This is a genomic window from Streptomyces sp. NPDC054975, assembly GCF_053609105.1.
In genome coordinates this window covers 1-57115 of the sequence record NZ_JBSGWV010000013.1, presented here as the reverse complement: position 1 = coordinate 57115, position 57115 = coordinate 1, and the positions used below count along the sequence as shown (strand labels likewise).

Annotated in this window: 48 protein-coding genes, 1 pseudogene and 1 riboswitch (1 of these 50 cut by a window edge); of the genes and pseudogenes, 19 read left to right on the top strand and 30 right to left on the bottom strand. The window is 72.1% G+C overall.

The window, feature by feature from the left end; genetic code table 11:
• A protein-coding gene (locus ACWF79_RS15315) for an FAD-dependent oxidoreductase (protein ID WP_453728589.1) crosses the window boundary here: on the bottom strand, positions 1-317 show its start. It extends 1144 nt beyond the left edge of the window; only the first 317 of its 1461 coding nucleotides appear in the window; the start codon lies at positions 315-317; its stop codon lies beyond the left edge, outside the window.
• Positions 314-1765 carry an FGGY family carbohydrate kinase gene (locus ACWF79_RS15310; protein WP_453728588.1) on the bottom strand — a complete coding sequence of 484 codons (1452 nt, stop codon included), beginning with the start codon at positions 1763-1765 and terminating at the stop codon, positions 314-316. The genes ACWF79_RS15315 and ACWF79_RS15310 overlap by 4 nt, the downstream gene beginning before the upstream one ends.
• Before the next feature lie 309 nt (positions 1766-2074).
• On the opposite strand from ACWF79_RS15310, the gene ACWF79_RS15305 reads away from it, so the two are divergent.
• Both ACWF79_RS15305 and ACWF79_RS15300 read left to right on the top strand, forming a co-directional pair.
• On the top strand, positions 2075-3052 hold the full coding sequence (locus ACWF79_RS15305; RefSeq protein ID WP_453728587.1) for a hypothetical protein: 978 nt from the start codon (positions 2075-2077) through the stop codon (positions 3050-3052).
• Between the two features lie 56 nt (positions 3053-3108).
• Entirely contained in the window at positions 3109-4641 is a 1533-nt protein-coding gene (locus tag ACWF79_RS15300; RefSeq protein WP_453728586.1) for an amino acid permease, read from the top strand.
• 117 nt (positions 4642-4758) lie between these two features.
• Here ACWF79_RS15300 and ACWF79_RS15295 read toward each other — a convergent pair whose 3' ends face one another.
• A complete protein-coding gene (locus ACWF79_RS15295) occupies positions 4759-5511 on the bottom strand; it encodes a GntR family transcriptional regulator (protein WP_453728585.1) in 753 nt (250 codons plus the stop codon).
• A 198-nt stretch (positions 5512-5709) separates the two neighbouring features.
• Here ACWF79_RS15295 and ACWF79_RS15290 point away from each other — a divergent pair, with 198 nt between their 5' ends.
• Complete coding sequence (locus tag ACWF79_RS15290) at positions 5710-7050, top strand: DUF2252 domain-containing protein (protein WP_453728584.1); 1341 nt, start codon at positions 5710-5712, stop codon at positions 7048-7050.
• A 32-nt stretch (positions 7051-7082) separates the two neighbouring features.
• Here ACWF79_RS15290 and ACWF79_RS15285 read toward each other — a convergent pair whose 3' ends face one another.
• Both ACWF79_RS15285 and ACWF79_RS15280 read right to left on the bottom strand, forming a co-directional pair.
• The gene (locus tag ACWF79_RS15285; protein WP_453728583.1) at positions 7083-8471 is read right to left on the bottom strand and encodes an FAD-dependent oxidoreductase; all 1389 of its coding nucleotides are present in this window, start codon (positions 8469-8471) and stop codon (positions 7083-7085) included.
• 24 nt (positions 8472-8495) lie between these two features.
• Positions 8496-8873: an ArsR/SmtB family transcription factor gene (locus ACWF79_RS15280; RefSeq protein WP_361963159.1), complete on the bottom strand. Its 378-nt coding sequence runs from the start codon at positions 8871-8873 to the stop codon at positions 8496-8498.
• Between the two features lie 111 nt (positions 8874-8984).
• Between ACWF79_RS15280 and ACWF79_RS15275 the strand changes: the two genes are divergently transcribed.
• A complete protein-coding gene (locus ACWF79_RS15275; protein ID WP_453728582.1) occupies positions 8985-10883 on the top strand; it encodes a heavy metal translocating P-type ATPase in 1899 nt (632 codons plus the stop codon).
• A gap of 744 nt (positions 10884-11627) precedes the next feature.
• Here the strand turns inward: ACWF79_RS15275 and ACWF79_RS15270 are convergent.
• Both ACWF79_RS15270 and ACWF79_RS15265 read right to left on the bottom strand, forming a co-directional pair.
• Positions 11628-12161, bottom strand: coding sequence for a PadR family transcriptional regulator (locus ACWF79_RS15270; protein ID WP_453728581.1), 534 nt, complete (start codon positions 12159-12161; stop codon positions 11628-11630).
• A 32-nt stretch (positions 12162-12193) separates the two neighbouring features.
• Positions 12194-14215 (bottom strand): oxidoreductase, encoded by a 2022-nt coding sequence (locus ACWF79_RS15265; RefSeq protein ID WP_453728580.1) that lies wholly within the window; start codon positions 14213-14215, stop codon positions 12194-12196.
• A gap of 250 nt (positions 14216-14465) precedes the next feature.
• Here ACWF79_RS15265 and ACWF79_RS15260 point away from each other — a divergent pair, with 250 nt between their 5' ends.
• Positions 14466-14939, top strand: coding sequence for a nuclear transport factor 2 family protein (locus ACWF79_RS15260; RefSeq protein WP_453728579.1), 474 nt, complete (start codon positions 14466-14468; stop codon positions 14937-14939).
• An 18-nt stretch (positions 14940-14957) separates the two neighbouring features.
• Here ACWF79_RS15260 and ACWF79_RS15255 read toward each other — a convergent pair whose 3' ends face one another.
• The 8 genes from ACWF79_RS15255 to ACWF79_RS15220 form a co-directional block, all read right to left on the bottom strand.
• Positions 14958-15812: an ATP-binding cassette domain-containing protein gene (locus tag ACWF79_RS15255; RefSeq protein ID WP_453728578.1), complete on the bottom strand. Its 855-nt coding sequence runs from the start codon at positions 15810-15812 to the stop codon at positions 14958-14960.
• Positions 15809-16558 carry a cobalt ECF transporter T component CbiQ gene (gene cbiQ, locus ACWF79_RS15250; protein WP_453728577.1) on the bottom strand — a complete coding sequence of 250 codons (750 nt, stop codon included), beginning with the start codon at positions 16556-16558 and terminating at the stop codon, positions 15809-15811. The genes ACWF79_RS15255 and cbiQ overlap by 4 nt, the downstream gene beginning before the upstream one ends.
• Positions 16559-16564: 6 nt before the next feature.
• Positions 16565-16906, bottom strand: a complete 342-nt coding sequence (locus tag ACWF79_RS15245; RefSeq protein ID WP_453728576.1) for an energy-coupling factor ABC transporter substrate-binding protein — start codon at positions 16904-16906, stop codon at positions 16565-16567.
• Entirely contained in the window at positions 16903-17604 is a 702-nt protein-coding gene (locus ACWF79_RS15240) for an energy-coupling factor ABC transporter permease (protein WP_453728575.1), read from the bottom strand. The genes ACWF79_RS15245 and ACWF79_RS15240 overlap by 4 nt, the downstream gene beginning before the upstream one ends.
• 29 nt (positions 17605-17633) lie before the next feature.
• A riboswitch (cobalamin riboswitch) is annotated at positions 17634-17831 on the bottom strand.
• A gap of 100 nt (positions 17832-17931) precedes the next feature.
• Positions 17932-18336 carry a PTS-dependent dihydroxyacetone kinase phosphotransferase subunit DhaM gene (locus ACWF79_RS15235; RefSeq protein WP_453728574.1) on the bottom strand — a complete coding sequence of 135 codons (405 nt, stop codon included), beginning with the start codon at positions 18334-18336 and terminating at the stop codon, positions 17932-17934.
• Positions 18333-18947: a dihydroxyacetone kinase subunit DhaL gene (gene dhaL, locus ACWF79_RS15230; protein WP_453728573.1), complete on the bottom strand. Its 615-nt coding sequence runs from the start codon at positions 18945-18947 to the stop codon at positions 18333-18335. The genes ACWF79_RS15235 and dhaL overlap by 4 nt, the downstream gene beginning before the upstream one ends.
• A 7-nt stretch (positions 18948-18954) precedes the next feature.
• Positions 18955-19947 (bottom strand): dihydroxyacetone kinase subunit DhaK, encoded by a 993-nt coding sequence (gene dhaK / locus ACWF79_RS15225; RefSeq protein ID WP_453728572.1) that lies wholly within the window; start codon positions 19945-19947, stop codon positions 18955-18957.
• A 127-nt stretch (positions 19948-20074) separates the two neighbouring features.
• The gene (locus ACWF79_RS15220; protein WP_453728571.1) at positions 20075-20212 is read right to left on the bottom strand and encodes a hypothetical protein; all 138 of its coding nucleotides are present in this window, start codon (positions 20210-20212) and stop codon (positions 20075-20077) included.
• Positions 20213-20276: 64 nt separating this feature from the next.
• Here ACWF79_RS15220 and ACWF79_RS15215 point away from each other — a divergent pair, with 64 nt between their 5' ends.
• The gene (locus tag ACWF79_RS15215; RefSeq protein ID WP_453728570.1) at positions 20277-20903 is read left to right on the top strand and encodes a TetR/AcrR family transcriptional regulator; all 627 of its coding nucleotides are present in this window, start codon (positions 20277-20279) and stop codon (positions 20901-20903) included.
• Here ACWF79_RS15215 and ACWF79_RS15210 read toward each other — a convergent pair.
• Together ACWF79_RS15210 and ACWF79_RS15205 are read right to left on the bottom strand one after the other, a co-directional pair.
• A complete protein-coding gene (locus tag ACWF79_RS15210; RefSeq protein ID WP_453728569.1) occupies positions 20888-21394 on the bottom strand; it encodes an ATP-binding protein in 507 nt (168 codons plus the stop codon). The two genes, ACWF79_RS15215 and ACWF79_RS15210, sit on opposite strands and share 16 nt — an antisense overlap.
• Positions 21395-21552: 158 nt before the next feature.
• Positions 21553-24741, bottom strand: coding sequence for a TIM-barrel domain-containing protein (locus ACWF79_RS15205; protein WP_453728568.1), 3189 nt, complete (start codon positions 24739-24741; stop codon positions 21553-21555).
• A gap of 302 nt (positions 24742-25043) precedes the next feature.
• On the opposite strand from ACWF79_RS15205, the gene ACWF79_RS15200 reads away from it, so the two are divergent.
• From ACWF79_RS15200 to ACWF79_RS15190, 3 genes are read left to right on the top strand one after another with little or no spacing between them, the layout of a single operon-like run.
• Positions 25044-26303, top strand: coding sequence for an extracellular solute-binding protein (locus ACWF79_RS15200; RefSeq protein ID WP_453728567.1), 1260 nt, complete (start codon positions 25044-25046; stop codon positions 26301-26303).
• 41 nt (positions 26304-26344) lie between these two features.
• Positions 26345-27244 carry a carbohydrate ABC transporter permease gene (locus tag ACWF79_RS15195; RefSeq protein ID WP_453728566.1) on the top strand — a complete coding sequence of 300 codons (900 nt, stop codon included), beginning with the start codon at positions 26345-26347 and terminating at the stop codon, positions 27242-27244.
• The gene (locus tag ACWF79_RS15190; protein WP_453728565.1) at positions 27241-28089 is read left to right on the top strand and encodes a carbohydrate ABC transporter permease; all 849 of its coding nucleotides are present in this window, start codon (positions 27241-27243) and stop codon (positions 28087-28089) included. The genes ACWF79_RS15195 and ACWF79_RS15190 overlap by 4 nt, the downstream gene beginning before the upstream one ends.
• Positions 28090-28157: 68 nt before the next feature.
• Here the strand turns inward: ACWF79_RS15190 and ACWF79_RS15185 are convergent, their stop codons facing one another.
• Positions 28158-28943 carry a DeoR/GlpR family DNA-binding transcription regulator gene (locus tag ACWF79_RS15185; RefSeq protein ID WP_453728564.1) on the bottom strand — a complete coding sequence of 262 codons (786 nt, stop codon included), beginning with the start codon at positions 28941-28943 and terminating at the stop codon, positions 28158-28160.
• 176 nt (positions 28944-29119) lie between these two features.
• Between ACWF79_RS15185 and ACWF79_RS15180 the strand changes: the two genes are divergently transcribed.
• The 4 genes from ACWF79_RS15180 to ACWF79_RS15165 all read left to right on the top strand — a co-directional run bounded on the left by ACWF79_RS15180 (position 29120) and on the right by ACWF79_RS15165 (position 33519).
• Positions 29120-30043, top strand: coding sequence for an ROK family protein (locus tag ACWF79_RS15180; protein ID WP_453728563.1), 924 nt, complete (start codon positions 29120-29122; stop codon positions 30041-30043).
• Positions 30040-30987, top strand: coding sequence for a 1-phosphofructokinase family hexose kinase (locus ACWF79_RS15175; RefSeq protein ID WP_453728562.1), 948 nt, complete (start codon positions 30040-30042; stop codon positions 30985-30987). Before ACWF79_RS15180 ends, ACWF79_RS15175 begins: the two co-directional genes overlap by 4 nt.
• Positions 30988-31298: 311 nt before the next feature.
• Complete coding sequence (locus ACWF79_RS15170) at positions 31299-33083, top strand: bifunctional metallophosphatase/5'-nucleotidase (RefSeq protein WP_453728561.1); 1785 nt, start codon at positions 31299-31301, stop codon at positions 33081-33083.
• Between the two features lie 136 nt (positions 33084-33219).
• On the top strand, positions 33220-33519 hold the full coding sequence (locus ACWF79_RS15165; protein WP_453728560.1) for a DUF1876 domain-containing protein: 300 nt from the start codon (positions 33220-33222) through the stop codon (positions 33517-33519).
• 286 nt (positions 33520-33805) lie between these two features.
• Here ACWF79_RS15165 and ACWF79_RS15160 read toward each other — a convergent pair.
• The 4 genes and pseudogenes from ACWF79_RS15160 to ACWF79_RS15145 form a co-directional block, all read right to left on the bottom strand.
• Positions 33806-34402 (bottom strand): annotated as a pseudogene (locus tag ACWF79_RS15160) (CBS domain-containing protein); the annotation flags it as partial.
• 103 nt (positions 34403-34505) lie between these two features.
• Complete coding sequence (locus ACWF79_RS15155; protein ID WP_453728559.1) at positions 34506-35735, bottom strand: glycoside hydrolase family 64 protein; 1230 nt, start codon at positions 35733-35735, stop codon at positions 34506-34508.
• A 249-nt stretch (positions 35736-35984) separates the two neighbouring features.
• Positions 35985-36650 (bottom strand): GntR family transcriptional regulator, encoded by a 666-nt coding sequence (locus ACWF79_RS15150; protein ID WP_453728558.1) that lies wholly within the window; start codon positions 36648-36650, stop codon positions 35985-35987.
• A 72-nt stretch (positions 36651-36722) separates the two neighbouring features.
• Positions 36723-37898, bottom strand: coding sequence for a CaiB/BaiF CoA transferase family protein (locus tag ACWF79_RS15145; RefSeq protein WP_453728557.1), 1176 nt, complete (start codon positions 37896-37898; stop codon positions 36723-36725).
• A gap of 135 nt (positions 37899-38033) precedes the next feature.
• Here ACWF79_RS15145 and ACWF79_RS15140 point away from each other — a divergent pair, with 135 nt between their 5' ends.
• Positions 38034-39215: an acyl-CoA dehydrogenase family protein gene (locus tag ACWF79_RS15140; RefSeq protein ID WP_453728556.1), complete on the top strand. Its 1182-nt coding sequence runs from the start codon at positions 38034-38036 to the stop codon at positions 39213-39215.
• 52 nt (positions 39216-39267) lie between these two features.
• Here ACWF79_RS15140 and ACWF79_RS15135 read toward each other — a convergent pair whose 3' ends face one another.
• From ACWF79_RS15135 to ACWF79_RS15125, 3 genes are all read right to left on the bottom strand, one after another.
• Complete coding sequence (locus ACWF79_RS15135; protein WP_453728555.1) at positions 39268-39807, bottom strand: FBP domain-containing protein; 540 nt, start codon at positions 39805-39807, stop codon at positions 39268-39270.
• Positions 39808-39835: 28 nt separating this feature from the next.
• Complete coding sequence (gene yczR / locus ACWF79_RS15130; protein ID WP_453728554.1) at positions 39836-41326, bottom strand: MocR-like transcription factor YczR; 1491 nt, start codon at positions 41324-41326, stop codon at positions 39836-39838.
• A 260-nt stretch (positions 41327-41586) separates the two neighbouring features.
• Positions 41587-42927 carry a DUF6777 domain-containing protein gene (locus tag ACWF79_RS15125; protein WP_453728553.1) on the bottom strand — a complete coding sequence of 447 codons (1341 nt, stop codon included), beginning with the start codon at positions 42925-42927 and terminating at the stop codon, positions 41587-41589.
• 107 nt (positions 42928-43034) lie between these two features.
• On the opposite strand from ACWF79_RS15125, the gene ACWF79_RS15120 reads away from it, so the two are divergent.
• On the top strand, positions 43035-44372 hold the full coding sequence (locus tag ACWF79_RS15120) for a streptophobe family protein (RefSeq protein ID WP_453728552.1): 1338 nt from the start codon (positions 43035-43037) through the stop codon (positions 44370-44372).
• 30 nt (positions 44373-44402) lie between these two features.
• Here the strand turns inward: ACWF79_RS15120 and ACWF79_RS15115 are convergent, their stop codons facing one another.
• From ACWF79_RS15115 to ACWF79_RS15105, 3 genes are all read right to left on the bottom strand, one after another.
• Complete coding sequence (locus ACWF79_RS15115) at positions 44403-45410, bottom strand: serine/threonine-protein kinase (protein ID WP_453728551.1); 1008 nt, start codon at positions 45408-45410, stop codon at positions 44403-44405.
• Complete coding sequence (locus ACWF79_RS15110) at positions 45410-46057, bottom strand: hypothetical protein (RefSeq protein WP_453728550.1); 648 nt, start codon at positions 46055-46057, stop codon at positions 45410-45412. Before ACWF79_RS15110 ends, ACWF79_RS15115 begins: the two co-directional genes overlap by 1 nt.
• A 127-nt stretch (positions 46058-46184) precedes the next feature.
• Entirely contained in the window at positions 46185-48851 is a 2667-nt protein-coding gene (locus tag ACWF79_RS15105) for an FHA domain-containing protein (protein WP_453728549.1), read from the bottom strand.
• A gap of 103 nt (positions 48852-48954) precedes the next feature.
• On the opposite strand from ACWF79_RS15105, the gene ACWF79_RS15100 reads away from it, so the two are divergent.
• From ACWF79_RS15100 to ACWF79_RS15090, 3 genes are all read left to right on the top strand, one after another.
• A complete protein-coding gene (locus ACWF79_RS15100) occupies positions 48955-49575 on the top strand; it encodes a TetR/AcrR family transcriptional regulator (RefSeq protein ID WP_453728548.1) in 621 nt (206 codons plus the stop codon).
• Positions 49576-49678: 103 nt separating this feature from the next.
• A complete protein-coding gene (locus tag ACWF79_RS15095; RefSeq protein WP_453728547.1) occupies positions 49679-50377 on the top strand; it encodes a ThuA domain-containing protein in 699 nt (232 codons plus the stop codon).
• A gap of 482 nt (positions 50378-50859) precedes the next feature.
• On the top strand, positions 50860-52251 hold the full coding sequence (locus ACWF79_RS15090) for an NADP-dependent succinic semialdehyde dehydrogenase (protein ID WP_453728546.1): 1392 nt from the start codon (positions 50860-50862) through the stop codon (positions 52249-52251).
• Between the two features lie 157 nt (positions 52252-52408).
• Here ACWF79_RS15090 and ACWF79_RS15085 read toward each other — a convergent pair whose 3' ends face one another.
• Both ACWF79_RS15085 and ACWF79_RS15080 read right to left on the bottom strand, forming a co-directional pair.
• Positions 52409-53422 (bottom strand): PHP domain-containing protein, encoded by a 1014-nt coding sequence (locus tag ACWF79_RS15085; protein ID WP_453728545.1) that lies wholly within the window; start codon positions 53420-53422, stop codon positions 52409-52411.
• A gap of 9 nt (positions 53423-53431) precedes the next feature.
• Positions 53432-55591, bottom strand: coding sequence for a SpoIIE family protein phosphatase (locus ACWF79_RS15080; protein WP_453728544.1), 2160 nt, complete (start codon positions 55589-55591; stop codon positions 53432-53434).
• A gap of 348 nt (positions 55592-55939) precedes the next feature.
• Here ACWF79_RS15080 and ACWF79_RS15075 point away from each other — a divergent pair.
• On the top strand, positions 55940-57115 hold a 1176-nt coding region (locus ACWF79_RS15075; protein ID WP_453728650.1), incomplete at its 3' end, for a BTAD domain-containing putative transcriptional regulator.

Below are 57115 nucleotides of genomic sequence, written 5' to 3'. Positions count from 1 at the left end.
CCCGTCTCCTGCGCGTAGTCGAGGAGCAGGCGCTGTCCGTCCCGTACCAGCCGCGCCTCCAGCGAACCGGGCACGGCGTCGAAACCCGTGTGCAGGATCGCGGTGTTGGCCTTGGACGTGCCCTCGCCGACATCGCCGGACGCCTCGACCAGCGCGACCCTCAGCGGCCGTCGGGCCAGCTCGCGCGCGACCGCGCAGCCCACCACCCCGGCGCCGACCACCACGACGTCGTACTCCGCGCCGGGCGCCGAGGTGTCCGGAAGCGTGCCCGCGCGGGTCACCCTCCCGAGCCGCCGCCCCGACTCTTCCGGCGTCATGGGCGTGGCGCCCTCGCGTCCCCGTCGAGGAGCGCCGCGACGGCGGTACGGAACCGGCCCAGGCGCTCGGCCGCCTCCGCACCGCTCACGGCGGGTTCGTAGACGGCCGACGGCTTCCACTCCGGTACGGCCTCGTGGACGGCGAGCCCCGGGTCGAGCCCGAGCCGTGCCACCGTGCCGACCCCGAGCGCCGTGGCGTCGGGCAACGCAGAGACCTCGACCGGGAGTTGCAGCAGATCCGCCTGGGTCTGCATCAGCAGCGCCGAACGGGTGAGCCCGCCGTCCACGCGCAAGGAGGTGAGGGGCCGGCCGAGATCGGCAGCCGCGGCGCCGGCCAGCTCCACCACCTGCGCGGCGACCCCCTCGCAGAGTGCCCGGACCAGATGCCCGGCGGTCGTGTCCAGCCCCAGACCGTGCAACGAGCCGCGCACGTCGCCCCGCCACCAGGGCGCGGCGAGGCCCGCCAGGGCCGGGACGAAGGTGACCCCGCCGCTGTCCGGCACCGTGCCGCCCACCGCATCCAGCTGGTCGGCCCCCGACAGCACCCCGAGGTCGGTCAGCCAGCGCACGGCGGACGCGGCCGTGTACACCTGTCCGTCCAGGCAGTAGCTCGTACGACCCCGGAGCCGCCAGGCCACACAGCTCACGAGCCCCGAGTCGCCCAGACGGGGCGTCGATCCTGTCTGTGCGAGCAGGAACGCCCCTGTTCCGTAGGTGCACTTGGCAGAGCCCGGGTCGGTGACGCTCTGCGCGAGCAGGGCCGCCTGCTGGTCCACGAGCAGCCCGGTCAGCGGGATCGCTGGACCGAACGCCGTCGTCGTGCCGACACGTGTGTCCGCGTCGATCACCCGGGGGAGCCGTTCCGCGCCCAGGCCGAAGACGTCGAGCGCGGGCGTGGACCAGGAGACCGAGTCCAGGTCCAGGAGCCCGGTGCGGCCCGCCGTCGCGGCGTCGGTGACGAACGCGCCCGTCAGGCGGTGCACCAGCCAGGCGTCGCTCGTGGTGACGACGCCCGCGCCGGTGAGATGCCGACGGATCCAGGCCATCTTGGGGGCGGCGAAATAGGGATCGAGCGGAAGCCCGGTCCACTCCCTCAACGCATCGGCATGGTCCGCGAGTTCGCGGCAGAGATCCTCGGATCTGCGGTCCTGCCAGACGAGCGCGTCGGTGAGCGGCTCGCCCGTCGCCGGGTCCCAGGCGAGGACGGTCTCACCCTGGTTGGCCAGTCCCACGGCCGCGACCGGCGTGCCCGCCTCGGCGAGCGCGGCGCGGCCGGCGGCGACGACGGAGTCGTACAGCTGCGCCGGATCGACCTCGACCAGGCCCCCTGGCAGGTGGCGGGGTCGTACGGGCGCGGAACCGGTCCCGATGACGCCACGCTCGGGGCAGACGACGAGCGCCTTCGTCCCTGAGGTTCCCTGGTCGACGGCGAGCACCGGACCCGTCATCACTCGTACTCCCGTCCTCGAAGGGGCAGCGGTCCTTGATCGCGGAACCGGCAAGACTGGTGCACGCGCCGCGTCCCGTCAAGCGCGTGGGAGTCCATCCGTCGGCTCCCCCTGAGGATGATGACGGTCGATCATATTCGTTCCTTGGCTGGATAGTTACGGTCAGATCCGAAAGCGGATCGGGATCAGCCGTCGGACTCTATAGTGATCGCCGATCAACGGCCGGACACCCACGGGGGTCGACCTCCCACGGTTGCCGCCCCCCACCCACCGAGGAGCCATGTCACCCACCGCACGTCGTCCCGCTCCGTGAGGGCAGGGCACGGCTTCCGACCCGTCTACCATCCGGCGGGCCACGACCACGCCCTGCGCCACGCGGTCCAGGACCTGCGGACCGGCCGCTGGGTGTCCATGGCCCGATTACTGGACGAGACGAAGTGCTGGGCCGACTGGACGCGGCGCACCCAGGTGCTCGGCACCGTGGCCGCGGGTGGCGACGTCGTCCAGGCCTGGCGGACCGAGCAGCCGGACAGCGTCCCCGCGGGCGTCATGCACGCCCGTGTCGCCGTCGAGCGGGCCGTACGCGCCCACCGGGGCGGCCACCCCCGCACCCGCGAACTGTGGCAGGAGGCATGGACCGCGTGCCACGGCTCCGCCGAACGCGCCCCCGCCGATCCCGTCCCCTGGATCTGCCTCCTCGCCCTCGCCGCCCTGGACGATCGGCAGCGCATGGCGGAGCACCGGCTCCCCGCGCCGGCGCCCCTCCTCCCGTCCGGCCCGTGGGAGCTGCTGGCCGAGTGCGAGCGGCGCGACCCGCAGAACCGCGAGGCGCACCACCGGATGCTCCAGTTTCTCTACGTCCGCCGCTCCGGCTCACTCTCCGAGGCCGTCAACTACGCGCAGTGGGCGTCCGTTTCGGCCCCCACCGGCTCGGCCCTGCACGCCCTGCCGCTGTACGTACGTGTGGAGCGCTACCGACGCGAGCGCGGCCACACGCGCGCCCTGGACCTCCACTGGGTCGCCGAGGACGCCGTCCGCGACGCCCACCACGCCCTGCACTCCTGGTTCCTGTTCTGCGCGACCGACGAGGCCTCCCTCCTCGACCTCAACCACCTCGCCCACGCCCTCTTCGGCGCCCAGCGCTTCGCCGACGCCGCCCGTGTCTTCGAGGCCCTCGGGCCGTACCACACCGTGCTGCCCTGGGCCTACCGCACCGACCGCCCCGACGATCGCGCCCTCGCCACGGAAACCTTTCTGCGCGCCCGCGCCCGCTGCCTCGACCCCTGACCCCCCCCGTCGTCCCGACGTCCCCCGGCCCGTTTCGTACCCCTGGAGGTACCGGCATGTCCCGCACCGCCCCCGTCGACGCGACACGCAGGCCCCACGCGGGCGGCCAGGACGACGAGGCCCGGCTGAGAGAGCTCGGCTACCAGCCCGTCCTGGCCCGTCGCATGGGCGGCTTCGGCAACTTCGCCATCAGCTTCTCCGTCATCTCCGTCCTCTCCGGGTGCATGACGCTCTACGGATTCGGCCTCGGCACCGGCGGACCCGCCGTCATGCTGTGGGGCTGGGCGGGCGTCGGACTGTTCGTGCTCTGCGTCGGCCTCGCGCTCGCCGAGGTCACCAGCGCGTACCCGACCTCCGGCGCGCTGTACTACATGGCCGACCGGCTGGGCGGCCGCCGCTGGGGCTGGTACACCGGCTGGCTCAACCTGCTCGGCCTGCTCGGCGCGATCGCCGGCATCGACTACGGCGCCGCCCTGTTCACCGGCGCCTTCCTCAACCTCCAGTGGGGCATCGTTCCCACCGCCGGATCCACCTTCCTGATCTTCCTCGCCATCCTGCTGCTGCACGCCGTGCTCAACCTCTTCGGCGTCCGCCTGGTCAGCGTGCTGAACTCCATCAGCGTCTGGTGGCACCTCGCCGGAGTGGCCGTGATCGTCGGCGCCCTGGCGTTCATTCCCGACCGCCACCAGTCCGCCGAGTTCGTCTTCACCGAGTTCGTCAACGACACCGGCTGGGCCAACCCGTTCTACGTCGCCGCCGTCGGCCTGCTCCTCGCCCAGTACACCTTCTCCGGCTACGACGCCTCCGCCCACCTCTCCGAGGAGACCTCCAACGCCTCGGTCAGCGCCGCGAAGGGCATCGTGCGGGCCATCTGGGTCTCGTGGCTCGCCGGTTTCGCCCTCCTCGCCGGCCTGACCTTCGCGATCCAGGACTACGCGGGCACGCAGAACAGCGCCACGGGCGTCCCGCCGGCCCAGATCTTCCTCGACGCGCTCGGTTCGGGCGGCGCCACCGCGCTGCTGCTCGTGGTGATCGTGGCCCAGCTCTTCTGCGGCAACGCCGAGGTCGCCGCCGCCAGCCGGATGGTCTTCGCCTTCAGCCGCGACAACGCCCTGCCGGGCTCCGCCCTCTGGCGGAAGGTCAGCAGCCGTACGCAGACGCCGGTGCCCGCCGTCTGGCTCGCCGTCGGCGTCGCCGCCCTTCTCGCCGTACCGTCGCTCTACTCCGCCACCGCGTACGGGGCCGTCACCGCGATCAACGTCATCGGCATCACGCCCGCCTACGCGATCCCGATCTACCTGCGCCTGCGCGCGGGAAAGCGGTTCACGCCGGGTCCGTGGAGCCTGGGCCGCTGGAGCCGCCCGATCGGCTGGACCGCCGTGGGCTGGGTCGCCCTCGTCACCGTGCTCTTCTGCCTGCCGCAGAAGTCGCCGGTGACGATCGACTCGATGAACTACGCGGTCATCGCGCTGGCCGTGGTCCTCGTGCTGGCGAGCGTCTGGTGGTACGTGGCACGACGCTCGTACGGCACACCGTCGGCTTACGGAACGGCCCGGGAGGAGGCGGAGATCGAGGAGGGGATCGTCTGACGGAGCAGCCGGATCGGATCCAAAATACTGGATCCATGATCCATGATCCTGGATATTGGATCCAGGATCATGGATCCGTGATCCGCAATCCGGGAGATTGGATCCGATCTCCCTTCGTCAGCCGCTGAACTCGTAGGTCCAGGAAACCCCCTGCGCCGCGCAGTCGATGTCCGTGATCTCCAGCGCGTGCCCGTGCTGGTCGCACACGACCCGGTGGACGATCAGCCGGGGCGCCCCGCCCCCCACGCCGGTGGTGGCGCCCGGTGGTACCCCGATCGACTCCCGGCGGGTGAGCCGGAGTCCGGCCTGATGCATCCAGTGGTAGAGCAGCCTCAGGTCCGGGCGGAGGACGGAGCCCCGGGTCCGCCGGTACCTGGCGAGCTGAGGGATCTCCGAGAGCGCCGCACGCGAGAACCAGGACACCGACCGCTGCATCGGCGTCCCGCCGGGGGAGAGGACCACATGCCGGTGGACGAGGGTCGGTTCGCCGGGCACGAGCCCCAGACGCGCCACGAGGCCGGCAGGCGGTGACTCCCAGGTCAGCGAGGCGCGTACCAGGGCGTCGGCGGCTTCCGTGCCGCCGGGGAACAGTTGTCGGCGCACCGTCAGAGACGGTTCGCGCGGCTCCTGTTCGGTGCCCGCCGCGAAGGTTCCTCGTCGGTCGGTGACGACGAGCCGTTCCTCGCGCAGCAGTTGGAGCGCACTCCGGACGGTCTGCCGGTTGACGTGGTAGCGGTGCGCGAGCGAGCGCTCGGACGGGAGCCGGCTGCCGGGGGCTATGTGCCGTTCGGCGAGGTCGCCCCGCAGGGCAGCGGCGACCCGCAGATAGAGCGGGACCGCCGCAGGCTGCTCGGGTTCGGGTTCAGTCATGTTCCAACCCCTCTCTTTGCTCAGCGTGACAGTCTGGTCCGCAGGGGTGATCAATTCCTATCATTGGTCTAAACCATTAAGGAAGGGGTGGCGACGGGAGTGGCCGAAAGCCGGGTCGCCCCGGGGTGCGGACCGAGCCGCCTGACCTTGTAATGAATCCCAACCGGAAGAGGCTGCGAAAGAGGCGGGTGAGGCCGGATGACGACACCTGCGGCGCGGGCCGAGGCGGGCAGGGCGGCCCGCAAGAGGGTGCCGCGCTCCTCCCACGGCCGCTGGATACCCCCCTCGCAACGCCCGGACCCGCTGAGCGTGCTGGAGCGGCAGTCCGTCGACCGGGTGCCCGAACTGGTCCCGATCCGCTACGGCAGGATGGCGGCCTCGCCGTTCGCCTTCCTGCGCGGCGCGGCCGCCGTCATGGCCGCCGACCTCGCCCCGCAACGCCACACCGGACTCACCGTCCAGCTCTGCGGCGACGCCCATCTGCTCAACTTCGGCGTCTACGCTTCACCCGAACGGGCGCTTCTCTTCGACGTGAACGATTTCGACGAGACACTGCCGGGCCCCTTCGAATGGGACGTCAAGCGGCTCGCCGCCAGCGTGGCCGCCGCCGCCCTCCAGAACGGCAGCAGCAAGGCCAAGGCCCACCAGGCGGCCCTCGTCGTCGGCGAGTCCTACCGCACCGCCATGCGCCGCCTCGCCGGCCTCGGCGAACTCGCCGTCTGGTACGAGCGGATCGCCGCCGACGACCTGGCCCCGCTGGTTCGCCGGGGGCGCCGCGCCACCTTCGAGAACCGTCTCGCCCGCGCCCGCCGCCGCACGAGTCTTCAGGCGTTCGGCAAGCTCACCGCCCTCGACGAGAGCGGGAGGCGCCGCATCGTCGACGACGCCCCGCTCCTCGAGCGAGCCACCGACCTCGACCGCGTCACCCTCGGCAAGGTCTTCAGCGACTACCGCAGCTCGCTCTCCGAGGAGCGCCGGATCCTCCTGGACCGCTTCCATTACGTGGACGCCGCCCGCAAGGTCGTCGGCGTCGGCAGCGTCGGCACCCGCTGTTTCATCCTCCTCCTGGAAGGCCGGGACGACAGCGACCCGCTGATCCTCCAGATCAAGGAGGCCGGCCGCTCGGTCCTGGAGGAGTACCTGTCGCCGAGCGCGTACGGGCACCAAGGCCAGCGGGTCGTCCGGGGCCAGCGCCTGACGCAGGCCGCGAGCGACATCTTCCTCGGCTGGATGACCGGACCGGAGAAACGCCACTTCTACTGGCGGCAGTTGCGCGACATGAAGGGATCCGCCGAGGTGGAGACCATGTCCCCGGCGATGCTCCGCGCGTACGCCGGCCTCTGCGGCCGCGCCCTGGCCCGCGCCCACGCCCGCTCCGGCGACCGCATCGCCATCGCCGCGTACCTCGGCTCCTCGGACGTCTTCGACCGCGCCGTCGCCGACTTCGCGATCCGCTACACGGACCAGAACGCCGACGACTACGCGGTCCTGGGCGCGGCGATCGCCGCAGGCGTCGTCACGGCGGCGCCGGGCGTCTGACACCCGCCCGCCGCCCCGTCACGCAGGCCGAACTACGCCTCGCGCCGCAGTGGCGGCGTCGCCGGGGTCTGCGGCACCGGCCCGAAGAGCACCTGCCGGGCCACCGCCGGGGCGAACAGCGCGGTCATCGGTGCCGACAGGGTCAGTACGGAGCGGAACGCGGCGCCCACCACGGGATCCCCGCCGTACCGCTGCTGCAGCCGTCCCATGTACCACCCCACCGGCTTGTCCATCGCGCGCGTCGCGATCGCGTTCCCCGTCGCGCCCGGCATCTTCCGGTCGGCCCCGGCCGAGATGTCCCAGGCCTGCTTCGAGGCGTCCAGCAGCGCCTTCTGGACGGTCCGCGTCGTCGGCGTCCGCTTGGGATCGGCCAGGGCCCGGCGCAGCGCGACGGCGCTCAGCGCGGCGACGGCCATGCCCTGGCCGTAGATCGGATTGAAGGCGCACAGCGCGTCGCCGGTGGCGAGGAAACCGGCGGGCCTGCGGCCCGGACGGTCGTACCGGCGGCGGATGTTGGCGGTCTGGCGGAAGCCATGGACCGGGGACTCCGGCGTGGCCTTCGCGATCCACTCGCTCAGGACCGGGTGCGGAAGCTTCGCCGCGAAGGCCTCGAACCCCTTCTCGTCGGTGGGCGGCAGATCGCCCCGAATCCCGGACAGGGTGACCAGATGGAGCCCGCCCCCGACGGGCAGCGCCACGCCCCCGTACACCTGCTCGGGGTTGGGGACGAGGTTGAAGCCCAGCGCGTCCACGGCCGGGTCCTCGACGGCGCGGTACATCCGGGTCGCGTAGGCAAGGCCGGTGTCGATCGTCTCCTCGTGCGGCGCCTCCGCGCCGATCGCGGCGAGCCAGTCGGACGCGTGCGTGCCGCGGCCCGACGCGTCGACCACCAGATCGGCCTCCAGGGGGCGGCTCTCCCGCTCCTTGCCCGCGCCCCGCTCGCGCACCAGGACGCCGCGCACACGCAACGCGTCACCGAGCAGACCGACCGTCTCGGTGCCCTCCACGGCCTCGATCCGGGGATCGGCGAGGACCCGACGGCGCACCAGCCACTCCAACTGGGGCCGCGCGCCCGTGTAGAGGTGCGTGCTGGCCGGGTGGCGGCTGAACCAGCGGCCGTTCTGCCACTGCACCATGTCCTCGGGCATCCCCACCCGGGGCGCGCCGAGTTCGAGCAGTTCGGCCGTACAGCCGGGCAGCAGCTCGTCGAGCGCCTTCTGCCCCGAGTCGAGCAGCACGTGCACGTGCCGCGACTGGGGTACCCCGGGCCGGGCGTCCGGCCCCTCCGGGAAGCGGTCGCGCTCGACGACCGTGACCCGATCCGCGTGTTCGCTCAGTACCCGCGCTGCCAGCAGGCCCGCGAGACTTCCCCCGATGACCACCGCGTGACGTGTGCCGCGGCGCCCCAACTCGTCGGTCATACCCGCCCCTTCGACGAAGTCGATCTACGACTTCCCAGTATCCACCGTCTCCCGGGGCACGTCGCGTGCGCCGAGCCGCAGATGCTCGATGTGGTACACGGCTTCGTCGAGGAGTTGGGCGACGTGGTTGTCGTAGAGGCTGTACTCGATCCGGCGGCCCTGCCGCACGCCGGTCACCAGGCCCAGTGCGCGCAGCAGGCGCAGCTGGTGGGAGACGGCGGACTGTTCCATGTCGACGGCGGAGGCCAGTTCGGTCACTCCGCACGGCCCTTGCCGCAGCCTGGTGAGGATCATCAGCCGCGAAGGCGTCGCGAGGGCCTGGAGGGTGGCGGCGATCGTGGCCGCGGACTCCGCGTCCAGGTGGGTTGCCGGGGTCGTCCCGCCGTTCGCTCCATGTCCCATGGGCTCATCGTAGTCGCGGCGGCGAAACTCATGAATGAAGACCTCTTCATGTATTCCGCTATGGTGGTCGCGTCAGCCACGCCACCCCTGCGATCGAAGAGGTGCCCGCCCATGGCTTCCCCGGCGCTCGACACGCGGACCGCCGCTTCCCCCGACAAGGCCCCACCGGGCTCCCGGCGCACGCGCGCGTGGTCCCTGCCCGAGGTCCGCTGGGCCGCGCTGTCCGCCCTCGCCTTCCTCCTCGCGCTGCCCCTCGACCTGACCGACGCGCCCGCCTGGACCTGGGGCCCGCTCTACGCGGTCTGTTACGCCGCCGGCGGCTGGGAGCCCGGGCGGGAGGGCCTCGCGGCGCTGCGCGAGAAGACCCTCGACGTCGACCTGCTCATGGTGGTCGCCGCCCTCGGCGCCGCGGCGATCGGCCAGTACCTCGACGGCGGCCTGCTGATCGTCATCTTCGCCGTCTCCGGCGCCCTGGAGGCGCTCGCCACCCGCCGCACCGCCGACTCCGTCCGCGGACTGCTCGCCCTCGCCCCCGCGCGGGCGGTACGCCTCACGGGCACCGGGGCCGAGGAGTCGGTGGACGTCGCCGAGCTGCGGATCGGGGACACGGTCCTCGTACGGCCGGGGGAGCGGCTGCCCGCCGACGGCACCGTCCTCGACGGTGCGAGCGACGTCGACCAGGCCGGCATCACCGGGGAGCCCCTGCCCGCGCCCAAGTCGCCCGGCGACGAGGTGTTCGCCTCCACGCTCAACGGCACGGGGGCTCTGCGCGTACGGGTCGACAAGGACGCGGCCGACTCCGTCGTCGCCCGGATCGTCGCCCTCGTCGAGGAGGCCAGTGCCACCAAGGCACCCACCCAGCTCTTCATCGAGAAGGTCGAACAGCGCTACTCCGTCGGCGTCGTCGTCGCCACGCTCGCGCTCTTCACCATCCCCCTCGCGTTCGGCGCCGACCTCACCTCCACCCTCCTGCGCGCGATGACCTTCATGATCGTTGCCTCGCCCTGCGCGGTCGTCCTCGCCACCATGCCGCCGCTGCTCTCCGCCATCGCCACCGCGGGCCGACACGGCGTCCTCGTCAAGTCCGCCGTGGTCATGGAACGCCTGGGCGCGGTCGACCGGGTCGCGCTCGACAAGACCGGCACCCTGACCGAGGGCGTGCCGCGCGTCACCGGCCTCCAGGGCGACCCGGCGGCGCTCGCCCTGGCCGCCGCGGCCGAACGGTCCAGCGAACACCCGCTGGCACGCGCCGTGGTGGCCGAGGCACGCGCGCGTGGGCTGCGTGTCCCCGAGGCGAGCGACTTCACGTCGGTGCCGGGCGACGGGGTACGGGCCATGGTCGAGGGCCGGGACGTGCGGGTGCGCCGGGCCCAGGGCGAACACGCCGACACCGCCGTCGAGGTCGTCGTCGACGGCGCCCGCGTCGCCGTCCTGACCTTCGCCGACCGGCTCCGTGACGGCGCCCCGGCCGCCGTCGCCGCGCTCACCCGTCTCACCGGCACCGCACCCACCCTGGTGACCGGCGACAACGCGGGCGCTGCCGCCCGGATCGCCGAGCGGGCCGGCATCACGGACGTACGGGCCGGGCTGCTGCCCGAGGACAAGGTCGCGGTCGTACGGGAGTGGGAGCGGGCCGGCGCCCGGGTCCTGGTGGTCGGCGACGGCGTCAACGACGCCCCCGCGCTGGCCGCCGCCCACACCGGTATCGCCATGGGCCGGGCCGGCTCCGACCTGGCTCTGGAGACCGCCGACGCCGTGGTCGTTCGGGACGAACTGGCCACGGTCCCCGCCGTCGTGGCCCTCTCCCGCCGCGCCCGCCGCCTGGTCGTGCAGAACCTGGTGATCGCCGGCACCTGCATCGCGGCCCTGGTGATCTGGGACCTGGCGGGCCACCTCCCGCTCCCGCTCGGCGTGGCCGGCCACGAGGGTTCGACGGTCCTGGTGGGCCTCAACGGCCTGCGGCTCCTTCGCGACGCGGCCTGGCGAAAGGCGACGGTCGCGGGCCAGTGAGCGACGCGGCGGGCCGGCTTCCGTCCGCCCCGGCGGCGCTTGGACCGCTGCCCGTTCGGTCTACGGTCCCGCGCCGCACGGCTCCTCTGCTCGTAGCGTCCTAGCGACAGCCTGGTTTCACACGTCAGGAGGCGCGATGAGCTGGCGCAGTGTCGTGGCGGGTATAACCATGGCCTGCGCTTGCGTTGTCCCATTGGCCGGGACGGCGCAGGCGCAGGACCTCAACTGCCCGGACTTCGACTATCAGGAAGACGCGCAGGCGGAGTTCGACAGGGACCCGAGTGACCCGCACCGCCTCGACGAGGATCGGGGTACGGACGACAACATCGCCTGTGAGTGGCTTCCCCGGAGAAGCGCGGCCACCGTGCTGCCCCTGGACCCAAGGGCGATGTTCCCGGAGCCCACGTTGGCGCCTGTGACGCCCACCTCTGTGCCTCCGACCCCGACCCCGGTGCCTCCGACCCCGACCCCGGTGCCTCCCACGCCGACCCCGGTGCCTCCGACCCCGACCCTGACCCCTGTGCCTCCGACGCCGACCCCCGTGCCCCCGACCCCGACCCCTGCGCCCCCGACCGGCACGGTGCTGCCTTCGCGCGGGGCGCAGGGCGGCGCCGGTGGAAGCTACGGCCCCACAAGCTTCGAAACCGGACTCGGGCTCGGTCTTGCCGCCGTATCGCTCCTGGCCGGCGCGTATGTCCTGCGCAGGCGCCGGGCCCGTCGCTAGCGGTCCAGCGGTCTACCGCCCTATCGGTCCAGTTCCGCGAGCGCGTGCGTCAGCCACTCCACCCAGAAGCGCTCCAGGTCGATGCCGCCGCGCAGGACGAGGTGGCGGAGGCGGTCCGGTTCGGTCTCGCGGCGTTCCGGAGGGAAGTCGCGTTCCTCGATCGCCCGGTATTCCTCCAACTGGCCTTGGTGCAGGGCGAGATGGCGGCACAGCTCCTCCCGCATGCCCGGCGCACCGACGACCGCCGCCGCCCGCATCCGTAGCAGCAGGGAGGAACGCAGCGGTTTGGGGTCCTCGGTGCGGGCGACCCAGTCGGCCAGCTCGGTGCGGCCCGCGGGCAGCACCTCGTACTCCTTCTTCTGGCCACGCGCCGGCACCGGAGCAGGCAGGGCGCGGATGTGCCCGGCCTGCTCCAGCTTGCCCAGCTCGCGATAGATCTGCTGGTGCGTGGCCGACCAGAAGTAGCCGATCGACCGGTCGAAGCGGCGCGTCAGCTCAAGACCGGAGGACGGCTTCTCGAGCAGCGCCGTGAGGATCGCGTGCGGGAGGGACATGCACGCATCCTAGGTTCGGGGCCCCGGCGCGATCACAGGGTCGCGGCCAGCCGCGTGCCCTGGTCGATCGCGCGCTTGGCGTCCAGTTCCGCGGCCACGTCCGCGCCGCCGATGAGGTGCGCCGTACGGCCCGCAGCGATCAGCTCCTCGTACAGGCCGCGGCGCGGCTCCTGACCGGTGCACAGGACGATCGTGTCGACCGGGACGGTCTGCGGCTCCCCGTCGATGGTGAGGTGCAGGCCCTCGTCGTCGATCCGCTCGTACGACGCGCCGGCGACCATGGTGACGCCCCGGTGCTTCATCTCCGCGCGGTGGATCCAGCCGGTGGTCTTGCCGAGACCGGCGCCGACCTTGGTGGTCTTGCGCTGGAGCAGATGGACCTGGCGCGGCGGCCGGGGCCGCTCGGGGGCGCGCAGTCCGCCCCGGCCCTCGTACGAGGTGTCGACGCCCCACTGCTTGAAGTACGTCTCCGGGTCCTGGCTCGCGCCCTCGCCGCCGTCGGTCAGGAACTCGGCCACGTCGAAACCGATGCCGCCGGCGCCGATGATCGCGACCCGCTCGCCGACCGGCGCGCCGTCGCGCAGGACGTCGAGGTAGCTGACGACGCTCGGGTGGTCGACGCCCTCGATCTCCGGGGTGCGGGGGGTGACGCCGGTGGCGACGACGACCTCGTCGTAGCCGTCCAGGTCGGTGGCTGCGACCGGGGTGTTCAGCCTGACCTCGACCCCCCGCGCGTCGAGCTGGACGCGGAAGTAGCGGAGCGTCTCGTCGAACTCCTCCTTGCCCGGTACGCGCTTGGCGATGTTCAGCTGACCGCCGATCTCGCTCGCCGCGTCGAACAGGGTGACGGAGTGGCCGCGTTCGGCGGCGGAGACGGAGAAGGCGAGACCGGCGGGGCCCGCGCCGACCACGGCGATCCGCTTGGCGAGCCGGGTGGGGGAGAGGACCAGTTCCGTCTCGTGGCAGGCGCGCGGGTTCACCAGACAGGAGGTGATCTTCAGGCTGAAGGTGTGGTCCAGGCAGGCCTGGTTGCAGCCGATGCAGGTGTTGATGGTGTCGGCGCGGTCCGCGGCGGCCTTGGCGACGAAGTCGGGGTCGGCGAGGAACGGGCGGGCCATGGAGACGATGTCGGCGCGGCCCTCGGCGAGGATCTGCTCGGCGACCTCGGGGGTGTTGATGCGGTTGCTGGTGACCAGCGGGATGGAGACCGAGCCCATCAGCTTCTTCGTGACCCAGGTGTAGGCGCCGCGCGGCACGGAGGTCGCGATCGTCGGGATCCGGGCCTCGTGCCAGCCGATGCCGGTGTTGATGATGGTCGCGCCGGCCGCCTCGATCTCCTTGGCGAGGGAGACGACCTCCTCCAGGGTCGAGCCGCCCGGGACCAGGTCCAGCATCGAGAGACGGTAGATGACGATGAAGTTCTCGCCGACCTGCTCGCGGATCCGGCGGACGATCTCCAGCGGGAAGCGCACCCGGTTCGCGTAGCTGCCGCCCCAGCGGTCCGTGCGGTGGTTGGTGGCGGCCGCGATGAACTCGTTGATGAGGTAGCCCTCGGAGCCCATGACCTCGATGCCGTCGTACCCGGCGGCCTTGGCGAGCTCGGCGCAGCGCGCGTAGTCCTCGACGGTCTGCTCGACCTCGGCGTCGGTCAGCTCGTTGGGTACGAAGGGGCTGATCGGCGCCTGGATCGCGCTGGGGGCGACGAGCCCGGGGTGGTAGGCGTACCGGCCGAAGTGCAGGATCTGCATCGCGATCCGCCCGCCCTCGGCGTGCACGGCGTCGGTGATGAGCCGGTGCTCGGCGACCTCCTCCTCCGTGGTCAGCTTGGCCCCGCCGTCCCAGGGCCGGCCGGCCTCGTTGGGGGCGATCCCGCCGGTCACGATGAGCCCGACGCCACCGCGGGCGCGCTCGGCGTAGAAGGCGGCCATGCGCTCGAACCCGTTCTCGGTCTCTTCGAGACCGACGTGCATGGAGCCCATGAGCACCCGGTTGGCCAGGGTGGTGAACCCGAGGTCGAGCGGGCTCAGCAGGTGCGGGTACGGGGTCGGGGTCATGGGGGGCGCCTCCTCGCGCAGGGTCGTCATGACTGTTGTAGACGACTCCCACACCGTTGTGCAACAAGTTGCATAACGGCACGAGCGTGATCTGCGCGACGTTGCGAAGCACCGCCGGGCCTGCCGTGCGGGCGGGGGGTGCCTGAGGGGGCGGGTGCGTCGTCGTTCGACGGACCGGTCACTGCGTGTGTGCGCGCGTCAGATCAGAAAGCTGTCGCGGTGCCTCTGGCCACGCTGATAGGACAGGTGGATGACTGCGGAAGCCCTTGATCCCACGGACCGTCTGGTTGCTGAGCGAGCTTGCGAGCGCCTCATCGTCGAGTTCGTCCACAAGCTGGACCTCGGCAATCCGGGTGAGGTGGCTGAACTGTTCACGGATGACGGGGTCTGGGAGTGGGCGGAAGGTGACCGCCGGATTCAGGGCCGTGACGCGCTGCGGTCGTATTTCGCCGGTCGGCCCGCGGACCGGCTCTCGCGCCGGATATGCACGAACATCCTGGTCACCGTCACCTCCGAGGCCACAGCGACGGCGACCACTTACTTCACGACCTACCGTGTCGATGGATACACGGACGGCTTCGTGCCCCCACGGGCCCCTACACAGGTGGGCCACTATGAGGACACGTTCGTCAAGGTCGACGGAGTGTGGCTGCTCAGTTCCCGTTCCTTGTTTCTGGCCTTCGCCGGACCGACCGAGCGGCTTGAACCAGCTGACAAGCAGTGAGCCCGCCCCCCGGGGCCATCAGGTCTGCCCCTGGCGGGAGTGGGCAGTCCACGCCGTCAGGTCCTCCGCGGTGCGTGGGCCGGGCGTCTCTGGGGCGAGGAGGCCGTGGGCGCGTAGGAGGCGGGTCACCGCCATGCCCCAGGGGCGGCGCAGGCGGGCCGCGTCGAGGAGGGCGTCGTCGGCGAGCAGGGTCTCGATCGGTCCCGTCCGCAGCCCGTCCGGGGTGAGAACCGCCGCCTCGTCCGCCCAGCGCAGGGCCAGGTCGACGTCGTGGGTCGCCATCACGACCGTCGTGCCCGCGTCCCGCAACCGGCCGAGCACCTCAAGAAGGCGCTCCTGGCCGTGCGGGTCGAGCCCCGCCGTCGGCTCGTCCATGATGAGGACCCGGGGGCGCATCGCCACCGCCCCGGCGATCGCCGCCCGCTTCCGCTGGCCGTACGACAGCAGATGCGTCGGCCGGTCCTCCAGCGCGACGATGTCCAGCGCCTCAAGGGCCTCGCGGACCCGGAGTCGTACCTCCTCCTCCGGCAGACCCAGGTTCATCGGCCCGAACGACACGTCCTGCCCGACCGACGCCGCGAACAGCTGGTCGTCCGGGTCCTGGACGACCAGCTGCACGGTCGTCCGCAGACGGGTCAGCCCCTTCCGGTCGTACGACACCTCCGTGCCGTCGAGCCGCAGGACCCCGCTGTCGCAGCGCAGGCCCCCGCTGAGCAGCCGCAGCAGCGTCGTCTTGCCGCCGCCGTTGCGGCCGAGCAGGGCCAGCGCCCGGCCCTCCGGGACGGCGAAGTCGATGCCGTCCAGGACCACCGGCCCGTCCTCGTAGGCGAACGTGGCCTTCAGCAGTTCCACGACAGGGGGTGCGGGGCTCACGGCAGGGACCTTTCCAGTACGAGAGTGAGGGCGACGAGCCCGGCGAGCAGGCCCGCCGTCGAGGCGAGGAAGCGGCCCGAGATCGCGGCCTCGGGCACCAGGACCCGCAGCGTCCCGTCGTACCCCCGCCCCGCCAGCCCGGTCTGCAGACGCTGCGCCCGGTCGAAGGCGCGGACGAACGCCGTGGCGCCGAGCCCGGCGAGCGAACGCCAGGTCGCCGCCCGCGTGGTCAGCCCCAGCCGGGCCGCCTGCGCCTGTCGGATTTTGGATATCGCATCCAGAAGAAGAAAGCTGATCCGGTACATCACCAACGCCACATCCACCACGGGCGCCGGGACCCCGGCCCGCACCAGGCGCGGCAGGACATCGGACACGGGCGTGGTGAAGGCGAACAGCAGCACGCCCAGGGACGCGGACGACGTCCGCAGCAGCAGCTCACCGGCGTGGACCGGCCCGTCCTGCGCGAGCACGACGAGTCCCCGGTCCCCTCCCACCTCGAACAGCAGCGGGATCGCCCCGGTCACACAGAAGCCCAGTGGGATACGGAACGCGCGCCACAGCTGACGCCCCGGCACCCCCGCCGGACCGAGAAGGACGACCAGGGTGGCCGCCGCGACCAGAACGGCACCGGGCCACGGCGGCAGACAGACCGCGCACAGCGTCAGGCCGAAGCCGAGCACGGCCTTCTCGCACGGATGACGGCGGCGCCAGCGACTGCTGTGCGCCGCCGCGTCGATCGGCAGCACCGGCGGTTACGTGTCGTCCGACGCCGACTGCAGCGCCTTCGCCTCGGCCCGGGCCTCGCCCTGCTTGCGGCCCCTGTGCACGCCGAAGTAGTACGCCAGCACGCCGGCGCCGAGTGCCGCCTGAAGGGCGAAGAGGGCCGACTCGATCTCACCGGAGGCGGGCTCGTAGAGCGGGCTGAACCACGGTTCGTAGTCGGGAGCGATCTCCGTGATCGCCGCCTCCGCCTCGCCGTCGGCTCCGGTGAACGGTTCCTCCTTGTGGTCGCCGAGGCCCAGGACCAGCGGCAGCACCGCCAGAGCCGCGACGACGAGCAGAATCAGGGAGTTGATCTTCGCGTTCCGGCTCATCGGGCGCTCGCCTCCGCGGTGTCGGCCTTCTTACGGGACGGGAGCAGAATCCCGAGCCGGGTCAGATCCCCCTTGCTGGACTGGGTGAGCAGCCGCATGACGAGCACGGTCAGCAGACCCTCGCTGACCGCGAGCGGCAGCTGCGTCACGGCGAAGATCCCGCCGAACTTGGCGAGCGCCCCGGCCACACCGCTGCCCGGGTCGGGGAAGGCCAGCGCGAGCTGGACGCTGGTCACGCAGTACGTCGACAGGTCGGCGACGAACGCGCCGAAGAACACACTCACCATGAGCGGCACGTCGAAGCGGCGCAGCAGCCAGTACGTACCGAATCCGGCCCACGGCCCGACGATCGCCATCGAGAACACATTGGCGCCGAGCGTGGTGAGCCCGCCGTGCGCGAGCAGCAGCGCCTGGAACAGCAGCGTGATCGTGCCGAGGACCGCCATCACCGGCGGACGGAACAGGATCGCGCCCAGGCCCGTACCGGTCGGGTGCGAGCAACTGCCCGTCACGGACGGGATCTTGAGAGCGGACAGGACGAACGTGAACGCGCCGGACGCGCCCAGCAGCAGGGTGGACTCGGGGTTGGCCTTGACCTCGCGGGTCAGCGCGCGGACGCCGTGGACGACGAAGGGAGCGGACGCGACGCCCCAGGCGGCCGCGTGCACAGGGGGCAGATACCCCTCGGCTATATGCATGGTTGGGAGACCCTCTCCAGCACCTCGTGGATGGACAACGCACCTTGGCCGGTCTCCTGGCTGACGGGTCATGCCGCCGCGGCTCCGCCTTCCCACACCGCCGCGGTCTCCCGCGGCGGTCCAGTGGCTTCCCCCCAGGGGGATGGAGCCGGACTTCCCGATCACAGTGGCGAGGGCCGCACCGGTACCGCACCGGTTTCCCGTACACCAAGGCGCTGTGACATTAGTGGGTTGACCAGCTACATCACAACACGGGTGCGCTCCCGGACGGTGTGTGACGGATCTCCCGCGCGCCCCCCGCCCGCCCCCGTCCCCTCTCGTGCGCGCTCACTCCTTCCGGTACGTGTACGCCTCCTGCGCCGCTGCCGTCACCGCGTCCAGGTCCCCGCCGGCGCTCGCCGTGACGAGCGCGGCGACCGCGCCCTCGACGAACGGGGCGTCCACGAGGCGCGCCCCCTCCGGCAGTTCGTCACCCTCGGCGAGGAGCGCCTTGACCGTCAGGACGGCGCTGCCGAGGTCGACGAGGAGGGCCACCCCGGCACCGCCGTCGACCGCCTTCGCTGCTTCCACGATCCGCTCGGAGCTGGTGCCCAGACCCCCGTCGGGAGCGCCTCCGGCGGCGGCGACCGGCGCGGTCGCCCCGCCGCCCGCGAGCCCCTGGGCCAGGGCGGCGACGGCGTCGGCCACGGCCGCGCTGTGCGAGACCAGCACGATGCCCACCTGGCCGGTCATGCGGCGGCCACCTCCGCGAGCGCGGCGATCAGCAGCGCCGACGACGTCGCGCCGGGGTCCTGGTGCCCGATGGAACGCTCACCCAGATAGCTCGCCCTGCCCTTGCGTGCCTGGAGGGGTACGGTCGCGAGGGCGCCGCGCTCGGCCGCGTCCCGGGCGGCGGCGAAGGAGTCGCCGAGCGCCTCCGCCGCGGGCACGAGCGCGTCCAGCATCGTCTTGTCGCCGACCTGGGCCCCGCCGAGCCGGCCGACGGCCTCGACCCCGGCGGCCAGCGCCGACGCCAGGTCCTGCCGCGTCACGGACTCCGCCTCGCCGAGTGCCTTGCCGGTGCGGCGCAGCAGCGTCCCGTACAGCGGGCCGGACGCGCCGCCCACGGTGGAGATCAACTGCCGTCCGGCGACGGTGAGTACGGCTCCCGGCGTCGCGGGCGGCTCCTTGTCCAGCACCTCCGTCACGGCGGCGAACCCCCGCTTCAGGTTGGCGCCGTGGTCCGCGTCGCCGATCGCCGAGTCGAGTTCCGTGAGGTGCTCGGCCTCACGGTCGACGGCGGCCGTTGCCGTGGCCAGCCAGCGGCGGAAGAACGCGGCGTCGAGCTCGTTCACTTCGGACATCCCTCTCTCACCGGCCCCAGCGCAGCGCGGCCGTCTGCACGGGCGCGTCCCAGAGCCGCAGCATCTCCTCGTCGGCCTCGCAGAGCGTCACCGAGCAGCCTGCCATGTCCAGCGAGGTGACGTAGTTCCCGACGAGCGTGCGGGCGACGGGCACCCCGCGCTCGGTCAGCACCCGCTGCACCTCGGCGTTGAATCCGTAGAGTTCGAGCAGGGGCGTGGCCCCCATCCCGTTCACCAGGGCGAGGACCGGCCCGGACGGCCGCAGGTCTTCCAGTACGGCGTCGACGGCGAAGTCCGCGATCTCGCGCGAGGTCATCATCGCGCGCCGCTCCCGCCCCGGCTCGCCATGGATTCCGACCCCCAACTCAAGCTCACCTTCCGGGAGGTCGAAGGTGGGGCTGCCCTTCGCGGGCGTGGTGCACGCGCTCAGTGCCACGCCGAGACTCCGCGACCGCTCGTTCACCCGCCGCGCGATCGCCTCCACCCGCTCCAGCGGCGCCCCCTCCTCGGCGGCGGCTCCCGCGATCTTCTCCACGAAGAGCGTCGCCCCCGTGCCCCGCCGCCCGGCCGTGTACAGGCTGTCCGTCACCGCCACGTCGTCGTCGACCAGCACCTTGGCGACCTGGATGCCCTCGTCCTCGGCGAGCTCGGCCGCCATCTCGAAGTTGAGCACGTCACCGGTGTAGTTCTTGACGACGAACAGCACCCCGGCCCCGCTGTCGACCGCGGCGGCGGCCCGCACCATCTGATCGGGCACCGGCGAGGTGAACACCTCCCCGGGACACGCGGCGGCCAGCATCCCGGGGCCCACGAACCCCCCGTGCAACGGCTCGTGCCCGGACCCGCCCCCGGACACCAGAGCCACCTTCCCGGCGATGGGCGCGTCCCTCCGCAGCACGACACGGTTCTCGACATCGACGGTGAGTTCGGGGTGCGCGGCGGCCATGCCCCGCAGCGCGTCGGCGACGACGGTCTCCGGAACGTTGATCAGCATTCTCATGGGCTTTCTCCTTGAGAGCCTGGCGGTGGGGCCTACGGCAGTATCGAGCTTGCGGCCCTCAAGGTCACGTGTCCTGGGCGCCCGGGGTGGTGCTGTGGCCGGGGCCTCGCCGCCGTGTGACACCGGCTCAGACCGGGGCGCGCAGAGGGATCGAGGCGAGTTTGGCCGGGTCGACGACGATCCGGATGCCGGCGATGCGGCCTCGGGTGACGGTGAAGGCCGGGAGAAGGTGACAAGCCCGGTCCGCCGGGACCTGCTCGGGCACCGGTCGCTTCCCTGAAAACGTGGCGCGTCAAGGTTTTAGGGTCGGTGAGGGCTAGAGTGCCTGAGTGAGCACACGAGGGTCCCGGGGGCCTTACGCCAAGACCGCCGCCAAGCGGCAGCAGATCCTCGACGCCGCCCTGGCGGCCTACGCCGAGGCGGGCAGCAGGGGGGTGTCGGTGCGCGACATCGCCCAGCGGGTGGGGTTGACCGACGCGGGGGTGCTGCACCACTTCGGCAGCCGGGAAGCCCTGCTCGCCGCGGTGATCGAAGCCCGTGACACCTCCGCCGCCGAGGCGTACGGCCCGGAGACGGTGCTGTGGCGCACGGAGTTGCTGGCGGAGAATGCCGCCACGCCCGGGCTTGTCAAACTGTTCCTGGACATCGCGGCGGCCTCCGCCGACCCGGACCACCCGGGGCACGAGTTCTTCACCGAGCGCTACCGCCGGCTGCGGGAGCAGATCGCGGCCCTGCTCGTCGCCGGTCCGCCCCCGGGGCTCGAGTCCGCCGAGCCGGACGCCGGCCGCGACGCCGACTGGGCCGCCCGGGTCCTGCTGGCCGCGACCGACGGCCTGCAGCTCCAGTGGCTGCTGGAGCCGTCCATCGACATGGCCGGGGACATCGGACGGCTGCGCGATGTGCTGATGGACGCCCTGGGGGACGAGCGGGCGTCCGGGCCTCAGGCGACGGGGTAGTCCGCCTCCGGCGGTTCCTGCGCGCCGTCGGCTCCGGGAGCCAGGGTCACCACCACCCGTGTGCCGCGAGCGGTCCGCACGATGGTGCAGTCCAGGGCGTAGGCGCGCACCAGGCCCAGGCCTCGGCCGCAGCACGCGTCGAGGCCGTCGCCGGGCAGGCGGGGGCGTCGGCGGCGCCACCGTCCGGTGTCCTGGACCTGGACGGCCACGGTCCTTCCCGTCGTCGTCAGAAGGACGGCGACATCGAGGCTGCCGCTGTGCCGCACGACGTTGGTCACGAGTTCGGTGACGATCACGGTGAGGGCCTCGTCGGCGTGGTCGCCCAGGTTCCAGCAGCGTGCCGTGTCCCGGGCGAAACGCCGGAGCGAAGGGACCGCCTCGACGGTCGCGGCCATGACGGACACGGCCTGCCGGGCCCCGTACAAGGGCTGGTGGGGAGTGACGCTCGGGGGGCCGCTCTGCGCGGCGACGGGGGAGGCGGCGATGTGCATGGGGAGGGCTCCTTGCGCCTGGGGGGCGGGGCGCGGTCGACGGCTCGAAACCGTCCGGTCTGCCACGGTAAGCGCAAAAACTTTGGCTGTCTAGGTTTTCGCAAGGCTGCGCCTCCGGACTGGGACAGCAGGGCCGGAGGCGCAGGTGGAGGGCGGGATCAGGCCACGAGGGTCCAGCGCTGGGCCGCTGAGCCCGAGCACGTGGCGAGGGTCAGCTTCGTCCCGTTGGCCGTACCCGATCCGACCGGGGCCAGGCAGCGACCGCCGCTGGTCACGGTCGACTGGGCACCCAGCTGCCACTTCTGGCCCGCGGAGCCGTTGCACGGCTGGACCGTGGCCGTGGCGCCGGAGCCGTCGAGGCAGACGCCGTCCTTGCCGGTGAGCGTGCCGCCGGCCGTGAACGTCCAGCGCTGGTTGGTCCCGCCGTGGCAGGCGTACAGCGTCGGCTCGCTCCCAGGCGTCGTCGTGCCGTAGGGCAGGTCGACGCAGGACGAGGAAGCGGCGTTGACCAGGGTCGCGTTCGCCGGGAGCGGCGTGGCGCGGCCGGTCGCGGAGATCTCGGCCGCGCTCGTCCACGGGCCCCGGTTCCCCGCCTCGGTCAGGGCCTTCAGACGGAGGTAACGCCCGGTCTTCGGCGCGAAGGTGACCTTCTTCTCGACCGCGGTGTCGGCGAAGGCGCCCGTGGCGACCGGGTTGCCCCAACTCGCCGTCGTGTCGGAGACGTACACCTCGTACGACCCGATGCGCCCGTTGCTCGCGCCGTCCTGCCGTGGCAGGTAGGACAGGCTGTCGACGTCGTACCGCGCTCCCAGGTCGATCTGGAGCTCGTGGGGGAGCGCGGCGGCCGAGCCGCCGGAGTAGGCGGTGTGCCACTTCGTGGCCGGGTTGCCGTCGATGGCGTTCACGGCGGCTCCGTTCTCGGCCGAGGTCTCCTGGCTGTCGGCGTACGCGACCTTCCAGGCGGCCTTCGAGATCGGCTGCCCCGTCGCGGGCACCGCCGTCGCCGGGAGGAGCGTCAGGCCGTTCGCCGTGACGGTGAACGCCCCCGACTTCGAGCCGGCCTTGACCCACAGGGTGCCGGAGCGGTCGGCGGGGTCGAAGTACCAGCCGGTTGCGGCGGCGTCGTACGCGGCCTTGGAGGTCAGCGCCGGGAGCGCCGTGCCGCCGACGGTGACGCCGGTGGGCGCGGCGGCCGAGTGGACGGTGAACTCGTAGCCACGGGCGGCCGGCTTGCCGTCGTACGTACCCGTGCTCGCGCCGACAGCGATGCTCACGTCGCCGGTGCCGGAGGCCGGCGCGGTGACGTCGACCTTCTGCTTGGCGTACGCGCCGCTCTGGTACTCGCGGGTGATGCCGTCATCCTCGTACAGCGTGAACGTGGACGATCCGCGCGGATGGATGTCGTAGGTGAGCTTGTCGACCGCCTTCTCGCCGGTGTAGTTCATCTGCGGCCACATCGGCACGATGCCACCGCCCTTGACGAAGACGGGGAGGGTGTCGAGCGGGGCGTTGTAGCCGTTGAGCCAGCCCGGGCCGGAGTACGTCTTCCCGGTCCAGTAGTCGGTCCACGTGCCGGCGGGGAGGTAGATGCCGTCGCGGGTCGTGGTGTCCGTCACGACGGGGGCCACGAGCAGCGAGTCACCGGACATGAACTGGCCGCTGGTCTGGTTGCCGCGCGCGACGGGGTCGTTCGGGTACTCGAGCACCATGGCGCGGACCGTGGGCGTGCCGGTCTCGGTGGCGACGCGGCTCGCCGAGTACAGGTACGGCATCAGCCGCATCTTCAGCTTGAGGTACTTGCGGTTGATCGACAGGTACGGGTCGGAGAACCGCCAAGGCTGCTTGTCCTGGTAACCGGCCTCCGGGTTGGTGGCGCCCCAGCCGGACATCGTCATGAAAGCGGGGGTGAGCGCCTTCCACTGCAGATCGCGGACGTACGTCTTGGGGCTGCCCTGGAAGATGCCGTCCACGTCACCCGAGGCGTAGTTGAACCCGGACAGGCCCGCGCCCGCGATCGCCGGGACGTGCCAGCGCATGGCGTCCCAGGTGCCCGGCGTGTCGCCGGTCCAGACGACCGCGTTGCGCTGGGTACCGGCCCAGCCGTCGACCGTCCAGACGTAGCGGCGGGCGTCGGAGTTCTTCTCGATGCCGTCGACCGCCTGCTGGACACCGTCGAAGGCGTACTTGTAGCCGGGGCCGATCCAGGCGACGTCGGTCTTGACCCCGCGGCTCCCGGCGGTGCCGACCTCGTCGGCGATGTTCGCGAGACCGGTGGACGTCCACAGACCCGTCTGGAAGCCCTTCGCCTTGAGCCCGTCGACGGTCGCCTTCAGGTCCGCATAGCCGCACCCGTAGCCGTCGTTCGGCAGGAACCAGCCGGAGGGCATGTCGGCGGCGCGGGCGTCGGCCGCGTACCCGAGGACGTCCTTCGTGGTCTGGTGACGCGCCCGGTCGTGGTCACCGGTGTAGTCCGGGTTGGAGGCGTTCCAGCAGTCGGCGTTGCCGAGCTCGAAGCCCCACGCCGGCGCCATGAACGGCTTGCCGCTGACGTCCGTGTACGCGTCGAGCACGCCCTTGAGGGAGTCGCCGACGAAGTACCAGGCGTCGAAGCGGCTCTCGTTGTGCGTGAACGTGCCGGGCGCGCCGAAGGTGTACGTACCGGGCGCCCAGGTGTTGCGCATGACGCCGTATCCGTTGGTCGACATGTAGAAGGGCGCCGGGCTGGCGTTGGTGTTCTCCTTCCACGTGTTGGCGACCGAGACCGGAACGGTCTTGCCGCGCAGCGCCCACTCACCCAGGCGCAGGCCGGTGCCGTAGAACTGCTCGTCGGGGCCCTGGGAGAGGTACTGGCTGGTCTGGGTGCCGGTCCAGGACAGCGGCTGCGACTCCTGCCAGACGAGCGTGGTGTTGTCCGCCCGGTAGACGGAGAAGCGGAGCGGGGACTTGTTCACCCGGATGTTCATGGCCGGGGTGGTGATGCGGTAGTACGCGCCGGCATCCGAGACGCTCGTCGTCACGGCGCCGAAGTCGGTGTCGATCGCGAGGGCGTTGCCGGCCGGGTCGTCGGTGAAGGTGCCGTTGGGTGACAGCCATATCCGGAAGATGTCCTGACGGGCGATCACCACCCGGGCCTTGGCCGCCGTCGACGTACTGATCGTGACGGTGTTGCCGGACTGGCTGGCACCGGTGGCGTCTCCGGCGCTCGCCGCGGCGGCGGGGGACACGGGCCCGGCGACGGAGAACACGGCCGCCACCATGGCGGCGACCAGGCCCAGGATCGCCGGGCGTCTGCCGCGGGCCCGGCCTCCTCCCCGCCGACGCGGGGGTCGTACGGAACTTCGTTGCATCACAGCCGCCTTTCCGGCCATGCGGGCGCCGACCGGCGGCGCCCGCCGACAACACGTGCTGAGGCGCCATGACAACAGCCGCCCTGAATGACGTCAAGTGTTCATAGAGCCCTTGTTTCAATCAAAAACGCGCATGATCCTTCGCTCGACAGTAGACAGCGCTTTCGTGGTCACGAGTGGGTAACTCCCCCGAGCCTGGAGGTGACAATGGCCAGAGTGCGTGCTCAAACTTGAGCAATTCTCGGCGACCTGCTCAGTTCTGAGCATGCTCGCTCTCTTCCTTGCACAAGGCGGTAGCTGCCATGACGCGACGTCTCTTCGCCCTGTCCGCCGCCGGGGTCACCGGTGCGCTCGTCCTCTCGCTCGCGGGGTGCGGGGGCGGCGGATCCGGGACCTCGGCCGACGGGATCACCACCATCAAGTTCCTCGCGGCGGACTACGGATCCAACGGCGACAACCCGAGCCAGGCGTACTGGCAGGACGTGATCAAGGCGTTCGAGAAGAAGAACCCCAAGATCAGGGTCGACCTCCAGGTGATCAACTGGAACGACATCGACGCCCAGGTCAAGACCATGGTCCAGAACGGCGACCAGCCCGACATCCTTCAGACCGGCGGCTATGCGGACTTCGCGAAGAGCGGGCTGCTCCACCCCGCCGCCGACGTGCTCTCGGTGCCCACCGAGGCGGACCTCATCCCGGCCATGGCCGATGCCGGCAGCCAGGACAACACCCGCTACGGCATCCCGTTCGTGTCCAGCGCGCGGATGTTCCTGATCAACAACGAGCTGTTCCGCAAGGCCGACCTCGACCCGAAGAAGCCGCCGAAGACCTGGGCCGAGGTCACCGCCGCGGCGACCGCGCTCAAGAAGGCGGGCGTGGAGGTGCCGCTCGGCATCCCGCTCGGAAAGGAGGAGGCCCAGGCCGAGGCGTTCATCTGGATGATGGGCAACAAGGGCGGCTACCAGAACGAGGGCGGCACGTACGCCATCAACTCCGCCGCCAACGTGGAGACGTTCACCCAGCTCAAGAGCTGGGTCGACGCGGGCCTGACCCAGAAGAGCCCCGCCGCCGTCAACCGCACCGATCTGACCAAGACCTTCGCGTCCGGCAAGGTCGGCATGCTCAACGGCTTCCCCGGCCAACTCGCCGAGGTCAAGGCCATGGACGTCACCTGGACGGCCATGCCCGGCAAGGACGCGCAGAGCCCCAGCACCCTCGGCGTCGCCGACTGGGTCATGGCCTTCAAGAAGGGCGGCCACAAGGAGGAGATCAAGGCGTTCCTGGACTTCGCGTACCAGAAGGAGCACACGGTCACATTCGCCAAGACGTACAACCTGATGCCGGTGACCCGGTCCGCGCTCGCGGCGCTCCAGGACGACCCCGCGCAGAAGGACCTCAAGCCGTTCCTCGGCATTCTGCCCACCGCCACCTTCTACCCGCTCAGCGACCCGACCTGGCCGGGCGTCTCCGCCCAGATCAAGACCCAGATCGGCAGCGCCGTCAACGAGCCGCAGAAGACCCTCGACGCGCTCCAGCAGGCCGCACAGCAGGCAGGACAGTAACGAGAGCGGCCGTGTCCGTACGCCCGAAACGAGAGCTCACCTTGCCCACCAGCACCCCCCGCCCCCGGACCCGGCCGCGGCGCCTCGGCGCCCTGCCGTGGATATCCCCGGCCGTCGTCCTCATCCTGGCCGTGGTCGTCTGGCCGGTCGTGGAGATGGTCCGCACCTCGCTGCGGAGGATCGACACCTCCGGTGTCGACCAAGGGCCCGCCGGGTTCGACAAGTACCGCAAGCTGTTCGCCGACCCGCGCCTCCCTGACGTCCTGACCTGGACCGTCGTGTGGACGGTCCTCGTGGTGGCCCTCACCATGATCGTCTCGCTCGGTCTCGCGCAGCTGTTCAACCAGCGCTTTCCCGGCCGGAGGATCACCCGCTGGGCGCTGATCGCCCCCTGGGCGGCCTCCGTCCTGATGACCGCGATCGGCTTCCGCTGGATGCTCGACCAGGTCGCCGGCGTCCTCAACCGGCTGCTCCTGGACCTGGGAGTCGTCGACGCGGCCGAGGCATGGACCGGAGACGCCGCCCACGCCAAGCCGTGGCTGGTGTTCGTCGCCGTCTTCGTGTCCCTCCCCTTCACCACGTACACCCTCCTCGCCGGGCTCCAGACCGTCCCGGCGGAGGTGTACGAGGCGGCCCGTGTCGACGGGGCGTCACGAGCGCAGACCTATCTGCGGATCACCGTGCCGCTGCTACGGCCGGCCTTCCTCGTCGCCCTGGTGATCAACCTGATCAACGTCTTCAACTCGTTCCCGGTCATCTGGGGCATGACCCAGGGCGGCCCCAACGCCGACACCGCCACGACCACGGTCTTCATGTACATGCTGCGCAGTTACGACGTCGCCGAGTCGGCGGCCATGTCCGTGGTCAACTTCGCGGCCGTCATCGTCATGGTGCTGGTCTTCCTGAAGGTCAGCGGCTGGAAGGAGGAGGCGAACCGATGAGAGACCCGCGTACGCCCACGTTGCGAACAAGGCCGCGCACCAGGACCGTTCTGCTGACCGTCACGGCATGGGCGATGGCCGCGCTCTTCCTCCTGCCGTACGTCGAGATGGTCATCACGGCCGGGCGCCCCGCCGACGAGCTGCGTGACAACGGCTATCTGCCGTCCCGCTTCGACTGGTCCGCGTTCACCCGGGTGTGGACCGACACCACCCTCGGTCAGAACCTGTCCAACACCCTGCTGATCGCGGGCGGTTCGACGGTTCTGGTGCTCCTGGTCGCCCTGCCGGCCGCGTACTACACGGCCCGCGTGCGCTTCCGGGGGCGCACCGCGTTCCTCCTGCTCGTCCTGGTCACGCAGATGTTCCAGCCGACGGCCCTTCAGGTGGGCCTCTACCGGGAGTTCCACGCCCTCGGCCTGCTCGACACCGTGACCGTGCTGATGATCGCCAACGCGGCGTTCAACCTCGCGTTCGCGGTGTGGATCATCAGCGCGTACATCGGCTCGATCCCCGTGGAGCTGGAGGAGGCCGCGATGATGGACGGCAGCAGCCGGGCCGGGGCGCTGTTCCGGGTGACCCTGCCGCTGGCGATGCCCGGGATCGTCACCGCCGTGATCTTCACGTTCATCGCGGCGTGGAACGAGTTCATCATGGGTCTGACGCTGACGACGTCACCCGAGCGGCAGCCGTTGACGGTCGGCATCAACAACATGATCGGCGCCTACAGCGTCCAGTGGAACCAGGTCTTCGCGGCGTCGATCGTCGCGATCGTCCCGGTCGTGATCCTGTTCGCGGTCATCGAGCGTCATGTGGTCTCGGGGCTCACCGCGGGCTCGGTGAAGTGACCGGTACGCGGCGACTCCTCGTCGCCGCCTCCGCCGCCCGCGGCCGGTGCCCGCCTCGCCGTCCGCCGCTAGACGCAGTGGACGTCGACGCCCTGGTGGGTGAGCTGTTCGACGAGGTCGTCGGGCGCGTCGTGGTCCGTGACGAGGACGTCGATCTCGGGGATCGTGCAGACCCGGGCGAAGGCCCGCTGGCCGAGCTTGGTGGAGTCGGCGACCACGATGATCTTGTCGGCGCGCTCGGCCATGGCCCGGTTGGCACTCGCCTCGCCCTCGTCGTGGGTGGACGCCCCGAAGTGCGGGTCGACGGCGTTGACGCCGAGGATCGCGTAGTCGAGCGACAGACCTTGAAGGACAGCGGCCGCGAGCGGCCCGGTCAGCTCGTACGACTGGGGGCGGGCCACGCCACCGGTCACGACGGTCTTCACGTAGGGCCGGACCGCCAGCTCGTTGGCGATGTTCACGGCATTGGTGACGATCGTCAGCGTGGTGCCGGCCGCGTGCTCGACCAGGTCGGGACGGGTGGCCAGTTCACGGGCCACCTCCGAGGTCGTCGTGCCGCCGTTCAGCCCGACGACCGCGCCGGGCGGGACGAGGGCGGCGGCGGCACGGGCGATGCGCTGCTTCTCGTCGGCCTTGCGGCCGATCTTGTAACGCAGGGGCAGGTCGTACGTGACTCCGCTGAGCACCGCGCCGCCGCGGGTGCGGGTCAGGAGCTGCTGGCGGGCCAACTCCTCCAGGTCGCGACGGACGGTGGCCGGGGAGACGTCGAGCAGCTCGGCGGCCTCGCCGACCTCGATGCTCCCCCGCTCGCCCAGCGCGTCGAGGAGCCGCGTCCACCGCTCGTGCGTGCCCATCACCGTTCTCCTCGTCTCGCTTCACGACCTTCTGCGGGCCGAGCGTAACCCGCGCACGGGGCAGCTTGCTCAATTCCTGACCACCATTGCTCAATCTTGAGCGCAAAAGCTATAACCAACTCATCTTCAATCATCGGAGCTGGATGTAAGCCAGCCGCGGACCCTTCGGGAGCACCATGACAGTCATGGCCCTGGACGTCGGAGGTACGTACATCAAGGGCGGTGTGCTCTCCGACGACGGCACCCTGAGCCACACCGAGCGCTGGTACACCAGGGCGGACCGCGGCCCGGACGCCGTCCTGGAGACCGTGTTCGCGTGCGCGGCCGAACTGGCCGAGCGCTGCCCGACGGCGGAGGCGGCCGGGGTCGTCGTGCCCGGTGTCGTCGACGAGGAGGCGGGCCTGTCCCTACTCGCCGCCAACCTCGGCTGGCGCGACGTACCGGTCCAGGACTGGCTGGCCGAACACCTCGGCCTGCCCGTCGCGTTCGGCCACGACGTCCGCGCCGGCGGCCTGGCGGAGGCCAGGTCGGGCGCCGCGCGGGGCTGCGCGGACTTCCTCTTCGTACCGGTCGGCACCGGGATCGCCGCCGCCGTGTTCACCGGGGGCCGGGCGCGTGCGCTGACCGGAGGTCACGGCCGCGCCGGCGAACTGGGCCACGTCGTCGTGCGGCCCGGGGGAGACCGCTGCCACTGCGGTGCGCGGGGCTGCCTGGAGACGGTGGCGTCCGCGGCCGCCATCGCCCGCCGGTACTCCCGCGTCACCGGCTGGCACGGCATCACGGCCCGAGAGGTCCAGGGCCGCGCCGACGCGGGAGACACGATCGCCGCCACCATCTGGTCCGAGGCGATCGAGGCCTTGGCCGACGCGCTGACCACCGCGATCACCCTGTACGACCCGGAGCGCGTCGTCATGGGCGGCGGCCTGTCCCGTGCAGGGCAGTCCCTCCTGGCGCCTCTCAGAGCGGCACTCGCCGACCGCCTCACGTTCCAGGCCACGCCCCGGATCGTCGAGGCCGGGCTCGGCGACCGGGCGGGCTGCATGGGCGCGGCGTACCTGGCCCAGGACATCCTGGTCCGGGCGGGGAAGGTGTCGCTGTGATCCTGACCGTCACCCTCAACGCCGCCCTCGACATCACCCACCACATCGACCGGCTGCGCCCCCACACCGCGCACCGCGTCCGCGAGGTGGCCGCCCGAGCGGGCGGAAAGGGCATCAACGTCTCCCGGGTCCTGCACACCCTCGGACATCCCACCCTCGTCACGGGCCTGGCCGGCGGCGGGACGGGGGCGGCGATCCGCCGTGAACTCGCCCGCGCGGGCCTTGCGGAGCAGCTGATTCCCGTCCGTGGGAAGAGTCGTCGCACGGTCGCCGTCGTGGACGCGTACTCCGGCGACACGACGACCCTGTTGGAACCGGGACCCGTCGTACTGCCCGACGAATGGGCGTACTTCCGCGACTTGTTCGGAGCACTGCTCGGTCGGGCCACCGCGGTCGTCCTCTCGGGCAGCCTGCCACCGGGCCTGCCCGAGGACGCCTACGCGGTTCTCGTCCGGGCCGCCCGCGCACGAGGTGTCCCCGCCCTCGTCGACACCAGCGGCCCGGCGCTGCTCGCCGCCCTCCCGGCCGCGCCGGCGCTGGTCAAACCGAATGCCGACGAACTCGCCGACGCCACCGGCCTGTCCGACCCCCACGCGGCGGCCGAGGCCCTGCGCACCGCCGGAGCCGACGCCGTCGTCGCCTCGCTCGGCCCGGAGGGGCTGCTCGCCGTCACGCCGCACGGCGCCTGGCGCGCACGTCCCACGGAGCGGCTGCGGGGCAACCCGACGGGCGCCGGGGACGCCGCGGTCGCCGCGCTGGCCGCCGGCCTCGCCGCCTCCGACCCCTGGCCCGCCCGGCTGGCCGAGGCGGTGGCCCTGTCGGCCGCCACGGTGGCGGCCCCGCTGGCAGGTTCCTTCGACCCTGCCGCCCACCACCGTCTGCGTGCACGGGCGGACGTCACACCCCTGCCTCGCCCACCAGGAGCACCGCCGTGCCTCTCGTAGGGACGGCCGAGTGGGGCGAGGTCGTCGACGAGGACGGGGCGCACGCCCGGGACGGAGGCCGCCCGTCCCTGTGCGCGACGGGGGCGAGCTCGTGCGTCCCCATGCCGCCCGCGCCCAACTCCCGCTCCAGGGTCGGCACACAAGGAGGATCAGTGGCTGAAGGGGGCCAATTCCACAGATGACGGACTCGGCCGCGCCGCGATGAAGCCCGGTCATGTCCCATGCCGTGGAGCGCTGTTCGACGTTCATGGCCATGACACCGACAGGAGTTGAGATGGGTCTGCTCGTCCCACTCCGAAGGAGTCATCGCCTTGAGAAACGTCCTTCGCCGGATCGGCGTCATCGCCGCGGGCACCGTCCTCGTCGGCGGCGCCCTTTCCGTCTCACCGGCCGCCGCAGACGACACCCTCGACGTCCAACTCCTCAGCATCACCGACTTCCACGGCTACCTCCAGCCGCCCATGGCCGGACAAGGCGGACAGATCCCCGCGGGCGGCGGTACCTCGGTGACCGTCGGCGGAGCCGCCTACCTCGCCACCCATCTCGACCGGTTGAGCGCAGGGCACCCCCACTCCGTCTTCTTCTCCACCGGTGACAACTTCGCCGGCTGGCCCTTCGAGGTGGACGCCTTCCAGGACGAGCCGACGATCGAGGTGCTCAACAAGCTGGGACTGCGCTTCACCGCAGTGGGCAACCACGAGCTGGACGTCTCCCGGAGCTTCCTCGTCGATCACATGGCGAACGGCGAGTGCTTCGGCACGGTCGGAGTGGACAGCTGCTTCACGGACTCCACCGGACGCCGTTTCCACGGCGCCGACTTCGACTTCCTGACCGGCAACATCGTCGACGCCCGGACCGGGCGGACGATCGTGGACCCGTACCGTATCGAGTGGTTCACGGCCGCCGGCGGCAAGCGCGTCCCGGTCGGCTTCATCTCCACCACCACCGAGGCCACCGTCACCGGCTCGACGTCCTACCAGCCGGACCTGCGCGCACAGGACCAGGCGTGGGCCATCAACCGGTACGTCAAGCAGCTCAAGAGCCGTGGCGTCGAGGCCATCGTCCTCAACGTGCACGAGGGCGGCGGGCCGAGGAACGCCGACACCTCGGGCTACAACGTGTGCGACTCCGCCTCCGGGCCGGTGTTCGACCTGGCGAAGAAGGTCACGGCGGAGGTCGACGCGATCGTCACCGGAGACTGGCACTCCCGCTTCAACTGCATGGTGCCCGACCCGACCGGCGTTCCGCGCCCGATCGTCGAGGCGGGCAACCACGGCGCCCTGATCAACGAGATCAACCTGTCCATCGATCCGAAGAGCGGCGAGGTCCTCAGGAACCGCACCCGCTCCGTCAACCACGCGGTCACGCGTGACGTGGCGCAGGATCCTGAGGTGAAGAAGATCGTCGACCACTGGGCCGCGCGCGGAGCCGAGCGCTTCGCCGAACCGCTCGCGACCCAGACCGGCCCCTTCACCCGGGCGGCCAACGCCGCGGGCGAGAGCACCGCGGCCGACCTGTACGCCGACGTCCAGTACTGGAACGCCAACCGCACCTCCGCGGGGAAGGCCGATCTGGCGCTGATCGCCGCGCAGCCCGCCAAGGGCAGCAACGCCGTCCGCACCGACCTTCCGTACGCCAAGGGGAGCCACCCCGCCGACGCGGACGGCCGCATCCTGTTCGGCGAGTCCTGGAACGCCTACGGCTACGGAAATCCGGTCCTCACCGTCAGTGTGAAGGGGCGTCAGCTGAACGAGATACTCGAACAGCAGTGGCAGAAGCAGGCCGACGGGACGGTGAAGTTCGCTCCGCTCGCCGTGTCGCGCAACGTCTCGTACAGCTACGACCTGTCGCGTCCGGTCGGCGACCGCATAGCCTCCGGCGACGTACGGATCAACGGCCGGCCGCTGCACCCCGCGCTCACCTACCGGGTGGCCGCGCTCGCCTACACGGTCGTCGGAGCCGACGGCTACAGCGCCTTCGCCGGCTACACCGCGCCGGTCCGCAACGGTGCCGACCACGAGAGCTTCGTGGAGTACCTCAGGGCCCACAAGCAGATCACCCCGGCGCCCCTCAACCGGGTCCGGATCAAGGGCTGACGCGGGCGGGACCGCCGGGCGGACCGCCGGGCCGGACCGCCGTCGGCGCGCGCCCACGCGCGCGTGGATGGATCCTGGTAGGTAGGAAGGGACGCGCGGCGGTCCTACGCGTCCCGACGGCGCGAGGAGGCAGACCATGACACGGACACTGGAGTGGACGGTCGGCCTGGAACTGGTCGAAGAGGACGGCAGGACCATGGCCGAGGCGCATCTCAACACCGGTACGTCGACCCTCACCGGCCACGGCACCGCACGGTGCAACCCGTCGGACGTGGACGTTCCGGCGATCGGTGACGAGCTCGCCGCGAGTCGGGCCATGAAGGACCTGGCCGGTCAGTTGATGCGCGAGGCCAACCGGGAGATGGAGGCGGTGGGCGCGGGGACCGTACCGCAGCACACCGGCCCCGGATACGGCTGGCCGGAGGCGGTCTCCTGACGGGACCGCCCCGCACACCGGGCCCGTCGGCCTCCCGCCGACGGGCCCGGTCCTGTCTCACGCCTCGGGGGCTCGGCCCTGTCTCACGCCTGGTGGGCTCGGCCCTGTCCTACGCCTCGGGGCTCGGGGCGGCGTCCTCGGCGCTCCCGGTCCCGCGTCGGCCGGCGTCGGTGATCCCGTGCGTGGCGGTGTCCCGGTCCGTGCCTTCTGCCGCTCGCGTGTCCGCGCCCGAGTCCGTGGTGCTGTCCCGATCCGTACGCCCGTCCCCGTCCCTGTCCCCCTCTTCGCCCTCGTCGTCGTCCTCGTACGACAGGCGGTCCACGACCTCCACGACGCCGTCCACGCTCTCGCAGAGCCGTACGAAGACCGGTGCGAGGCTTCGGCGCTCCAGCCGGCCGCTGAGCGTGACCCGGCCCTCGTCCACGTCGACGTGGAGCGCGGCGGGGGAGTGGCGGAGAATGCGGATGACCACGTCCTCCAGGATCTCCTCCTGGATCGCCCGGTCCCGGCGCAGGAACAGCTGGAGCAGATCGCTCCGGCTGAGCACCCCGATGAGCTGCCCGCCCGCGTCCACCACCGGCAGGCGCTTGACACGGTGCCGCTCCATCAGCCGTGCCGCCTCCACCGCCGTCCAGGACGGGCGGGCGACCACCACGGGGCTGGTCATCATCGCCCCGGCGGTGCTCGGCCCGTCCTTGGCGGTGTGGCGGCGCAGCAGATCCGCCTCGGACACGACGCCGATCGGTCGGTTGGCCTCGTCCACCACGGGTACGGCGGTGATGCCGTACTCGTCGAGCAGCCGAGCGATCTCCTTGAACGGCGTCCCCGGCTGCACGGCAACCGCGGTCGGCGTCATCAGGTCGGCGACACTGCGGTTGCGCATCGTCCGTTCCGTCCCTTCTCCCGCTCCTGCGTCCATGATCCCTCACGACGAGGGGACGCAGAGGGCACCGAGGACCCGTGGGAGCGGGAAGCCGGGGCGCGGCCTAGCTGAACGGGTCGAGCGTCACGTATGCCTCCCGCGGGTCGCCGTCGTGGACGAGCGATTCGTGGGCGCCGACGTCGTCGAAGGCGAAGCCGTACGCCTTGCCGTCCGCCATCTGCGCGTGGATCTTGCGCGAGTAGTGGTTGGTGACGGCGTCCTGGTAGAAGCCGGCCGACGAGGTGTCCGGCTGGTTGGGGTTGGTGAGGAGGGTGGACCGGTTGTAACCCGCGCAGAGAGTACGGGAGATGGGGCCCCGCACCTGGTCGTTGGGCGCGTCGAGCCGCTTGTAGCAGCCGAACACGCTGTCGGAGTCGGGCTTCTGGAAGGAGGTGACGACGGCGCCCGCGCTGTTGGTGAAGTTCATGACGCCGCCGGAGACGCGGCCGAAGTACTTCACGGACGGCTGGTTCGCGAAGGGTGTCACGGTGAGCGTGGAGGAGGAGTACTTCGTCCAGACGCGGTTGATGTAGTCGTCCATCACGTTCGCCGGGAGGGCGCCGGCCTCGATGCCGTGCCCCGGTGCGAGCGCGCGCAGGACGGTGCCGTCGGAGCGGGTCTGGATGAGGTTCGCCCAGCCGCCGGGCTGGCCCCGTAGCGAGGCGAGGAAGTTGCTGTACCCGCCCGGCTTGAGCCGGCCGGTCGTGGCCACACTGCCGTCGGGACGCTTGACGCCGACCGCGTACGGGGCCGAGACCATGTCGACCTGGGTGCTGTTGATCCAGAGGCCCGCGTCGTTGAGCGTGTACTCGGACCAGTTGAAGAGGATGTTCCGGTTGGGGTCGCTCGGGTTCTGGACGGCGGGCTGCACCAGGCCGCCGGTGGCCAGCTTGAAGACGAGCTTCTGGCCGTAGCTGAAGTAGATCCGGCCGGAGAACTTCGGCAGGCGGATCGTCATGGACTGCCCCTGCGCGGGGCCGGCGATGGAGGCGTCCGGCGCCGGTACGGGGACGGAGCCGCCGGCCGGCCAGGGGTGGAAGGTGCCGTTCGCGTCCGCCCAGCCCTGACGGCCGGTGGAGAGCTCGGTACCGAGGTTGTAGACGTAGACCTGCTCGGACCGGCCGGAGTTGTTCTTGAACGTGAGCGGGATCGTCGCCGGCACGGCGGCGGCCCACGTGGTGGCCGCCTCGACCGTGGGGGAGGGGCCGGCGAGGGTGAAGGCGGTGCCGATCAGGGCGGCGGCGGTGACCGGGGCGAGCAGCGTGAGCCGACGGCGGCGATGGGGGGAAGGCACGTGGGGCTCCTCGGGGTGGGGGATGCGAGGGCGCTGCGAGCGCTTGAGAGCGCTCTCAGAATGGTGAGGATGTGATGACCCTGTCAATGCTTCGGACGTCCGGGATGCCGGACGCCACGAGGGCCGGGCCCCGTGCTCGTGCGACCGGTGGCGGGCTCGCCGTGCGACCGGCGGGCCTGACCAACACGCGGTGACGGGCGCTCAGTTCGCCCGTCACCAGGGCGGCCCGCGCCATGGGCGCGGTACGGCTCACTCCAGGTCGAGGATCTCCCGCAGGGCGGCGACGGCGTGCGCCCGGTGCTCGTCGAGTCCGCGCACGAGGGCCTCCTCATCGCCGTTGCGTACGGCCGAGATGGCCGCGCGGTGCTCGCGTACGGCCAGTTCGCGGTGGGGTGTCTCGGTGTAGTACAGCGAGCGGTAGGCGTCGGTGGCGTCCCACAGCGTGGTGATGAGGCGCACCAGCCGGGGCATCTTGGAGGCCTCGATCAGAGCGAAGTGGAAGCGGCGGTTGGCGGCGGCCATCGCCGTCACGTCGCCGTCGTCCGCGGCCTCTTCCACCTCCCGCTGGATCTTCTCCAGGGAGGCGACCAGACCGTCGTCGGCGCGCCGGACGCCGAGGCGGACCGCCTCGGTCTCCAGCAACTGGCGGATCCGGTAGATCTCCTCCAGATCCGCCAGGGACAGCTCGGCGACGAAGTAGCCCCGGTGGATGTGGTGGACGACGAGGCCCTCACCCTCCAGGATCTTCAGCGCCTCCCGCAGCGGCACGCGACTGACGTCGAGCCGCGCGGCGAGCGCGTCCTGGCGGATCTGACCGCCGGGCCGCAGTTCCCCGGCGGTGATCGCGCGCCGCAGCTCCTTGAGGACGAACTGCTGGGCGGTCGGCGGCCGCCCCTTCTGCACCGCGCTGCTCATTCGGCTGCGACCTTTCCGTCGTTCCTGCCTCGTTCGACCCGCGTTCGCTCGGGTCATGATCCGTATATCTTCCTACGGCGCGCCGGGCGCCCGTCCCAGCTCCGCGAGCACGGCGGCGGTGTGCTCGCCGAGACGCGGGGGTGCGGCGCGGTACGAGGGCGGGGTGACGCCGAGCGTCACCGGGTTGACGACCTGCCCGGGGCCGGCCGCTTCGGCCGGGACGCGGGGTGCGAGGCCGAGGCGGTCGGCCAGGTCGAAGGCGGCGGCGAGATCGTTGATGGGGCCGCAGGGCACACCGGCCGCGGTGAGCTCCTCGAACCAGCTGTCGGCGGCCCGTTCGGCGAGCGGACCCGACAGGGCCGCGACCAGCTCCTCACGATGCGCGACGCGGGCGGTGTTGGTGGCGAAGCGGGCGTCGTCGGCGAGAGCGGGCAGCCCGAGCCGCACGCAGAGCGCGCGGAACTGGCGGTCGTTGCCCACGGCGAGGACCAGCGCCCGGTCGCGCGCCTGGAACACCTCGTACGGGGCGATGCTCGGATGCCGGTTGCCCAGGGCGCGCGGGACGACACCGGCGCCGAGGTGGGCGGCCGACTGGTTGGTGAGCGCCGACAGCAGGGAACTGAGCAGGGAGACCTCGACCCGCTGCCCCGCGCCGGTACGCTCCCGGTGCCGCAGCGCGGCCAGGACCCCGAGGCCCGCGTGGAGGCCGGTGATGACGTCGACGAGGGCGACGCCCGTCTTCGTCCCCTGCCCGCCGGGCTCGCCGGTCACGCTCATCAGCCCGCCCATCGCCTGGACGAGGAGGTCGTAGCCGGGCAGGTGGGCGCCCTCGGCGGCGCCGAAACCGGTCACCGAGCAGTAGACGAGACCGGGATTGGACGCGCGGACCTCTTCGTACCCGAGGCCGAGCTTCTCCATCGTGCCGGGCCGGAAGTTCTCGACGAGGACGTCGGCCCGGTCGACGATCGCGCGGGCCGTCTCCCGGTCCGCCGGGTCGGTCAGGTCGAGGGCGACGGAGCGCTTGTTCCGGTTCACCCCGAGGAAGTACGTGGCCTCGCCGTCGGCGAACGGGGGACCCCACGCGCGGGTGTCGTCACCGGAGCCGGGCCGCTCGATCTTGATCACATCGGCGCCGAGGTCGGCGAGGAGCATGGTCATGTACGGACCGGCGAGGACGCGCCCGAAGTCGGCCACGACGATTCCGGACAGTGCCCCGGGGATGGACGATTCCGGCTGATCTGCGCGCATCCCGCTCTCCTCCACCGGTGATTGGATCCGGTGTGAACGTAGGCGTGGGAGATCGGAGATTCAAGACTGGATCCAATATCCGATCTCCGAGTACGCTCGGCACGCCGCATCGCTGCACCAGCCTGGAGGCCATTCGTGAAGTCGAAGTCGTCCCCCGTCCACCCCTTCGATCTGCTGGCGATCGACGGCCTGTTGACCGACGAGGAGCGGGAGATCCGCCGGACCGTCCGCACGATGGCGGACAAGGAACTCCGCCCCCACGTGGCCGGCTGGTTCGAGCAGGGCGCCATCCCCGCCCGCGAACTCGCCCGGCAGCTCGGCGGCATCGGGGTCCTCGGCATGCACCTGGAGGGTTACGGCTGCGCGGGCACCAACGCCGTGGCGTACGGGCTGGCCTGCCTGGAGCTGGAGGCCGTCGACTCGGGTCTGCGCAGCCTCGTCTCCGTGCAGGGCTCCCTCGCGATGTACGCGATCTGGAAGTACGGCTCGGAGGAGCAGAAGCAGCAGTGGCTGCCCGGGATGGCGGCCGGCGAGTACATCGGCTGCTTCGGGCTCACCGAGCCCGACGCGGGATCGGATCCCGGAGCCATGCGCACCCGCGCCCGCCGGGACGGCGACGACTGGGTGCTCGACGGCACCAAGATGTGGATCACCAACGGCTCGGTGTCCGACGTCGCCGTCGTCTGGGCCCGGACCGACGAGGGCGTGCGCGGCTTCCTCGTACCGGCCGGCACTCCCGGCTTCTCCGCCCCGGAGATCAAGCAGAAGCTGTCGCTGCGCGCCAGCGTCACCAGTGAACTGGTCCTGGAGAACGTGCGCCTGCCCGCCGACGCGATGCTGCCCGAGGCGCGTGGCCTGTCCGGACCGCTCGGCTGTCTCAACGAGGCACGCTTCGGCATCGTGTTCGGTGCTCTCGGCGCCGCCCGTGACTGCCTGGAGACCGCGATCGCGTACGCGGGCGACCGCATCGTCTTCGAACGCTCCCTCGCCTCCTACCAGCTGACGCAGCAGAAGCTGGCGGACATGGCCCTGGAACTCGACAAGGGCATGCTGCTCGCCCTGCACCTGGGACGCCTCAAGGATGCGGGCGGCCTCGCGCCCGAGCAGGTCAGCGTGGGCAAGCTGAACAACGTACGCGAGGCCATCGCCATCGCCCGCGAGTGCCGCACCATCCTCGGCGCCAACGGCATCACCCTCGAGTACCCGGTGATGCGCCACGCCAACAACCTGGAGTCGGTCCTCACCTACGAAGGCACGAGCGAGGTCCACGCCCTGGTCATCGGCAAGGCGCTCACGGGCGAGCAGGCCTTCCGCTGACCCGCACGGCGCCGGCCCGTGGGCGGCAGGCGGATCAGGGCCGGGACAGGTCTCAGCCGCCGGTCACCTTGGCGAGGAACGCGTCCAGGTTGGCCGTCAGCCGCTCGATGCGCGCCTCGGCCGTCAGGGACTCCTCCTGGCGGCCGCCCCGCAGCTTGGGTAGGCGCTTGCCGCGGACGTAGAGGGAACAGGCCAGGTCGGCGCAGACGTAGATGCCGACCGTGTTCCCCTCGCGTCCGCGGACGCCGGCGAGCGGGGCCGCCAGCAGGGTCACACCCGACGACGCGTGGCCCGTCAGGCAGACCTGGCACAGGCTGGACTTGACCGCGCTGGTGCGGCTCGTGGCGGGCACCCGCAGGCTGATGCCGAGCGGACCGTCCTCGCGGGGCACCACGAGATGCGCGCGCAGTGGCGCTCCCGGGTCGACCCAGCCGAGGAAGTCGAGGTCCTGCCAGGGGAGTTCGGCGAAGTCCAGCGGAAGCTTGAGCCTGCCGGCCTCGCCCTTCGTGCAGTTCACGAACGACGAGCGGATCTGTTGGTCGGTGAGAGGTTCCACTCGGTGGACCGTACACACATCATGCGGGCACGGCATCCGGATTTCCCCGGGGCCGACCAGCGGCTCAGGCCACCCAGTCCGGCAGGTCGGGGTCCGACAACCGCGCCGGAGCCCCCGCCAGCGCGGCGGCCAGACGCTCGGCGGCCGTGTCGTAGACCTCCGGCGGCAGCGCGAAAGGCAGCCGGAGCCGGTGTTCGTGCGTACCGACGTCCACGCCGAACCGGGCTCCGCCCTCCACCCGTACGCCGTGCCGCAGCGCCCGCACCGCCAGCGAGGAGGCGATCGGACGCCCCAGATCGACCCAGAGGCACAGCCCGCCGGGCGGGAGTGTCCAGCGCCACTCCGGGACATGGCGGGCGAGCGCCGTGGTCAGCGCCTCGCGGCGTAGCCGCAGCTCCGCGGCCCGGCGCGGCAGGATCGTGTCCAGCCGGTCGAGCAGCTCGGCGGCCACCAACTGGTCGAGGACCGAACCGGCCAGATCGGCGGTGATGCGGACCCGCGCCAGCTCGGTGATCACCCCGGACGCCGCCCGGACCCAGCCGACCCGCAGACCGCCCCAGCAGCTCTTGCTGAGCGAGCCGACACTGATGACCTGCTCGCTGTCGCCGGCCGCCGCTGCCGCGAACGGCCGTGGGGAGGGCACGTCCAGGGCCATGTCGGTGAGCGTCTCGTCGACCACCAGCCACGTGCCGGTGGCCCGCGCCGAACGCGCCACCTCCCGGCGCTGCGCGTCCGGCATCAGCTGCCCGGTCGGATTGTGGAAGTCCGGGATCAGATAGGCGAGTCGGGGCGCCGTCTGCCGTAGCGCCGCGTCGATCAGCCCGCTGTCCCAGCCCGCATCGGTGACCGGTACGGGTGTGAGGCGCAGGCGCCGGCCGCGCATGGCGTCCAGGGCGTTGGTGTACGACGGGTTCTCCGCCAGCGCCCGGTCGCCGGGGCCGCCGAGCAGCGCCAGCGCCAGGGCCAGGGCCTGCTGGGCGCCGGTGGTGACGAGGATCTGCCCGGGGAGCGTGGGAAGCCCCCGGCGCGTGTAGCGGTCGGCGATCGCGGCGCGCAGGTCAGGGAGGCCGAAGGGGTGGTACCCCTGGGAGAGCGCGTAGCGCGGCAGTTCGGCGGAGGCGGCGGCGAGCGCCTCGGCGAGTTCGGCGGCCGGAGCCTCGGGCGCGGCGAGCGCGAGGTCGATGGCGTCCTCGGAGGAGCTGTGGAAGGCGGCCAGACTGGTCGGGGTCTGGCCGTCCGGGAGCGCGGTCCATGTGCCCGCGCCCCGGCGGCTGTGGGCGTATCCGCTCTCCCGCAGCAGGTCGTACGCGCCGGTCACGGTCGTACGGCTCACGGCGAGCGCCGTGGCGAGCTCCCGTTCGGCGGGCAGCCGCATGCGCAGGGCGACCCGCCCGTCGAGCAGGGTCTCCCGGACGGCCCTTGCCAGCTCCCGGTAGCCGAACCTGCCCTCGGGCGGCCGTGTCAGGAGGGCCGCCAGTTGGCGGCCCGTCAGAGTGCGGTCCGCCGTGTGGACCACCGTCCCGACCACACTGCGGACCACTCGACCCTCTGCCATGCCAATCACTCCTCATTGGCTCTGCTGTCCAGGCCAATAAGGCTACAGACTTCCGGTCAGTGGTCTGGAGACCATGGAGAGGGGAACTGCGATGCGTGCACGTCTCACCGACCGTGACGAGAGGCTGTGGCAGAGGCGGGCGGAGGAGCGCCTCGCGGAGCCCCTGCCGATCGGAGATTGGATCCGAAAGCTCGTCGCGGTCATGGTTCCGGGGCGGCGCCAGAAGTGCACGGCCCGCCCCGGGGTGATCGGATCCCGCCTCAGGACTCCGGGATCGACTCCGACGTGACCGCCGTCTCCGGGCTCACGGACGACGGCGTGCCGTTCGTCGCCGTCCCGTCCGTGGTCGTGCCGTCCGTCGTCGTCTCCGTCCGCGGGCTCGGCGTGTCGGGCGACTCAGGAGACTTGGGCGACTCGGACGTCTCGGGGGCCGGCGAGGACGGCGGCGAGTCCGAGGGGCACGCCGAGGGAGTGACGCCCGCGGTGGGCGTGGGCGTGTCGGTACCCGTCACCGTCACACAGGGCACCGGCGAGTGCGGCGACGTCGACGGGGACTTCGAGCTCGGGGTCTCGGTCACCGAATCCGAGACGGAGGGGGACGGGGGTGCCGTCGGCGGGGTCGTCGGCTTGTCCTGCCGCCCCGTGTCGCCCGGCTCGCGGGCGAACCAGCCGTCCTTCTCGGGGTCGTAGACGACGAAGACGTTCACCACGGTCACGGACGGCGCCACGACGACCACCCGGGAGGGCTCGTAGCCGGCCCACCTGGTACCTGTCGTCTTCGGGTCCTTCTGGGCGACCGGCGGGGTCAGCGGATTTCCGCAGGCGCAGCGCACCCGGGGCACTCCCCGGTCGTCGACCATGACGGCCGTACCCGCCTGGAGAGTCGCCTGGTACGAATGGGCGGACCTGTCCCGGAAGCCGTGGTTGGTCACGCGGGTGTCGACCCGCAGCTGAAGCGGGGTCAGGGAGCGCAGATACCCCGGCACTTCGTTGGCCGAGATCTTCTGGACCTCGGCGAAGGCCGCGTTCTTGGCCGGCTTGTCGGCCAGGTAGCGCACCTGCTTCTCGACGTCGCAGCTCGCCGTGTTCCGCGTACCGCCGTACAGGCCCGCCGCCGAACCGGACACGCTGCGCGTGGCGGAGGCGTCCGCCGAACGGGTGGGGCTGGGCAGCGGGGTGGGGGACTGCGCCGCGGCGGCGGCGCGGGCCGTCGACTTGGTGAACGGGTCGGGGCCGGCGGCGGAGGCGTTCTGCAGGAACACCTCTCCACCGCCCGCGCCGACGCCGCCGTTGCCGTCCGGGCGGGTGAGGACGACCACCAGGGCCACGGCGGCGACCAGCACCGCCGTGATCGACGCGACCTTGGGGATGGAGCGCCACCAGGGGCCGCCACCGCCTGCGCCCGGGCCCCTGCCGCCGCCCGTGCTCCCGCCGCCGGCGCCGCCGGAACCGCCCGAGCCGCCCCCCGAGCCGTCGTGCGGCGGTCCGGGTGGCGGTGGGGGACCGGCCTGCCCCGGGCTGGTGCTCGGGCCCGAGAGGGGACCCGAAGGCGGACCTGAGGGAGGAACCGAGGGGCGGCCGGACGGCGGGTGGGAAGTCACGTTTTTCCCTTTCTTCCGTTCCGCGCCCATTGTGTGCGCGGAACGGGGCCCGTCCGCAAGCGGACGGCCATCCACAGGCCCTGCGGGCACCAACCACCGGTACTAGCGTGGTGAGCGTGAGCAGTCGGCTCCCCACCACGTCCCGCCCGGCGAACGACACCGGGCACCTCGTTCGCCACTGGGGCGAGGCGCTCGCGGCCGTCATCGCCGGGTTCCTCGCGATGGCCGTCGTCGCCGCGCTCGGCCTCTGGGCCGCCGGTGCCGCTGACCTGCCCGGCGGCTTCGTCAACGTCGTCGCGGCGGTCGTCGTCATGGCCGTCGGCGGCCAGATCGACCTCTCCGGCGACGCGAGCGCCCTCGCCGGCACCAACGCCGAACTGACCGCCATGCCCCTCACCGTCACCCTGGTGGGCGCACTGGTCACCGGCTTCTGCTTCCTTCTCCCGCTCCGCCACCACGCCGTCGCCCGGACGGGTGACCTTCTCGCCCGCGCCGCACGCACGGTCCTGCTCTGGCTGGCCGCGCTCGCCGGACTCTCCGCCCTCGCCCGACGGGACTTTCCCGTCTCGATCCCCGGCGGCCAGAGCGAGGACCCGATGTCGGACCTGTTCGGCGAGCTCCTCGAAGCCGTGAACCCCACCGTCGGCTTCCGCGCCGAACTGGGCCCCACCCTCCTCTACGGACTCCTGTGGATCCTGGGCGTGCTCCTGATCGCCCTGCTGGTCTCGCGCCGCACCCCGCTCCCGCCCCGGCTCGTCCGCCACCACGAAGCCGTACGGCCGGTCGCCTCCGCGATGCTGCTCCTGCTCCTCGCGTACGTCGTCGTCGGCCTCGCCATCGGAATCGTCGTGGCCGCCACGCGGGGCCACGCGGCCGAGACGCTCGCGGTCGTCCTGCTCGGCCTGCCCAACGTCAGCTGGCTCGCCCTCGGAGTCGGGATCGGCGGTTCCTGGCAGGGCACGGTCGAAGGACCCTTCGGGCTGCCGATGCCCCCGATCCTCGACGCGGTGCTCCGCACCGACACCGAAGGCCTGTCCACGGTGGACCTGTCCACCCTCTCCTCGTACGACTCCCGGGCCTGGTGGCTGCTGCCGGTTGCGGCCGTCCTCGTGCTGGCCGTGGCCTTCGTGGCCGCCGTCCGCTCGCCCGCCCGAACGCGGCTCTGGCAGCACGCCGTCCACCTGGGCGTGGCGTTCGCCGTGACCATGCTGGTCGTCGCCCCCGTCACGCTCGTCGAGGCCCGCTTCGGGCTCTCCATCCTCGGCATCGGCGAGCTCGAATCCCTCGGCGGCCAGGTCGTGCTGCGCCCGGACGTGTGGAAGACGGTGGGCCTCGCCCTGCTCTGGGGCCTCGTCGCCGGCTTCCTGGGCGGCCTCCTCGCCTCCGGCGTCCGCCGCCCAGGCGAGACGGACGCGACCCCGGACAAGCGTCCACAGGGCCGGTAGGCCGAGGGAGCCGAGGCGCTCGGCCCGGGCTCAGTACCAGTGGCCCGGCGGGTCCCGGAAGACGGGGCGGGCCCAGGCGGGCGGCAAGGGTGGCGGGGTCGGTGGCTCCGGGCCGCCGTGGTCGTCGGGACCGGGGCCCGGGCCGGGGCCACCCCGCTCCAGGGCCGCCCGCAGGGTGGCGACGAACTCCAGACACGTCCCGTACCGCTCCTCCGGCACCTTCGCCAGCGCCTTCGCGAGTACCTGGTCCGCCGCCTCGCTCAGCTCGGGCCGCTCGGCCGACGGCGGGGGCGGCGGATCGTACTGGTGGGCCCAGAGCAGCGCCATGTCGTCGTCGCGGCGGAACGGCGGCACGCCCGTGAGCGTCTCGTAGACCACGCACGCCAGGCTGTACACGTCGCAGCGGCCGTCCACCGGCTTCCCCGAAATCTGCTCCGGCGCCACGTAGTCGAGCGTGCCCACGAACTGCCCGACCGTCGTCAGACCGGTCAGCGACAGGGACTTCTTCGTGAGCCCGAAGTCGGTGAGATACACATGCTCGGGATGGTCGCGGTCGGTGCCCTCGGCGACCAGGATGTTGCCCGGCTTCACGTCCCGGTGCACCAGGTCGTGGGCGTGGGCCGCGTCGAGCGCCGAGGCCACCTGCACGGCGATCCGGCCCGCCTTCACCGGCGGCAGCGCGCCCTCGCGGTCCAGGAGCGCCCGCAGGTCCTGCCCGGCGACGTAGCGCATCGCGATGTACAGGACGCCTTCCGTCTCCCCCGCCTCGAAGACCGGGACGATGTGCGGATGGTCGATCGCGGCCGCCACCCGCGACTCGTGCGCGAACCGCTTGCGGAAGGTGTCGTTGCGGGCCAGTTCGGGCGCCAGCAGCTTCAACGCCACTGTGCGGTCCAGCCGTAGGTCGTGCGCCCGGTAGACGACCGCCATCCCGCCGCGGCCGATCTCGGCCTCGACCACGTAGTCCGCGATCTGCTTGCCGACGAGTCCCGACTCCCGGCCGGCGGGCAGATCCGTGTCCCGGGCTGCGCCGCCCATCAGCCGTCACCCGACAACTGCGTCTGGTTGACGACCTGCGTGGGCGGCGGGCCGGCGGGTGCGTCCCCCTGCTCGTCCTCCTCCTCCGAACGGGGTACCACGCGCGTCGGCTCGTGCACGGCGGCGGCGATCGAGGGCCCGGCCGAGGTCGCGTACGTACTCAGGGCCGTACCGTCGCTGTACACCCAGCGCTCGTGCTCCGCGTCGTACAGCCAGAGGGCCTCACCGTCGACCACCATCCCCACCCGCAGCCCGTGCGTCCGCCGCCGGAACGTGTCCCGGTCGCCCCGCCCGGCCGCCACTTCCTCCGCGGCCCGCCGATAGCGGCCGAGCGACTCCTCCGCCCGCGCGATCAGCGGCCGGGGGTCGGCGGTCCTGGCGAGCGGCTGACGGGCGACCGGCGGATCCACGGGTACGGAGACGAGCAACCGGGCGTCCACCCACGCGGACCAGCCGTTGGAGCACAGGACCTCTCCCCAGTCACCGACCCGCTGCATGAGCTGCACGGGCAGGAACGCGTCGAGGGGCACGGTCGGCAGGCCCGGATCGGGAGCTTCCCAGGCGGGCAGGCCGTCGCGCGGCACGACGTGGGTCGGCCGGAAGTCCGGTACGTCGTCCGGTACCGGGGGAGCGAACGGGATGCCCATGGACCGCCTGCCTTCACTGTTTCCGGAGGGGAAGTCGGATCCGACCGATCGGATGGTGGATATCGGGGGCTGGATATCGGACGTTGGATATCGGATCCTGGATCATGGATTTTGGATCCGATATCGCCTATTTCCGCATGATCACCGGCTCGTGGCGCCGCAACAGCCTCGCCACGAGGAAACCGAGCACGACACAGAGCACCACCAGCATCCCCATGTCGAACAGCCATGCGCCCAGGGTGTGGTCCATCAAGGGATCGGTCGTCTTGTCGCTCGGCGCGGTCCTCCCGATGTCGATGGTCGCTCCCATCGCCGCGAACGCCCACCGCGACGGCACCAGCCACGCCAGCTGTTCCAGGACCGGCGTACCGGTGACCGTGAGCAGCGCGCCGCAGAACACCACCTGCACGATGGCCAGGAGGACGAGCAGAGGCATCGTCACCTCCTCCTTCCGCACCAGCGCGGAGACGAACAGACCGAGCATCATCGCGGTGAATGCCAGCAGCGCGACCGCGAGTGTGAGCTCCACGAGCGGCGGCATGAGCACACCCTTGCCGCCCGGCACGTTCAGCGGGACCCCGATCAGCGCGACGAGCGTGAGCACCACCGCCTGGACGACCGTGATCAGACCCAGCACCACCACCTTCGACATCAGGTACGCGGAACGGGACAGGCCGACGGCTCTCTCACGCCGGTAGATCGTGCGTTCCTTCACCAGCTCCCGCACGGCGTTGGCCGCCCCCGTGAGCACCCCGCCGACACACAGGATCAGCAGGACGTTCAGTGTCGACTCGGGGTTGAGACTCCCCTCCGAGAGCGCGCGGGCCATCGCCCCCATCACGAACGGCAGGGCGATCATGATGGCCAGGAACGTCCGGTCGGCGGAGAGCGCCGCCGCGTACCGGCGTACGAGCGTACGGAGCTGGGAGCCCCAGCTCTGCGCCTTGGGCGGCGGACCGGGTTCCGGTACGGCGCCGGAACGCGTCTGGCCCGGCCGCTCCATCGCGTCGGCGATGTACTGCCGGTGGTAGCGCGACGAGCGGTACTGCCCCGCCCAGTCGCGCCCGCGCTCGGTCTCGAACGCCTCGAACGCCTCCGGCCACTGGTCGAAGCCGAAGAAGCCCAGGGTGTCGCCCGGCGGCCCGAAGTAGGCCACGCGGCCACCGGGCGCCAGCACCAGCAGCCGGTCGCAGACGTCGAGGCTCAGCACACTGTGCGTGACGACGACGACCGTACGCCCGTCGTCGGCGAGGCCCCGCAGCATGTGCATCACCGAGCGGTCCATCCCGGGGTCGAGTCCCGAGGTCGGCTCGTCGAGGAAGAGCAGCGAGGGCTTGGTGAGCAGTTCCAGGGCGACGCTGACCCGCTTGCGCTGGCCGCCCGAGAGGCTGTGGATGGGCTGCTCCGCCCGCTCGCCCAGACCGAGTTCGCCGATCACCTCGTCCACCCGCGCCCGGCGTTCGGCGGAGGCCGTGTCCTCGGGGAAGCGCAGCTCGGCGGCGTAGGCGAGGGCCCGCCGTACGGTGAGTTGCAGATGGAGGATGTCGTCCTGCGGGACCAGGCCGATGCGCTGGCGCAGCTCCGCGTAGTCCCGGTAGAGGTCCCGGCCGTCGTAGAGGACCGTGCCGTGGTCGGCGGGACGCTGGCCGGTGAGGGCGCCGAGCAGCGTCGACTTGCCCGAACCGGACGGCCCGACCACCGCGAGCAGGCACTTCTGCCCGACGGGGAAGGACACCTCTTCCAGCAGCGTCTTCCGGCCGTGATCGACGGTGACGGCGAGCTCCTGCACGTCGAGGGAGACCTCGCCGGTGTCGGTGAACTCGACGAGCTGTCCTCCGATGAGACAGAACGCGGAGTGCCCGATGCCGACGATGTCGTCCGGTGAGACGCGGGCCTCGGCCACGGGACGGCCGTTGAGGAAGGTGCCGTTGTGACTGCCCAGATCTTGGATCCAATAGGTACCGTCCGGGTGCGCCCGCAGTTCGGCGTGGCGTCGCGAGACGACGAGATCGTCGACGACCAGGTCGTTGTCCGGGGCACGGCCGATCCGCACGGTGCGCGTCGGCAGCGGCCGCACGGACGTGGGCTGCCGGAAGGTGCCGGTCAGGGCCGGATGGGAGACCGAGGACGGCCGGGGCGGGGTGCGCGGCGGCGCGGGGGCCGGCGGCCCAGGGGTCGGCAGGGGAGGCGGCATCGGCAGCGGTTCGGGCCCCGGTACGGGCGGCGGGGGAGCGGGGGTCCCGGGCCCTGGCTCTCGTACGAACGGCCCAGCGGCGGCCTGGTCCAGGCCCGGCTCCGCTCCTGGCGGTTCGGGGACCTCGCCTACCGGAACCTCGGGCGCCGGAACCTCGCGCACTGGAGCCTCGGGTGCCGGAGCGTCGCGCGCCGGAACCTCGCGCACCGGAGCCTCGGGCGCCGAAACCCCGGGTGCCGGAGCCTCGGGCACTGGTGGAGGAGGTGGCGCATTCGATGTCGCGGTGCCCGAGAGCACGGCGCGTGGGCCGTCCCCGGGATGTCCGAACCGTATGACCGTCCCCGGACCGACGTCACGTACGGCGACGCGATGGCTGTCCGCGAAGGTCCCGTTGGTGCTGTCCTCGTCCTCGAGCGTCCAGTGGTCGCCGACCGCCCGCAGCACCGCGTGGTGCCAGGAGGTGCGGTCGTCGTGGAGGACGATGTCGCTGGTGGGGTCGCGCCCGATGCGGTAGGCCCGGCTCGGACTCATCACGGTCGAGTCCCCGTCGATCTCGAGGACGAGCTCGGGTGCGGCGGGCGCGACGGGCCGCTGTCCCATGCGTGAATTTTATCTTCCGGGGCCGATCCGTGCCTGCGAGAGCCGCCGGTATCGTGGACGCCTCCAGCGCGACCCGAGGACGCGACCCAAGGAGGGGCCACCCGTGCCGAAAGGTGTCACCAGGCGTCGGCCCCGGACCAGGGCGGCCCTGCTCAAGGCCGCTCTGGAGACCTTCGCCGAGCACGGCTTCCACGCCACCTCCATCGAGCAGATCTGTGAGCGCGCCGGTTACACCCGGGGCGCCTACTACTCGAACTTCGCCAGCAAGGAAGAGCTTTTTCTCGCCCTCTTCGACGAGCACAGCGAACGGACCGTGCGGCGTCTCGCGGAGGCCGTCGACACCCTCTCCGCCGAGGACCACACCCTGGAGCGGCTTGCCGAAGTCGCCTCCCGGATCGAACCGGACGAGCGCGACTGGTACCTCGTCACCACCGAGTTCACCCTGCACGCCATCCGTGACCGGCAGGCGGCCTGGGTGCTCGCCCGGCACGACGCCCGGCTACGGGCCGAGATCGCACGGGGCGTCACGGCCATGCTCCGCCGGGCCGGCCGTGAACTGACCGTGGACGCCGACCGGTTCGCCCGGATGCTGATCGCCCTGCGCGAGGGTGGACTCGCGCAGAGCTATGTCGAGCCGGAGGAGTTGCCCCCGGGCAGCCTGGAACGGGACTTCCTCGCCCCGCTGTTGGCGGCCACGACCCGCGAGATCGACGGCGGCGGGTAGGAAGCCGGTCCCCCGGCTCATCGCCGGCCGTGGTTGCGGCCCGGGGGAGCCGGTGGCTACGGTCGGCGGAGTAAGCGCTTACTGCCTGTGGGGAGCTGACCTCGTGCCGATCGCCGACGTCCTGATCTACACCCGTACCGCCGGCTACCGCCACGACTCGATCCCGGCCGGAGCGAAGGCGCTGGCGGCGCTTGCGGAGGCGGCGGGGTACGAGGCCGAGGTGACCGAGGACCCGGCGGCCTTCACGCCGGAGCGGCTCGGGCGGTGCGCGGCGGTGGTCTTCCTCTCGACGACCGGCACCGTGCTGACCGCGTCGGGCCGGGCGGCGTTCGAGGCGTACGTCGTCGGGGGCGGCGGCTTTCTCGCGATCCACGCGGCGGCCAACGCGGAGCCCGACTGGCCGTTCTACGGCGAGCTGCTCGGCACGCGCTTCGACGGCCACCCGGAGATCCAGCCGGGCGTGGTGTGCGTGGAGGCCCCGGACCACCCGGCGACCACCGAGCTGCCGGGCCGGTGGGCCTGGACGGACGAGTGGTACAACTTCACGTCGAACCCCCGGAACGCGGGTGTACGGGTGCTGGCCCGCGCGGACGAGTCGACGTACCGGGGCGGGACACTGGGCGAGGACCACCCCTTGGTGTGGTGCCGCGAGGCGGGCGAGGGCCGGGTCTTCTTCACGGCGTTCGGGCACGCGGCGGAGGCGTACGAGGACGAGACGTTCCGGGGACATCTGGCGGGGGCGCTGCACTGGGTCTCGGACCCGGGGTCCCCCGGCCGGTCCCCGGACCGCCGAATCCACTGACGCGCGCGGCCCGCCTCGAGCCGGTGCGCCCACCAGGCCGGTACGCCCCCGAGCCGGTGCGCCCACCAGGCCGGTACGCCCTCGGGCCGGTGCGCCTACCAGGCCGGTACGCCCCCGAGCCGGTGCGCCTACCAGGCCAGTACGCCCCCGAGCCGGTGAGGCCACCAGGCCGGTACGCCCCCGAGCCGGTGCGCCCACCAGGCCGGTACGCCCCCGAGCCGGTGCGCCCACCAGGCCGGTACGCCCCCGAGCCGGTGCGCCCACCAGGCCACTACGCCCCCGAGCCGGTGCGCCCACCAGGCCACTACGCCCCCGAGCCGGTGCTCACCAGCCCGGTGGCCCCGAGCCGGTACGCCCACCAGCCCGACGCGCCCCCCGTCCGACACTCCCCGCCCCCGTCACTCCCGCGCCCCCTCCCCGATTGCGGTCCGGGCGCGGGCGCGGGAGGGTGCCTGTGGGGCGGACGGGCAGGAGGAGTCCAGATGGGGATCGCCACCGTGAATCCCGCCACGGGCGAGACGCTGCGTACGTATGACGCGCACGGTCACGACGAGGTGGAGCGGCGTGTCGCCGCCGCGTACGAGACGTTCCGGCAGTACCGGGCCACCTCGTTCGCCGAGCGTGCCCGCCTCATGCGCCGTGCCGCCGACCTGCTCGACGAGGACGCCGAGGACGTCGCCCGCACGATGACCACCGAGATGGGCAAGACGATCACGGCGGCCCGCGCGGAGGCGGCCAAGTGCGCCAAGGCGATGCGCTGGTACGCCGACCACGCCGAGGCCCTGCTCGCCGACGAGCACCCCGCCCCTGCCGACGTCCGGGACTCCGGCGCCGACACCGCCCGCGTCCACTACCGGCCCCTCGGCCCGATCCTCGCCGTGATGCCGTGGAACTTCCCCCTCTGGCAGGTCATCCGGTTCGCCGCGCCCGCCCTCATGGCCGGGAACACCGGGCTCCTCAAGCACGCCTCCAACGTGCCGAGGACCGCCCTCTACCTCGGCGACCTCTTCCGCCGGGCCGGCTTCCCCGAGGGCTGCTTCCAGACCCTCCTCATCGGATCCGGCGCCGTCGAGGCGGTCCTGCGCGACCAGCGGGTCGCCGCCGCCACCCTCACCGGCAGCGAGTCGGCCGGCCGCTCGGTCGCCGCCATCGCGGGCGACGAGGTCAAGAAGACCGTCATGGAGCTCGGCGGCAGCGACCCGTACATCGTGATGCCGTCCGCCGACGTGCCCCGTGCCGTCAAGACCGCCGTCACTGCGCGCGTCCAGAACAACGGCCAGTCCTGCATCGCGGCCAAGCGCTTCATCGTCCACGGCGACGTCTACGACGACTTCGCCGAACGCTTCACCGCCGCGATGAGCGCGCTCACCGTCGGCGACCCGCTCGACGACTCCACCGACGTCGGGCCGCTCGCCACCGAGCAGGGGCGCGCCGATCTGGAGGAGCTCGTCGACGACGCCGTACGCAAGGGCGCCACGGTCCTCTGCGGCGGATCCCGCCCCGAGGACCACGCGCGCGGCTGGTTCTACCTGCCGACCGTGCTGTCCGGCATCACCCCGGAGATGCGTATCCACCGGGAGGAGACCTTCGGCCCGGTCGCCACGCTCTACCAGGTCAGCGACGCCGAAGAGGCCGTGGCCGTCGCCAACGACTCGCCGTTCGGGCTCAGTTCGAACGTGTGGACGCGTGACGACGCGGACATCGCCTTCTTCGTACGGGACCTGGAGGCCGGCGGCGTGTTCGTCAACGGCATGACGGCCTCCCACCCCGCGCTCCCCTTCGGCGGCGTGAAGCGCTCCGGCTACGGTCGCGAGCTCTCCGGCCACGGCATCCGCGAGTTCTGCAACGCCACCACGGTCTGGCAGCGGACCTGAGCCCGAGCCCTAGCCACCTCGGACCCGTGCCCTAACCACCCGGACCCGAGCCCTAGCCAACTCGGACCTGAGCCCTAACCCGGACCCGAGCCCTAGCCGACTTGGACCTGAGCTCCAACCACCCGGACCCGAGCCCTAATCACCCCGGACCCGAGCTCTAACCACCCCGCGTCCACGCCAACAGCTCGTCCGCCGAGAAGGTGTTGACGACCCGCTCCGCCGGCACCCCGCACTCCTCCGCCCGTGCGCAGCCGAAAATCTGCCACTCCAGTTGACCCGGCGCGTGCGCGTCCGTGTCCACCGCGAACCACACCCCCGCCTCCACCGCCTGCCGCAGCAGCCGGCGCGGCGGGTCGAGGCGCTCCGGGCGGCTGTTGATCTCCACGGCCGTCCCCGCCTCGGCGCAGGCGGCGAAGACGCGCTCCGCGTCGAAGACCGACTCGGGACGCAACCGACCTCCACTCACCAGCCGCCCCGTGCAGTGGCCGAGGATGTCCATCAGCGGATTGCGCACCGCCTTCTCCATCCGCCGGGTCATTGCCGGCGCGTCCATCCGCAGCTTCGAGTGCACGGAGGCGACCACCACGTCCAACCGGTCCAGGAGTTCCGGCTCCTGGTCCAGCGAGCCGTCCTCCAGGATGTCGCACTCGATCCCGGTCAGCAGCCGGAACGGTGCCCACTCCTCGTTCAGCCGTGCCACCACGTCCAGTTGCTCGCGCAGCCGCTCGGGCGAGAGACCGCGTGCCACCTTCAGACTGGGGGAGTGATCGGTCAGGACCGCCCAGTCGTGGCCGATCCGGGCCGCCGTCCGGCCCATGTCCTCGATGGTGCTGCCGCCGTCCGACCACTCGGAGTGGAGATGGCAGTCGCCCCGCAGCGCCGCCCGCAGCGTCTCGCCGCCGGTGACGCCCGGCACGGCGATCTCGGCCTCCAGGCGCGCCAGATACTCCGGCACCCGCCCCTCCAGGGCCTCCTGGATCACGGCCGCCGTCTTCGGCCCGATGCCCTTGACCGACTCCAGGGTCCCGGCCGCCGCACGCCGCTGCGCCTCACCGTCCGCCATGGCCGCGACGGCGGCGGAGGCGGTACGGAACGCCCGTACGCGGTAGGTGGGCGCCTGCGAGCGCTCCAGCAGGAAGGCGATCCGGTCCAGCGCCGCCACGGGGTCCATACCCGCTCCTCACCACTCACTCTCGCCCGGCGACCCGGGCAGTCCGTGCGATCCGGGCGACCGGGACGGGTACGGGGGGTGGGACGGGGAAGGCGACGACCCCGCCACGGCCCCCGCGTGCACCGGGCCGATCTCGCACCACACCGCCTTGCCCTCGCCGCGCGGCTCCACGCCCCACCGCGACGACAGCGCGTCGAGCAGCAGCAGTCCGCGCCCCGAGGTCGCCGCCTCGCCGGGGGTACGACGCCGGGGCCAGGCGCTCGACCGGTCCTGGACCGACAGCCGTACCCGACGCACCGGTTCCGGCAACACCTCCAGGGTGAGCACCGCGCCGCCCTCCGTGTGCAGGAGGACGTTGACGAGCAGCTCTCCGGTCAACAGCTCGGCGTCGTCGGCAAGTTCGGCCATGTTCCAGTCCCGCAGCGCCTGGCCCACCGCGGCCCGCGCGTCCGAGAGGCCCTGCGGATCGGCCTGGTGGATGTACTGGTGGATGCGTGGCGCACGCGGAGTGCCCGGGTCCGGACTGCGCCGCAGCACCAGCAGGGCCACGTCGTCCCCCGCGCCCCAGCGCTCCCACAGCTGCTCCGACAGGTGGTCCGCGAGCGCCTCCGCCTCCGGCGGGCCGCCGCTCATCGCCCCCGACAGCGCCTCCAGGCCGGACTGGATGTCCGAGCCCGGCTGCTCGACCAGCCCGTCGGTGTAGAGCACCAGCGTCTCGCCCGGGACGAGGTCGAGCCGCGTCTCCGGAAACTCCTCGTCCCCGAAGACCGTCGCCAGACCGAGCGGCAGCCCGCCCCGCAGCTTGGGCTCGCCGACGCGGCCGTCGGTGTGCCGGATCAGCGGCCCCAGATGTCCGGCGCGCACGGCGCGCACCGTACCGGTGCCCAGGTCGACCTGGGCGTAGGTGCAGGTCGCGAAGCGGTTGGTGTCCAGCTCGGCGAGGAAGCGGGAGGCCCGCGCAAGGACGGTGGAGGGCGCGTGGCCCTCACCCGCGTACGCCCGCAGCGCGATCCGCAGCTGTCCCATGATCGCGGCCGCGTGCGTGTCGTGGCCCTGGACGTCCCCGACCACGACCCCGACCCGGCCCCGAGGCAGCGAGATCACGTCGTACCAGTCGCCGCCGACCTGCCGGCCGCTCCAGGCGGCGTGGTAGCGGACGGCGATCTCGCCTCCCGAGATCGCCGGGATGCGGCGCGGCAGCATGGTCTCCTGCAGCCCCGTCGCCAGCTCCCGCTCCTCGTCGAAGAGGATGGCGCGCTGGAGGGACTGCGCGACGATCGCGGCGAGGCCGAGCAGCAGGTTGCGCTCGTCGGCGTTGAAAGAGGACCGGCGCCGGTAGAACAGCGCCATCCCGCCGAGCGACCGGGCCTGGGCGACGAGCGGCAGGTAGCAGGCGGACGTGAACTTCAGCCGCTCGATGTACGGGGCCAGTTCCGGATAGTCCCCTCCGAGGGAGGGGAGCGCGGACACGAACCGCGCCCGCCCGCTCAGCACCGCCTCAGCGAGGGGCAGCCCGCGGTCCAGCCGGTGCGAACGGAAGTCGTTCAGGGCGTCCAGGGACTCCCCGCTGAGCGCGATGATGTTGAGCGAGCCGCTCTCCACCAGTCCGAGCGCGAGCCCGTCCGCGCCGAGCCGGGCGAGCCCACCGGGGCCGGTCATGGCCGCCGTCACGTCGTCGACGGTCACCGCACGGGACAGCGCGTGCGTGGTCCGCTCGACGATGCTCGTCTGGACCTCGCGGCGCTTCTCCAGGTCGAGGACGAAGGCGGAGTGGGCGACCTCGGCGGTGGTGTCACGGACGATGCCGACGATCCGGTGGGCCCGCCGGTCAGGGGTGCGCAGGATCCGCGCCTGGACGTGCGTCCACTGGGGTTTCCCCTCGGGCCCCTCGATCCGGAAGTGCGCGGTGTACGAGGTCTCGCCACTGGTGATCGCCGCCCGCACGACCGCCTCGAGCCGGGCGCGCTCCGACGGGTCGAGGCCCCGGACGAGCGAGGCGGGGCGTCCGTCGAACTCGCTCGGATCCACCCCGAACACCAGCAGCCCGGCCTCGTCGACGTCGATGGTGCCCGTGTCGAGGTCCCAGTCGAAGCTGCCGGTCCGATTCATGGCGAGCCGCTCGGTGGGCCCGATCTCGCCACTGCGCGTGCGCCGGTCGTCATCGGTCATCCTCACCATTGTCGAACCCGCACCCCTCCGACGCCATGGCGGCGACACACCGAGTGCTTGAGTTGTGACCGACGGGGGGCGCGGCGGTGGGCCGGCCGGGCGGCTGGCGGGCCCAGGCAGGCGGGAGCCTGAGGTCGGGGCGCACGACGCCCTCCGGCGGGACGGGTGAGAGCCGTGAGATGGGGGCGGGCCGTAGGAGGAGGCGAGAGCCGTGGGACGAGCGCGAGCCGTAGGACGGTCGAGAGCCCCGGGACGGCTGGGGTGCGAGCACGAGACGGGTGCAGGGGCTGGATGAGGGAGACACGAGACGGGCGCAAGGGCCGGACGAGGGAGAATGAGCCGGTGATCATCCGGTACCGCGTCCTCGGCCCCTCCTTGGCCTTCCGGTCCGACGGCGGGGAGGCCGTCCTCAGCGGCGCCCGCCTCCGGGCCCTGCTGGCGGCGCTGGCGGGCGCGGCCGGGCGCGTCCTCCGGACGGGTGAGCTGATCGAGCTGATCTGGCAGGGTGACCCGCCCGGGGACGGCACCGAGGCGCTCCAGGCGCTGGTCGGGCGGCTCCGCCGGGCCCTGGGGCGGGACGCGGTGGACTCCGTCGCGGGCGGGTACCGGCTCGCCGCGCGGCGCGAGGACGTCGACCTGTACGTGTTCGAGCGGCTGGCCGCCGAGGGCGCGGAGGCGCTGACGGCCGGGGAGGCGGAGCGGGCGGCGGCACTGCTCGACGAGGCACTCGGGCTGTGGCGCGGGCCCGCGCTCGCCGATCTGCCGGGCCGGGACGGCGACCCCGTCGTCGTACGGACGGAACAGCGGCACGCGCAGGCCCGCAGGGACCGGCTCGCCGCCGCCGTGGCGCTCGGCCGGGCCGCGACCGCCGTGGCCCCGCTGGAGGCCCTCGCGGCGGAGCATCCCCTGGACGAGACCGTCCAGGCGCTCCGTATCCGTGCCCTGCGGGGTGCCGGGCGCGGGGCCGAGGCGCTGCGCGCGTACGAGGAGGTCCGCACCGTGCTCGCGGAGCGCCTGGGCACGGACCCGGGTTCCGAACTGAGGGAGCTGCACGCGGAGTTGCTGGCGGGCGACGGGTCCGAGGCGGCTCCGCCTCCCCGGCTTCCCGCCCGGGCCACCTCGTTCGTCGGACGGGAGAGGGAACTCGACGTGCTGGTCGCCGAGTTGGCGCAACGGCGGCTGATCACCCTGATCGGGCCCGGCGGCGTGGGGAAGACGAGGCTGGCCTTGGAGGCCGCCGACGTCCAGGCGCGACGGTGGCCGGACGGAGTGTGGTCCGCCGAACTCGCCTCCGTACGCGAGGATTCCGAGGTGACATCCGTCGTCCTCACCGCTCTCGGCGGCCGTGAGACACAGCCGTGGGGTGCCGCGTCCCGGGATGCGCTCACCCGTCTGGTGGAGCACTGCGGGCAGCGCCGGATGCTGCTGGTCCTGGACAACTGCGAGCACGTGATCGGCGCGGCGGCCCAGCTGGCGGAGGTGCTGCTGGCCCGCTGTCCGGGGGTGTCGGTCCTGGCGACGAGC

Coding starts and splice junctions, on each gene's coding strand:
- ACWF79_RS15310 (WP_453728588.1), bottom strand. CDS start 1,765: ATGACGGGTCCGGTGCTCGCCGTCGACCAGGGAACCTCAGGGACGAAG.
- ACWF79_RS15300 (WP_453728586.1), top strand. CDS start 3,109: ATGTCCCGCACCGCCCCCGTCGACGCGACACGCAGGCCCCACGCGGGC.
- ACWF79_RS15295 (WP_453728585.1), bottom strand. CDS start 5,511: ATGACTGAACCCGAACCCGAGCAGCCTGCGGCGGTCCCGCTCTATCTG.
- ACWF79_RS15290 (WP_453728584.1), top strand. CDS start 5,710: ATGACGACACCTGCGGCGCGGGCCGAGGCGGGCAGGGCGGCCCGCAAG.
- ACWF79_RS15285 (WP_453728583.1), bottom strand. CDS start 8,471: ATGACCGACGAGTTGGGGCGCCGCGGCACACGTCACGCGGTGGTCATC.
- ACWF79_RS15280 (WP_361963159.1), bottom strand. CDS start 8,873: ATGGGACATGGAGCGAACGGCGGGACGACCCCGGCAACCCACCTGGAC.
- ACWF79_RS15275 (WP_453728582.1), top strand. CDS start 8,985: ATGGCTTCCCCGGCGCTCGACACGCGGACCGCCGCTTCCCCCGACAAG.
- ACWF79_RS15270 (WP_453728581.1), bottom strand. CDS start 12,161: ATGTCCCTCCCGCACGCGATCCTCACGGCGCTGCTCGAGAAGCCGTCC.
- ACWF79_RS15265 (WP_453728580.1), bottom strand. CDS start 14,215: ATGACCCCGACCCCGTACCCGCACCTGCTGAGCCCGCTCGACCTCGGG.
- ACWF79_RS15260 (WP_453728579.1), top strand. CDS start 14,466: ATGACTGCGGAAGCCCTTGATCCCACGGACCGTCTGGTTGCTGAGCGA.
- ACWF79_RS15245 (WP_453728576.1), bottom strand. CDS start 16,906: ATGAGCCGGAACGCGAAGATCAACTCCCTGATTCTGCTCGTCGTCGCG.
- ACWF79_RS15240 (WP_453728575.1), bottom strand. CDS start 17,604: ATGCATATAGCCGAGGGGTATCTGCCCCCTGTGCACGCGGCCGCCTGG.
- ACWF79_RS15235 (WP_453728574.1), bottom strand. CDS start 18,336: ATGACCGGCCAGGTGGGCATCGTGCTGGTCTCGCACAGCGCGGCCGTG.
- dhaL (WP_453728573.1), bottom strand. CDS start 18,947: ATGTCCGAAGTGAACGAGCTCGACGCCGCGTTCTTCCGCCGCTGGCTG.
- dhaK (WP_453728572.1), bottom strand. CDS start 19,947: ATGAGAATGCTGATCAACGTTCCGGAGACCGTCGTCGCCGACGCGCTG.
- ACWF79_RS15210 (WP_453728569.1), bottom strand. CDS start 21,394: ATGCACATCGCCGCCTCCCCCGTCGCCGCGCAGAGCGGCCCCCCGAGC.
- ACWF79_RS15205 (WP_453728568.1), bottom strand. CDS start 24,741: ATGCAACGAAGTTCCGTACGACCCCCGCGTCGGCGGGGAGGAGGCCGG.
- ACWF79_RS15200 (WP_453728567.1), top strand. CDS start 25,044: ATGACGCGACGTCTCTTCGCCCTGTCCGCCGCCGGGGTCACCGGTGCG.
- ACWF79_RS15190 (WP_453728565.1), top strand. CDS start 27,241: ATGAGAGACCCGCGTACGCCCACGTTGCGAACAAGGCCGCGCACCAGG.
- ACWF79_RS15185 (WP_453728564.1), bottom strand. CDS start 28,943: ATGGGCACGCACGAGCGGTGGACGCGGCTCCTCGACGCGCTGGGCGAG.
- ACWF79_RS15180 (WP_453728563.1), top strand. CDS start 29,120: ATGACAGTCATGGCCCTGGACGTCGGAGGTACGTACATCAAGGGCGGT.
- ACWF79_RS15165 (WP_453728560.1), top strand. CDS start 33,220: ATGACACGGACACTGGAGTGGACGGTCGGCCTGGAACTGGTCGAAGAG.
- ACWF79_RS15150 (WP_453728558.1), bottom strand. CDS start 36,650: ATGAGCAGCGCGGTGCAGAAGGGGCGGCCGCCGACCGCCCAGCAGTTC.
- ACWF79_RS15145 (WP_453728557.1), bottom strand. CDS start 37,898: ATGCGCGCAGATCAGCCGGAATCGTCCATCCCCGGGGCACTGTCCGGA.
- ACWF79_RS15135 (WP_453728555.1), bottom strand. CDS start 39,807: ATGCCGTGCCCGCATGATGTGTGTACGGTCCACCGAGTGGAACCTCTC.
- yczR (WP_453728554.1), bottom strand. CDS start 41,326: ATGGCAGAGGGTCGAGTGGTCCGCAGTGTGGTCGGGACGGTGGTCCAC.
- ACWF79_RS15115 (WP_453728551.1), bottom strand. CDS start 45,410: ATGGGCGGCGCAGCCCGGGACACGGATCTGCCCGCCGGCCGGGAGTCG.
- ACWF79_RS15110 (WP_453728550.1), bottom strand. CDS start 46,057: ATGGGCATCCCGTTCGCTCCCCCGGTACCGGACGACGTACCGGACTTC.
- ACWF79_RS15105 (WP_453728549.1), bottom strand. CDS start 48,851: ATGGGACAGCGGCCCGTCGCGCCCGCCGCACCCGAGCTCGTCCTCGAG.
- ACWF79_RS15090 (WP_453728546.1), top strand. CDS start 50,860: ATGGGGATCGCCACCGTGAATCCCGCCACGGGCGAGACGCTGCGTACG.
- ACWF79_RS15085 (WP_453728545.1), bottom strand. CDS start 53,422: ATGGACCCCGTGGCGGCGCTGGACCGGATCGCCTTCCTGCTGGAGCGC.
- ACWF79_RS15080 (WP_453728544.1), bottom strand. CDS start 55,591: ATGACCGATGACGACCGGCGCACGCGCAGTGGCGAGATCGGGCCCACC.